Raw genomic sequence first — 41,741 nt, forward strand, 5'->3', positions numbered from 1 at the left:
CCGCGCTTGCGGGGTTTCAGAAGCAGATGGCGGGGGCGGCGTTTGATCTTGATCTGCGGGCGCAAAACGCAACACTTTGGCAGGATGAGCGCCGCATGCCGGTGATTGATGCGCCGAGTGACCGGATCATGGATATCCGCGAGACGGGGGCGCTGGTGCGGTTATCGAATGGCGGGCGGCTGAGCCTTCCAAGGGTGAGTGCCGCGCGCAACGGGGTGCGATACCGGGTGGTCAATGGCGATGGCACGATGGTCGATGTCCGTGCGGCCAGCGGGGACCAGATTGTGCCGTTGGACGGGGCGGCGGTGCGCAGTGTTTATGCCCTGCCGTTGCGGGGGGATTGCGTTGATCTGATCTGTGATGGGACGCGGTGGTTTGCCGCATCAATCCGCGAGGGCGGGCCGGTGGTGAAGCTTTTGCGCACCAGTTCGCAGGATATTCCGGCGGGTGGTTATTTCATTGTCGAATGGGATCAGGTGGCGGAAGACAGCCACGGGCTATATGACGCGGCAATGCATGGGGTCGGGAGCCTTCCACCCGGTTTTTACCATGTCGATGCCGGGGTGAATTTTGCCATCGGGGAAACGGCGGTGGCGGTCAGTGCCTATGTCGAGCGGCAGGGGCCATCGGGCTGGAGCACGCATTTGCAGGCGTCCGATCTTGTGGGGTCGGGGAGCAATGCGACGCAGAGTGTGCGGGTCAGCGGCATCGCCCGGATCGCGATTGGCACGGATAATGCGCTTCGGCTGCGGGTGCGCCATTCGGACAGTGTGACGCGCCAGATCGCGGCGGGTTCGGTGATGAGCTGGTTTCATCTGCATCGCATTGGCGGGTAGGTTTTGAAGGGGGCGGCAAGGCTTGCTGGATTCCCGCGTTCGCGGGAATGACGGTTTATTGGGATGAGGCTTTTCCGCCTGTTCGTCACTCCCGCGCAGGCGGGAGTCCATCGGGCGGCAGGCTCGGTGATCCAAACGACATTTCATTATTCAGGGACGGAGAATGCAAAATGGGCATGCGATATGCGCCATTGGAAAGCTGTCTGCGCGTGACGCGGGGCAGCCCGAAGATCCTGCGCGGACCGAACGGGATTTTGGCCGGGATTGGCGTGGATATTCCCGGCCATGATCATGATGAACTGGGCCGGGCGAAGGGGCTTTTGATTGAGGGGGCGGCGAGCAATCTGCTGCGTTATTCCGCAAGTTTTTCCAATCCGCTTTGGGAAAAGGATGCGGGGGTGGTTGTGGCAATGTCTGCGGTTGCGGCCCCGGATGGGAGTATCACGGCCACACGGCTTGACCTTCCGGGCGGGACGGCGGGGCTTTATCAGCGGGTCGATGACCTGATCGCGGGGGAGGTTTACAGCTTTGGCATATGGGCGCGGGCGGTATCGGGCATGGCGGAAATTACGCTGGGCGGGGTGGATGGGGCGTCAAACCATGCGGTGAGCCTTGATGAAAGCTGGCAACGGGTAGGATTTGCGGAAACCGCATCGGACAGCAGCCGATACCCAAAAATCAGCACCGGGATTTCGGGCAATCCGGTATCGATCCTGATCTGGAATGCGCAGCTTGAGGCCGGACCGGTTTTGACCAGCGATCTGATCAGCAAGGGTATTCCCGCCGCACGCGCGATGGATGATGTGATGCTGGAGCCGGGGGACTGGTTCCGGGGCGCAACCGGGCGGGGCACGTTTGTTTTTGATCTGGAATTGCCAGCGGCCTGGGCCAGGATTTGGCGGATCGTGCAGATGCATTCGGGGAACCTTAACGATGATCATCTTGATTTTGGCTATGACAGCGCAGCCGATCAGTTGCGGATTTCATTGCGTAAGGCTGGCGTGCCGATCATCACGCAGTCGCTTTATGGCGGGATTGTGCCGGGGACGCGCACGCGAATTGTGCTGACGTGGGCGGATGATGCGGTTGCGGTTGCCAAAGACGGGGTGATTTTGAAATCACCGGGCGGCTTTGCCATGCCGCGTAATTTCAAGGTGATCCGGCTGGGGAGTTATGCCGGGCAAAGCGGGGCGTTAAACGGGCATTTGCGCGGGGTTTCCTATTGGCCGGAACGGTTGGGCGATGATCGGTTGGCGGCACTTTCGGCAAATTTCGAAAATTAACCCCATGGAAGCAAAAGCGGAGACGGAGGACAGCATGGAGGAACTTGATACGGTGCGGGCGGAGTTTTTGCAAAGCCTGCCCGGTGATATCAACCGTGCGCGCAATGCCTATCGCCGGATGGCGCAGGCAGCAGCACTCAAGATGGATGCCAAAAGCTTTGCCGCCCATCAAACGGCGTGCAAGGCGGGGCTTTCGCATCTGGAGGGTCTGATCAAGCTGCTGCGCTGGGCGTCTGGCCCGGACGGGGCGGAGAGCGACAAGGCAAAGTCGCCCGCGATGGAGGGGGCGGAGATCAGGAAGCTGATTGCCGAGGCACGGGGGGCGTTGGCGGGGAGTTGAGAGAGCATTTGTTTGTGTCTTAGTGAATACCGAGGCTGTACTTTTAAATTATAGCGTTCTTATATTACTGTTACTCTCGTGTGAGTAGTGTTTTGGGGGCGTTATGTCTGAAATGAACTCGGATTTGTTGGTCGTCACCGAAAATATTGTCCGAGAATTTGTATTGGAGAATTTGCCTTATGATCGCAATAAGACTGCTGTCTTAAGAGACCTTGAGGGAATGACGGGCAATGATTTGTTGCACACATATCTGAACTGGTTTGCCAGAATTGTCCCCTCTGTTCCCAGGCATGTTCATTTGTCCCAATCTCTTTTAATGAACCCGTTACTTTCCAAGTATGGAAGAGAGTATGGGGAGATACGCTTTGCAATAGAGAAGGGGATAAGTTTGCAGCCATTTCTGAGCCGAAGTGTTCGATATGGCTATGATAGAACCAAAGGTATTGCGAAGAATCTTCGGAAACGTCGTGACCTTGATTTGATGTTGAATGATTGGGGGATACATCACCTGCATCTGTCATCTTGCGTTGAAGACGATGGTTTCGTCGCAAGGTCAGACTACATTCTTTTTGCTATTTTTCGAGCGAATCACGCGTTTCTTATCGACATACGACCTCATAATGAAGAGCACGTATGGGCGCGAAAAGAACTGTTTCGTGCAATTCTGAAGAGTTGGCCTGATTATGATTTAATTTGGCGTTTGGAAGGCATAGAGGCAGGGGGAGAAAATGCAGATGAAGATGCTGAATTTGCTGAGCGGCATGTAGCATTAAGGCAAGCAGGAGTAGTATCGCCTGTTGTAATTGATGGATCGGTATATGTTGGTAGCGGTGGGCTCTCTACCGCCGGAACTTCTTGGCACAGTGGCCGCTGGACGGCCACAATTAGGCGCGATCTAGCGAATTTCTTTTCTCGTTGGTTCAATGCCCCCGGTGGGGTCAGGAGTGAAGTTCTAGCCCAAGGCGCTTTGTTACCCGATGAAGTGAATTTTAGATTCTTCATTCAAAATGATGGAAAGTACGGTGCCCTAGAAAAAGAGAGGGGCATGTTTTTAAAGTTAGGCCAGATCGTCTTTTAGCGACGTGAGGCTTCGGCTTTCGGCCGTGCGGAGAGTTCTGCATGTAGCGGCACGGCTGACTGGATTCCCGCGTTCGCGGGAATGACGGGTTGGGTTGAGGCCTTTCCATTAGTTCGTCACTCCCGCGAAGGCGGGAGTCCATGGGGCTGTGGGCTCGTTGGGTGGTTTTGCTACTCCGTCATTTGCCATTTGGCATAAAAATGCTATATTAATGCCAAATGGAGGTGCGATATGGAATTCGCGATTGTGGAGCCCACCGGGGCGCGGCCGGATCGGGCGGCGATTACCGAGGATGAGGCGGCGGCATTGGCGCGGGCCACGGTTAATCTGTTTGGTGTCTGGGATTTAAGCGATCAGGAAGCGCGGGTTTTGCTGGGCGATATGCCTGCGCGCACATGGGCGCGGTGGAAGAAGAAGGATATCGGGCGGATTGATCGTGATTTGCGTACGCGCATGGCGATGCTGATCGGGATTCACAAAGGATTGCGATATCTGTTTCGCGAACCGGCACGGGGCTATGCCTGGATCCGTAAGCCCAATGCGGCGTTTGGCGGGCAAAGTGCGCTTGAGGTCATGTTGCGCGGCGAGATCATGGATATCGCTGATATCCGAAGTTACCTTGATGCGGAGCGTGGCGGCTGGTGAGCAAGAGCAGGCATGTTGCGTGGCCGCAGTGTGTGCGGATCATCCGGTCGATCTATCCGCCGATTGACCTGTTTGAAGACATCGCCGATCCCGCCGATTGGGAGGCCCTGGCATCGGCGGAAGCCAAGATGAACCCGCGCATTCGTGACAGCATCGGCAATCTGGCCAAGGTGCCGGTCGAACGCCGGGTATCGGGGCCGGGGGCGAGTTATGTGATGGCGCCGTTTGTCCATTGTTCACCCTATCGCCCCGGCCGGTTTTCCGATGGCACATACGGGCTTTATTACGCGGGGGATCGCCGGGCGGTGGCGATTGCCGAAACCGTGCATCACCATGCACGCATGATGCGGGCGACCGACGAGGAACCGGGCTGGACATCGCAGTTTCGCGAGCTGGTCGGGCGGATTGATCATGTGTTTGATGACGTGAACGATCGGGCGGATTTGCTGGACCCCGATGATTATTCGGCGTCGCAGAAATTTGGGGCGGAGCGACGCGCGGCGGGATCGGACGGGATTTACTGGCCGAGTGTGCGGTTTGACGGCGGGCATTGTATTGCGGCGTTCTGGCCCGATGTGGTGCCGATCCCCGTACAGGGCGATCATTTTTCCTATCACTGGAACGGGGAGGCGGTCGATTATGTTCGTAACCTTGCCAGTGGGGAGACTTGGCGGGTTTTCTAGGGGCAGGTTTTGTAAAGCCGGGTGATTGTGAGGATGCGGAGAGGCTGACTGGATTCCCGCGTGCGCGGGAATGACGGAGGTTTAAGATGAGTTTTCTCTCCCTCGTCACTCCCGCGAAGGCGGGAGTCCATGAGGCGGCGGGCGCGGTGGCTGCACCGTTTCGTGATGCAGCCACCGGGTCTCAGGCGTTATTTGAGTGTGACATGGGCGTGTGACGGGGCGTGATCGGCAAGGGCGGTGCATGCGTTCGCCCATGACGTATCAGCCGGATCAAGCGCGGATTTAAGATAGGCCAGCGTCATGCGTTGGGTGATGGCGAGGCGGTCGGGGTCTTCGTCGTCGGTTTCCTTCGCATCATAGCCGGCAATGCCGCCAAGACCGTGTTTGCCACCAATCAGGGTCAGCAGGGCGTCGGCACCGGGGCTGTGGTGGAACGGGTCGGTGTGCCAGGCGGCGCCGCGGGTCGTCAGGTGCGGGTTGTCATCGGCATCGCCAGCAACGACGAGCGTTTTGGTCGTCAGGTGGCTGAAATCGGGGTTGAGTGATGTGTAGTTTGCGCGCGCAAAGTCGCTGAGGCTGTCGCCACCCTTGCCGGGGGCTGCCAGCAGCACACCGGCCCTGATGCGCGGTTCGATCAGATCGACATTCTGTGCATCCGGGTCGTTGATATCGGTCAGGCGGGCACCAAGCAGCATGCCGACCGTCTGCCCGCCCAGCGAATGGCCGATGGCAGCGATTTTGGAGCGGTCGAGCCGTCCGGTGATGGCGGGGAACTGGTCTTCTATCACGTCAAGCTGATCGAGGATGAGCTTCATATCCTGCACGCGCGAGCGCCAGAAAAACGGTGCGCCCGGTGCATCGGCCGGAAGGCCCGCGACCTTGGAATTGCCGTGGGTTGGCTGGATCACGACGAAGCCGTGGGCGGCATAGAAATTCGCAAGCGGCGCGTAACCATCCTTGGACGGGATATAAAGCGACGGCCCATGACCGTGCGACAGCAGAAGGATCGGAAGGTCCCGATCATTCGAGGGCGGGGTCAGCGGCGCGGTGATGCGCAGTTCAAGCGGCAACCCGCGATCCGGGGCCGGAAGGGTGACAGGATTGAGGCACAGGGTCGGAAAGGACGGGCCGGTCGGGATATGGCGGGCATCGGTAAGCAGTTTGTTCATGACAGGGTGCCTTGTTTTGCTTGGCGAAGGTCGGGGGCTTCGCCTATATAAGAAAAACGGAACGTTGATCCGATAATAAACGGAACTTTGTTCCATTTGATGGATTGGATATACGGAACATTGTTCCGTATATCAAGGGTAATTGCGTGTGGGGTCTTTGGACCGGCGGCAACAGGGAAGATTTGAGTGACATACGACCCGACAAAACATGTCCTTGAAGGCAAGGCACCGAAGCGGCGGGTGCGCGCCGATGCCAAGCGTAACGAGGATGCGGTGCTGGAAGCGGCCAAGGCGGTTTTTGCGACCGCGGGCGTCGATGCGCCGGTGCGCGAAATTGCCACGAAGGCCGGGGTTGGTGTGGGGACTTTGTATCGCCGTTTTCCGACAAGGTCCGACCTTGTCGCGTCGGTTTTCAGGCGGGAGGTTGATGCCTGTGCGGCGACGGCGGAAACGCTTGCGGCGGATTATCCGCCGGGCGAGGCGCTGGTGCGCTGGCTTAATCGCTATACCGATTTTATCGCGACCAAAAAGGGGCTGGCGGCAGCACTGCATTCCGGCGATCCGGCGTTTGATGCGCTGCCCGATTATTTTCGCGCGAAGTTCGAGCCGGTTCTGGCGTCGCTTCTGGAAGCTGCGGCCGCGGCGGGCGAGGTGCGGCGCGATATTGCCGCCTATGACCTTTTGCGCGCGATCGGCAACCTTTCGGTCGCCGGGGTGGGCGACGAAGCGGGGGCGGCGCATACGCGCAGCATGGTGGAGCTTCTGGTCGACGGGTTGCGGTTTGGCGCGGTGAAGGTTGGGCGGTAGGGTTTCGGTTTGGGTGAACCGGCATTTCAAGCGGTGATGAAACGGGCTTCGGCCCGTTTTTTTTTTGTTTTGGGCGGGGTTGATCCCGGCGTGTGGTGAGGGGTGTGACATGGCGCAGGTGATTGATCAGGGGCGGGCGAGATGTGCCGGGTTTGGCGAGTTTGTCTGGATCTGGAATGCGATGATGGGGCTTGGGTTGCCGGGGCATCATCGCGATATGGCGGCGTGGCTTGAGGAGTGCTGGAAGGCGGGGAAGGGGCAGCTTTTGCTGATGGCGTTTCGCAATTCGGGCAAATCAACGCTGGTGGGTCTGTTTTGCGCGTGGCTTTTGTATCGTGATGCGGATTTGCGCATTCTGGTTCTGGCGGCGGATCTGGGACTGGCGAAAAAGATGGTGCGCAATGTCAAGCGCGTGATTGAACGCCATCCGTTACTGGTCGGGCTTTTGCCCGAAAAGCGCACTGATTGGGGGACTGAGCGTTTTACCGTTGAACGACCGGGTGTATTGCGTGATCCGTCGATGCAGGCGGCCGGGATCGGTGCCAATATCACCGGATCGCGTGCCGATGTGGTGATTTGCGATGATGTCGAGGTGCCCAAAAACAGTGATAGCGCCCATAAACGCGCCGAACTGCGCGAAAAACTGGGCGAGATTGCCTATGTGCTGTCGCCCGATGGCACGCAGATTTATGTTGGCACCCCGCATAGCTATTATTCGATCTATGCCAATGAAATCCGGGCCGAAACCGGAGAAGCCGCCCCCTTTCTGGCAGGGTTTGAGCGGTTCTGCCTGCCGATTTTGGACGAGCAGGGGCAATCGAACTGGCCGGAACGGTTTCCGATCCTCAAGATCGAGGATATTCGCTGCCATACCGGGGAGCGGAAATTTGCCAGCCAGATGATGCTGGAGATGGTCGCACCCAGTGACGGGATGCTCGACCCTGCGCGGTTGCGCCGCTATGGCGATGATGCGGTGATCGCACAGGCCAATGGCGCACTTCGCCTGTCCATCGGGGATCGGCAGATGATGGCGGGCGCGTGCCATTTTGATCCGAGTTTTGGCAAAAGTGGGGGTGCGAATGAGGGCGATGGCGCGGTGATCGCGTGCGTTTATGTCTGTGATCAGGGCGAATACTGGCTGCATGATATGGCGTGGCTGACATTTGATGCGACGCGCCTGCACGAAGCCGATGAAGCCAGCCAGATTTGCGCCCAAGCGGCCGATTTCATCAGGTGCAACCACCTGCCGTCCGTCCGGGTCGAGACCAATGGCGTCGGGCGGTTTTTGCCCAATATCCTGCGCCGGTCGCTAAAACAGATCGGCTGGGCGGCAAGTGTCGTAGAACATCATGAAACACAGAACAAGGACGCAAGGATTGAGGATGCGTTTGGCGCGGTGTTGAGTGCCGGGTTGCTGCATGCGCATGAACGCATCTGGCAAACGCCATTCATCCGCGAAATGCGCGAATGGCGTCCGGGCGAGGGACGGGGACGCGGCAAGGGCAAATCGGGCCAGCATGATGACGGGCTGGATGCGGTGGCCGGATGCCTGATCCACGAGCCGGTGCGCCTGCCGCGGGTGGAAAAATCCCGGTTTGAGGGCGACTGGCGGCCATCAGGTGCGGCATTTGCGGCGCAAAAGACGTTTGAACCGTAAAATATTTGGTGAATTCACAAATGCTTATGCACATCGTCGATCACAAAAGCGCGATATTCATGGAAAATTCAACTTTCATGCTTACGTTAACTATATGAAGGCATAGTTTTACAGAAATTTATCTATACCAAAGGCGTATATCTGACGAAATGATTTGCCTGCCGGCGCGATTGGGCCGGACCTATTTCCGCTCTGCGGCGTTGGTCAATTTATGGATCGGTTTACAAGTTGCTCCTGATTTCAACCGGAGCGCGCCGTCTGTGATCCCTTGAAGGAGGGCCTGACCATGAGGAGCATTCCAAAACTCATCGCCGTGACAGTTGGAGCGATTGCGGTCGCCACCCTGATTGCCATGCCAGCCAATGCGATGTCCCCTGTCTGCGGGGACCGGACCAAGGTGCTTGATAGCCTGAGTGCCAAATATTCCGAGGAACCGGTTGCGGTCGGTGTGACAGCCAATGGCGGCGTGATCGAGGTGCTAAAAGCCCCCGATGGCAAAACCTGGACCATCCTGTTTACCTCGCCCAACGGGGCAAGCTGCCTTGTGGCATCGGGCGAGGCCTGGCAGGAACTGGAAGTGAAACTGAACGGGCCCCATGCCTGAACCGGTAGCGCGGCAAGATCGCTGCGCGACGGCTTCAAAAGCGCATTCGAGCGCGCATGGTGCGGCCTGTATCGGGATGCCCGCCGGCCAATTGTGGCCGGGGTGGTGCCGGTGAGACCTGAGCCTGAGACCTGAACCCCGAACCCTGAATTCGGATGACATTGCGCCTTTTGAGTTTCGACGAGTGACCTCCTTGACTGACCCGCAAGCCTTTCGGTTTGCGGGTCTTTTTTGTTCCGGGGCCGGGGCGGCGGCGGAAGGTTTTGAAGATGCGGCACGAAGGTCTGGATTCCCGCCTTCGCGGGAATGACGGTTGAGAAAGGCCACACTGTTCCGTCACTCCTGCGCAGGCGGGAGTCCACCGGGCGGCTTGGGGACGGCTTGGTAAAATTTCATTCGGGTCCGCATTTCCGATGCGGGCCTTTTTTTTATGCAAAGGGGCAGGAGGATGTGATGAGCGGACCGGTTGATCTGATCTGGTGGATTACGGCGGTGGAAATCCCGGCGGTGGCGGGGCTTTTCTGGCTGACCTGGCGGATGCGCGGCGAGTTTTCCGACCGGCTTGAAAGCCTGCGCGCCAGTCACGATGCGGAGATGATCGAACTTCGCGATGGCTTGGCGGACTTCAAGCTGGACGTGGCACGCAACTACGTTTCGATCCCGTACCTTAAAGACATTGAAAAACGCCTGACCGCACATCTGCTGCGGATCGAGGCGAAGCTTGACCACAATGTACCGGCGGCATGAGGCCGGGGGCAAAACAGGATAAGGAAAGGAAACAGCGATGAATGATGTTCTGACGATGGATGCGATTACCGACCCACAGGAATTGCCGGTGGGTGAGGTACTGGCAAGGACGCTTTATGGCGAGGCGCGCGGCGAGGGTTTGCGCGGGATCGAGGCGGTGGCCTGCGTGATCCTGAACCGGGTGGCATTTGCCAAAGCGCGCGGGCGTTATTGGTGGGGCAGTACGGTTTCGCAGGTGTGCCTGAAACCGGGGCAGTTTTCATGCTGGAATGCCGGGGACCCGAACCGGGCGAAGTTGCTTAAACTCAGCACGCGCGATCCGGCATGCCGGCTGTGCAAACGGGTGGCGACCCGCGCACTTGCGGGGGAGATTGCCGACATGACCCAGGGGGCGACGCATTATCACACCCATGCGGTTGAACCCTACTGGGCGCGGGGGAAGGTGCCGGTGGCCGAGATTGGCGGGCACCTATTTTATCGCGGGATCGGCTAACCCGATGGTCGTTATTGCCATCATGGCGGGCTGCAAAGCACCCCTTTCTGCGCTTCCGGTGCTCACGTACCTCAATGTACGCTGCGCGCCGGTTCTCGGCAGCGGTGCTTTTCGCCACGCCATGCCGACAATTCCGGCCATCGGGTGGATCCAAAGCCCCACATCAATTGGCGATATAGGCCCCGGACCACATATGGGCGATGTTCTGGAACGGGACGGGCTGGGTGAAATAGGACAGCGGATCATTGATATAAAGAACTGCTGTCGGCCCCATCGGGGTTTGCACCCATGCCATCCCGCGCAGCACCACAACATGCCCGGAATAGGGGGTATTTTGCAGTTTCAGGATGATCGGACGCCCGGATGCGAGGGTGTTGTAAAGCACCATCGGATGGGCGGGCATGGCATAGCTGGCAACACTGTTGCTGACCATGTTCAGCAATTGCATGATTTCCTGGTCCTGCCCGGTGCGGATGCATTGCTGTGCCAGCATCGGGTTGGACATCACCGCTGCTGAATTGCAGCAGGTTGATTGCTGCATGCCGTTTGCGATGGAGACAAGTTCGCACTGATGCGGGGATGTATTGGGATGGGTCTGGCTTTTCCAGTGCGCGATCTGTTCGACCACGGCAAGCCAGCACCAGACCTGTGTCTGTTGCGGGATATTGATGATGCCAAGGTCAATCGGTGGCGGGAGCTGCTGCGCATTGGCCTGATCCATCCCCAGAAACAATAGCATTGCGGCAAGAAATCTTTTCATGACGGCCCCCTGATATCCCCTGCATCCAAACGCGAACATTAGATTTGATAAATAAATCTATTGGTTTTTTATTTTCGCGTCAATTTATTCAGGGTTGTGTTGGCGGGGTGAGGAAAACGGCATTTTTAAAAGGAAGGAGGTATCACGTGATACCAGCATTACTGGCACAGATCGGCCTGCCGCTTTTGATGAAGGCGGTGGGGGCGGGGCTTGACACCATTGATCATCCGGTCGCGAAAACCGCGGCGGAGGGACTTAAACAGGTGGGCGATGCGGTGACAAAGGGGGATGTCACCCCGGCGCAAATCATGGAGGCCAACCGCCATTCCGAACGCATGGCGGAAATCGAGCTTTCGCGGGACCGGAGCGTTTTGGCAACCATCAACCGCACCATCCGGGCCGAGGTGCAAAGCGAGGATGCGTTTGTGCGCCGCTGGCGACCGAGCTTTGGCTATGCCGTCGCACTCACCTGGATCATGACCATGGGATCGATTGCGTGCGCCATCATCTTAACGCCGCTTCAGGCCCCGGCGATTATTGCCGCCTTGGTCAATACCAGCCCGATCTGGGGCATTGCGCTGGGCGTTCTGGGGGTCAGTGTGGTGAAGCGGAGTGCGGATAAGAAGATCGGAGAGGGTGGCGCGTGACGGGGTGGCGGCCTGTTTGCGGCGGTGATTGCGGGTTGTCTCGGGTGGTGTGGCTGATATGATCGAAAACACCACCCAGGGGGCTAACAGGGGGCTTGAGATTCTGCTGGCCTCCGCAGGCGAGGCCGCCATGTCTGATCAAACTTCATCATTGCATTTACCAGAACGGCCGATTGCGGCGACAATTGCGGTTGTCGTGCGTGATCAGCAGGTTTTGCTGGTGCGCCGCGCCAATCCGCCCGATCAGGGCATGTGGGGATATCCCGGCGGCAAGATCGAGGCGGGCGAAACCCTGGCACAGGCCGCGTTACGCGAACTTCATGAGGAAACCGGTATTTCGGCGGAAGCCGTCGATGTTTTGACGGCCCTCGATGCCTTTGATCGTGATGCGGACGGGCAGGTGAAACGCCATTTCATCCTGATTGCGATGCTGTGCCGCTGGAATGGTGGGGAGCCGGTTGCCGGGGATGACGCACTGGATGCGGGCTGGTTCCCGGTTGCCGGGCTTGAGGAAAGCGGCGTTGAGCTGAGTGCGGATGTGGCATGGGTGGCGCGGAAGGCGGTGGATGTTATGGCGAAGGGGGCATCCTGATTTGCAGCATCCTGACACGGTCCTCCGCTGACACGGCCCTCCGCTGACACGGCCCCCATCTTCACGCGGGCGCGTCAGCAACCTGGCGAAGGGTCTTTTGCGGGCGACCGGCCGGGCCGGGCTGCGTCAACCCCCAGAAAGCCGCGATATGGCGTGTCGAGGAAATGTTGACTTCCAGCATATAGTCGCCGCTTTCGCCGCAGCCGTTGGGGCCGCCGGTTTTGAGCGGGGTGCCGTGGCCCATCCCGGTGATGCGGAATTCTTCCAGTACGGCATGGCCATCGGCGCTTTTCCAGACCCGCCGGGGATATCCATCGACGATATGAATGGAGCTGGGGGCAGGGGGCAGTTTGTGAAGTTTAAGCCATTGTTTGAGGATTGCCGAGGCATTCGACGGATGGACGGTGCCGTCATTGCCGCCATGCCAGATTGAAATCTTTGGCCAGGGGCCGTTATGACCCGAGGCATTGCGCAGCCTTAAGGCAAGCTGCCGTGGTGTTCGACCGGCGAAGCGCCCCTGCATGCTGCGAAATGCCGCCTGCGTGGTATCCGCGCAGCCATATGGCAGGCCCGCGATGATCGCCCCGCCGGCAAACAGTTCCGGATAGGTCGCCAGCATCACCGAGGTCATGGCACCACCCGCGGACAAACCGGTGATGAATATCCGCCCGCGGTCGATGGCATGATCGCGGGCGACCTGCGTTACCATATGCATGATCGACAGGGGCTCGCCGGAGCCGCGGGTATTGTCGCGCGGGCGGAACCAGTTAAAGCCGAGCAACAGGTTGTTCAGGCAGTGCTGTTCCGGATACAGCAGGGCAAATCCGTGCCGGTCGGCAAGGTCCGACCAGCCGGAGCCGTTATCGTAATGCTCTGCGGTCTGTTTGCAGCCATGCAGCACAATCACCAGCGGCGCGCCCGCGGGCAGATCCTTGGGGATGTAGGTCAGGGCGCGCAACGATCCGGGATTGGTGCCGAATGTGCCGAGGTTCGACAGGCGATCGGGGGTGGGTTCGTCTTCTATGATATAGGCAAACGGGTTCATCAGGTTGGCAATCGCGGTTATCAGACTGTTCATTCCGGCTGTTCCCGACAATGGCGGTTTCCGATAGAGGCGGCATCTGGCCGCCAGCGGCAGAACGCGCCAGAATGTGGCAAAGCGCGTCTTTTCCTGCCCCGAAGATGATTGGTCATCCCTGCAACCTCCCGTCCCGGCGGCCTTGCCGCTGGTTTTAACGAGAGTCACGACCGGGCCGTCGCGGCGCGATTTTCCCGTCAGCGCAGGCCGAAATAGCCCAGGATGAACAAGACGATAACCACGAGGCCGACAATATATATGATCCGGTTCATTGCATTCCTGTCTTGTCGGAGAGGGGGCAATAGCTACCCGTAACGGCAAGATTACCCCTTTCCAGGGCAGGGTGAACCAATGTGGATTAGTCGCCAACCGCACCATCCGGGCGGAGGGGCAAAGCGAGGATGCGTTTGAGCGGCGCTTGCGATCAAGCTTTGGCTATGCGGTGGCCGTGATCTGGATCATGACGCGTGCGCCATCCTCCTTACATCGTTGCAGGCTCCGGCGATTATAGCTGTACTGGTCGATACCAGCCTGATCTGTGGGATTGTGCTCGGAGTTGTGGGGGGGGTGAAGCGGAGTGCGGATAAAAGAGGTTGGGGTGAAGGGACAAAATAATCGGCGGCATCTCGCTATTCTTGCGCACAGGTTGTGTAATTGTTTTTGTTTACTTACTGGAAATAATTATCGTGAACACTCGATGTTGCGATTGTTCCAGTGGGGTGACTGATGGACGTTGAACATAAGTTCGGGGGTAAGCATACCGATATTAAGCTTGAAATTGTAAGGCGATATATCGAAGCCTATCTTCTGGTGATGAGTAAGCAGAACTTTAGAAATATTTACATTGATGCATTTGCTGGGACAGGAAGCCGCACAGTATCGCAGAATGGTGCTCCTCTCTTAGATGCTGACAATGACGGAAATTTGGTGGCGCCGGGATCAGCAAGTTTGGTTCTCCAGATGGAAAAGGGGTTCGATCATCATATTTTCATTGATAAAAATCCAAAGCATGTTGCTGCACTTCAAATGCTTAAATCTAATTTTCCGAACAAATCTGTTCATTGCTTACAAGGTGATGCGAACGAACTTGTGACAAAGTTGTGCAATGAAACGGATTGGAAACGTAATGGCACTCATTGGGGGACTAGGGCTGTTTTGTTTCTTGATCCTTATGGCATGGAAGTTGAGTGGCAAACCTTGAAGGCGATTGCAGCTACACAAACGATAGATTTGTGGTTTTTGTTTCCAATGTCTGGATTGGTTCGGCAGGCGGCTAGAAGATGGAGTAGCCTTGATGACAGTAAAATCAGCGCTATTACTCGCTGCCTAGGAACAGAAGAATGGCGCGAAAAGCTTTATACACCGGATCTTCAGTTAGGGCTTTTTAGCGAGCCAGAGTTAGAACGCAAACAAGATGTCCGCGCGCTAGAAAGTTACGTGAAGGAGAGGTTGGAAACCGTTTTTAGTTCTTGGGTTTCTGATCCAATTCCTTTGTTTAGTTCGCGTAGCTCCCAACTTTATTCTTTATTCTTTGCTATTTCCAATCCCAGCAATGCAGCTAAGGGTATTGCGAGAAAAATTGTTGACCACCTTCGGAAAGGTATCAAATAGCATATGAGGGCATTTCGTCCCAAGTCTTGCCACGATAAATACGCCCGTTCGCTTTTTTAGAGCGCTTTTTGTTATCCGATCCCCATGTTCCCCATTGTTTGAAGAAGAATGCCGTATCGTGAATTGCACATTGATCGTGGATTTCATCGATCCAGTCTTCTTTGATAGGACGCGCATTGGGGCCGCTTTCACCGCCAACAATTGCCCAATCTATTCCTTCTAGGTCTACAGGACCAACTGCGCCAATCAATGGTTCAAAAGAAATAAACCGTATCGCCGCGGGGACATTCCGTAGGTAATCAATACGTGAAATAACGTCGTTATTTTCAACACTTGTGCCGAGCCAGACGTTTGGCAAAACCTCGTGATCATTCCGAGTAAGAATCTCCAGCATTCTGTCCGGGCGTTTAGTCAGAATTTGGTAGTTGTGATGGGGAGTTTTGTGCATCACTTCCCAAACTTCCGCTATGAAGCTCTCGTTCACGTCTGCATGGAAAAGGTCGCTCATGGAGTTGACGAAGATTTTCTTCGGTTTCTTCCAATTAAGCGGAGCGCTAAGTGAAGCATGATCTTCTCGGATCGCTCCTGTCCAAACCGCTTTACCATTAACAGTTTTAGTCAGCCCTTGGTACTTCTCGACGCCCATAGCTTCGAGGCGCTTTGCCATTCTCATTGCGTAGCAGTTTTTGCATCCTGTCGAATGTATTGAGCAGCCTGCAACGGGATTCCAAGTTGCATCAGTCCATTCAATTTCAGTTTCAGCCATGATCGAACTCCTGCGCAACTACTCTGATTCAAGTTGGAAATGAGCAGCCAGATTCATTTGTTGGCGGGATTCTAAATCAGAACTTTTTCGTCTTTATTAAGATTTAGGCTCTCGTGCAGCCTAGAGTAAATGTCTGCATTCCAAAGATATGGTTTCGGTTGTTTTAAATGACGATCGCTCAAACAAAATCCGTGCGACACTATGGAGCCGGAATTTTGTTAACGGGGATTTGTGAGGGGGCACCTTCTGTTCTTTAAAACATGGTTCGAATGGATATTTTACATGGTTTTTATGTTTTTTCGGCTGTGCGCAATATTCGCAAACGAGGTCGCATTCTGCCCTCGGTATCATCACTTCCTCCTTCGATCAGCGTCATTGAACGGATCGGTATCCGGAAAGGCTCTTTTCTTTCTGGCCGGTCCGATTTTGTCCAATGATCACATCAAAGGAGAAAAGTGATGAATATGATCGGACGAATTGCAATGGCGGTGTTTGCCCTTGGGGCCTTTGCCGTCTTGTCGCCTGCACCGGCATATGCCGCGTGCAGCGATGCGGACCTGTGCACGGAACAGGAATGCACCAATCGTCAGGCGCAGGTGCATCCAACCTGTGATCAGCCGCGGTCCTGTGCGGCAAACAATCTGTCACAGGATGCATTGCGGGCCCGTCTGGCGATCAATCAGGCCTGCCTTGCGGCGCGTCAGAATGTTCAGGCGTGCTTCAGTTCATCGGACACTGGTCATGATGAAGCCATCACTGGTGTTCAGAATGCCATCGCAACTTGCCAGAGCAAGATCACCAGCTAAGTGCGAGCGCATGTGATTTGACGTGCGGGAACGGGGGATGCCCCGTTCCTGTCCTTTGGCGGATTAGAAGGAGGACGGTCATGGTTTCGGATTATGCAGGCTGGCGGCGGTGGGTGTTTGATCATCCGGTTGCGGGCGAGGGTGAACGTCCGTGGTATTTCGCGGGTGGCGAGATGGCGTTTGACCCGGAAGCGGATGGGGAAAACGCGCTTTTGTGGGTGACGAGGCTGTTTGACGAGGCAAACCTGTTGCCCGATGATTTCAGCATGGCGCAGATCGGGCAGGGGCTTTGGTTTCTGATCGATCCGTCGGGATCAAGCCATATGTTTGCGCTTACCAATCCGGCAATACCCTTTGCCAGACGGGCCAAGGGCATTGCCAGCATTGCGGCCCTTTATCAGGGGCTTTTTGACCCAAAATGCAGCCGGGCGACGGGCGGGCGGAAGCTTCACAGTATTTGTGCGGTGTTCTGGAGTGTCGCGCCGTTTGCCCCAATGGGACGCGAAGCCGCACCGACAGAGCAGGATCAGGCTTTTCTGGTGGTGCTGGAAAAGATTGCGGTGCTTGAAAATCCGGTTTGTCGCAAATCGGTGCTTGAGGCGCTTGATTTCTGGAAAGGGGCCTATCCCGAACGGACGGAAGCCATTCGGGCGAGGATAACGGGCTGAGGAATTTGCTTCTTATGTTGCACCGGGCATTGGTGCCTGCCAGCATCGCCTGAAACAAACCCGCCGACCCCGCGTTGCAAAGGCAACGTGATTTTACAAACAGGCAGCGAGGGTTGGCATGACGGACGCAGAGCCGGTTTCGGTAGGCGGGATTGTGGCGCGGATCCGGGATCGGGCGGCGGGGGAGCAGGCGGTTTCGGTCGAGGATATGGTGGCCGTGCTGGGGCGGCGGAGTTACGGGCCGTTCCTGTTTGTGCCGGGCCTGATCGGGGTAACACCCTTATCGGGCATTCCGATGGTGCCCGCGATCCTTGCAATCATAGTAGCACTTTTTGCCATTCAGATTGTTCTGGGGCGGTCGCATTTGTGGTTGCCCGACATTCTGGGGCGCCGGTCGTTTGACGGGGCCAGGGTCGCCGATGCGATGCGCCGGATCGAACCGGTGGCGGGGAAGCTTGATCGCTGGTTTTACGGGCGGTTGCCGGCCCTGACCGGGCGGCATGCTGTGCGGGTGGCGGCGGTGATATGCCTTTTGCTTTCCGCCGTGGTGCCGTTTTTTGAAATGATACCCTTTGCCGGGATCGCACCGATGAGCGCGATTGCCGCCTTCGGGCTTGCGATCCTTGTGCGTGACGGGGCTTTGATGCTGTCGGCGATCATCATCACGGTGGCGGCGGTAACGGCGCTGGCGTGGGTATTGCTGTGATGCGGATGGCCCGAATAGCGGCCCGGTTCATGCCCCGTCCTTGCGATACGCGTCCTTACGATACGATCCGGGCCAGTTCGCTATAGAGGTAAAACAGTACAGAGCCGGTTGCGATGGCCGCGATCAGACGGGCGGCAAGCCCGGGCAGGCGGGTTCTGACCCAGATGTCAAAAGCACCCGCATTGTCGCAATCCCCGTGAATATCAATGATTTCAGGCTCCAGCCGGACCGGGCCGCGCAGGGTGACGGTCGGTTTCGGGGCCTGATCATTTGAAATCCATTGGCGGCTGGTATCGGGAAGGTTCACAGGCGCGCGGTTGGCCGGTTTTGGGGCTGGTTTTGGGCTCGGTCTTGTCTGCATGGGCGTGTCCAGTCTGTCGGTGGGCGTATATTTCCGGGGTTCCGGTGTTCTGGCGCGGGATTTTAATTGGAATAATGATACTATACGTAAGTATCTTATTATTGATCGTCGGTATATGTTTCTTGTGGGAGGGGCACAAGGAGGTAGATCAAATAAACCGGCTTTTTTTGTGCTTTGGCATTTCGCCTGCTTGCCGAACCAGCCGGGCGACCTTATTTTCCCCGAATGACAAATACATCACATACCATGATTTACCGCGTACTGGGTTCGGACGAATGGGCGGAAGCGCTTTCGTCGGGCCATTATGACGGTGCGCCGCACGATATTGCGGACGGCTTCATCCATTTTTCGACCATCGATACGCTGGCGGAAACGCTTGCGCTGCATTACCCGAAACGCGGGGGATTGCGGCTTTTGCATGTGCCGGTCGCGGCGGTTGACGACAAACTGAAATGGGAACCGGCCCGCGGTGGCACGCTGTTTCCGCATCTTTATGATCAGCTTTCGGTCGAGCATGTCGCGCGCGTCGATGACCTGAAACTTGATGATAACGAAGTTCACATCCTGCCCGAAGATCTGCGCGCCGGTTAAGTGACCCGCGTCATGAGCTGGCAGTGCTGGCAAGGCGGCGATAGACCCGCCCGCCGCCGCGTTTTTGGCCGGTATCCTCGACATTGGGGAATTTACCGGCCCGCACGGCATTGAGAAATTCCCGCCCGATCCTGACCTTGTCCCCGATATAAAGCGCATCCCAGCCGGGGCCGTAAATTTCCGGAAAGTGAAATTCGCCGGGATTACGGGCGGCAATGCGGTTTTGCAGGCGGGTGATTTCGTTGGCATCCATGAGGGGTTCCATGATCGGCTCCTGCGGTTGGTTCTTTTCCCCGAAATATGTCGTGCGTGGCAAAAAGAAAAGGCGGCACCGAGGGGCGCCGCCTTTTTATGTTTGGTCGGGGTCGATCAGACCAGTTCGCCCAGCGTTGCCGGATCAAAGCCCAGCAGGGCATCGGTTTTATTGTCGCGGACCTTGGCGGTCCAGGCGGCATCGGTGATCAGCGCACGGCCGACCGCGATCAGATCAAACTCGCCCCGTTCCATGCGTTCCACCAGGGCATCGAGGCTGGCATTCTGGGATGTTTCACCGGAAAACGCGCCGATGAAATCCGATGACAGGCCGACAGAGCCGACCGAAATCGTCGGCGCCCCGGTCAGCTTTTTCACCCAGCCGGCAAAGTTCAGGCCGTTTTCACCATCCAGTTCGGGGAATTCCGGCTCCCAGAAACGGCGTTGCGAGCAATGGACGATGTCCACCCCGGCATCAACCAGCGGGCCGAGCCAATCAGTCATTTCATCGGGGGTTGTTGCCAGACGGGCGGCGAAATCCTGCTGTTTCCATTGGCTCACACGCAGGATGATCGGGAAATCGGGGCCGACGGCGGCGCGCATGGCGCTGACGACTTCGCGGGCGAAGGTCGCACGTTCCCGGATGGTTTTACCGCCAAAGCGATCAGTGCGCAGGTTGGTGCCCGACCAGAAGAACTGATCGATCAGGTAGCCATGCGCACCATGAATTTCAAAGGTATCGAAGCCTGCATTTTTGGCGTCAAGGGCGGCCTGGGCGAAGGCGGCGATGGTGTCGGCAATGTCGGCATCGGTCATGGTGTTGCCGCGCGGCTCGTTGGGCGCAAGCAGGCCAGACGGGCTTTCGACCGGGTTTTCAGGCTCCCATCCGGTGAAGGAACGGGTTGAACCGGTATGCCAAAGCTGCGGACCCATTTTGCCGCCTGCTTCATGCACGGCATCGGCGACAGCCTTCCAGCCCTTTAACGCAGCTTCCCCGTGGAAGAATGGAATGCCCGGTTCATTGCGCGATGACGGGCGGTTGATCACCGTGCCTTCCGACAGGATCAGGCCGACACCGCCTTCGGCGCGCTTGCGGTAATATTGCGCATTGGCGGCACCCGGAATGCCGTCTGGTGCCTTGGAACGGGTCATTGGCGCCATGACGATGCGGTTGGGAAGTTCAAGGGTTTTCAGCTTGAAGGGCTGAAACAGAATGTCGGTCTTTGACATCGGCTATTCTCCGATTGGAATTGGGTGTATGGTGGATACTAGATATACGGAAGATACCTGCTGTCAATCGGGCACCCGGAATATACCAGGTATATTCGAGGAAACCTGGATGGCCCTGAGCCGGAGTAAATGAGGTGGAAATGCCATGGAAATGAAAGAATGTTCGGTCGAGATGTTCCGCTCGAACTGTCCGAGCCGGGAGCTTCTGGATCAGATTGCCGATAAATGGTCGATGATGATCCTGGCGGTGCTGGCCCATGGACCCTTGCGGTTTAACGCGATCAAGCGCGGGCTTGAAGGCATTACGCAGAAGGCGCTGACGCAGACGCTGCGCAAGCTTGAACGCAATGGCATTGTCGCGCGCCACGTGATCGCAAGATCGCCGGTCGCGGTCGAATATGAAATCACCGATCTTGGCCGGTCGCTCGTCGGGCCGTTCAAGGCGCTTTATATGTGGACGCGCGATCATTACGACGCAGTCGAGAAGGCGCGGGCAGAATTTGATGCGCGGATGGAGGAGCGGGTTTAGGAACCCATGCCCCAGCCGCCGCCTTGGGCAACGAAGGTGTCACGGGATTGCTGTTTGACGGGGACGCCGAGAATTTCCGCGACAGTGGCGATATTTTGCGAAATCATGTCGCGGCAGGCCTTGAGGCCCGGACCTTCCATCATATCCAGTGAGTCCTCGACATCCTGTAGAAGCGCACCCAGTTCGTTGAAATAGCGATCACGGGATTTTTTGGTGCGCATGGTGCGGGCAAGGCCGATGGCGGAAATGCAGGCGGCGATATCCGATGCGGTCAAATCTTCCATTTTTTCAGCCTGACCGATCATGAACGAAAAATCGTGGGTGACGGACTGATCGAGAACAACCGGGATGATATCATAGGCCGGGGCAAGGATTGGTTTGTGGCCCAAGGCCGGATAAAGGATGGCGTGGTTTTTGGCGTGATTGTCGGTATTGCCGAGCGCCAGATTGAATATCGACAGGGTCATAAAATGCTGCCGTGCGATCAGCGGGACTTCGGTTTCATCAAGAACGCGCGCCACGCCCTTGGCCGAGAATTTGTGGCCGTCATTACCGTTGCGTTCATATTTCAGACTGGGCGCAAGCGATAGCGCCTGACAGAAATCTTCCTGATGAATGCGATAGATGTTTCCATCTTCGATTTTGCGGTCGAACCGTTCGATCAGAAGGGCTTCGCAGCCTGCAATTTCGATTGCCCCCACATGTGCCACCGGCAGCGGCAGGACCCTGGCCGCGAGTGCCATCAGGGCGGCTTCCTGGGCAACAAGGGCCTCGTTACCCTGTGACGGGACCTTGAGGATATGTGTCGTTGGCGCGCCGGAGCCCGGTTTTGGCAGGGCGAATTGACCGTCTTCAAGCCGGGTAACGGCAATTTTCCCCTGTACCCCGGCAAGGGGCGAGGGATCGCTCCTGCCATCGGGCAGGCGACGACGGTCGCGCAGGCTGATCAGTATCTTGCCAAGGTCTTCATTTGAAATCGCGTCATAGTCATCGGCCATGTTGCCGGGCATTTTTGACGGCTTTTCTCCCCATGGCACGCAAGATATGGCACCGGGGCAATCGCGACCGACGTGATAGAGCAATCCGGCGATGTCGTCGCGGTCGATGCGATGCTTTGCCATGACCTGCTCAAGCGCGTTGTTTTCCTGTAGCAGATTGGCAAAGAAGCCGCGCGTGGTGTGATCGGTAAAAGAACCCTGTGCGACAGGCATCGAAATCGACAATTGCATGTTCGCACGAACAGCATCGTTGCCATAGGCAAAGGTCAGCGACTTGTCGTTATTGCCAAGAAGCTGGCCAATGGGGTGATCGATCCCTTCGAGATACACATCAAGCCGTCTGGTCATCTGATATGTCCTCATATCCCAGTTTCAGGCCCAGTTCCCGGCAGACATCCAGCGCCAGACCGATATTGACGCCCGGCGTGCCCTTTTCCAGCTCGCCAATCAGTTGCCGCGACACGCCCATCATGGATGCAAGATAGGTTTGCGTCATTTTCAACTGCTTGCGGCGGGTTCGGATCGCCGTGGCAAGGTCATGGGTGTCTTTGATAAATGCTGTCATGTCAGTATCAAAAATGTCAGGAATATTTGACATTATGCCGAAAATGACAAAGAAGTCAATGAATGTCAGAAATAACTGACAAATCCGTCAGTTTTGGCATTTTGTCGCCTAATGTTAGATATATTTAACATTTTATCGAAAATGCAGATTGTGGCGATGGGGTTGTCTGCTGTGTCCTAACGCCATTGATCCTTGCCCCGGCGCACGGGGGCGCGTAAGAACAAGGCAGGTATTTACAAGCACGGAGCAGGTCGCGTGGGGTGGTACAAGTCACTGGTTTTGCCGGTTGTGCGCTGGATCGATGCGGAGACCGCGCATGGTCTTGCGATTTGCGCGCTGAAAAACAATCTGGTGCCGCGCGATGATGATGCGCTCGATGCCACGCCGATCCTTGAGACTGAGGTGTTCGGGCGGAAATTTGCCAATCCGGTCGGGCTTGCCGCAGGGTTTGACAAAAATGCCGAGGTCCCCAATCAGGCGCTTAGCCACGGGTTCGGCTTTATTGAAATCGGATCGGTGACCCCCGAACCGCAACCGGGCAACCCCAAGCCCCGGCTTTTCCGCCTTTATTCCGACCGGGCGGTGATCAACCGCATGGGCTTTAACAACGAGGGTGCCGCCGTTGTTGCCGAACGCCTGCGCAAGCGTGCGCGCAAGGGCATTTTGGGGGCCAATCTGGGCAAAAACAAATATTCCGAAGATGCGGCGGCGGATTATGTGAAGGGCGTTGCCGCCCTTGGCCCCTATGCCGATTATCTGGTGGTCAATGTGTCCTCGCCCAATACGCCGGGCCTGCGCGCACTTCAGGGCCGTGGCCCGCTTGAAAAGCTTCTGACGTCGGTTCTTTCGGCGCGGGACATTCATGCCAAGGGTGTGCCGGTGCTGCTTAAGGTGGCACCGGACCTGACCGAGGAAGACAAGGCCGATATTGCCGCGGTGGTGCTCAAGCTCCGGCTTGATGGGATGATCGTATCGAACACGACGATTGATCGGCCGGTCGGGCTTAATTCCTATGATCAGGATGAAAAGGGCGGTCTTTCGGGCCCGCCGCTTATGGAGCCCTCGACCAAGGTTCTGGCCGATTTTTACCGCCTGACCGAAGGCAAAATTCCGTTGATCGGGGTGGGCGGGATTGCATCGGGCAAGGATGCCTATGAGAAGATCCTCAATGGGGCGTCGCTGGTGCAGCTTTATTCCGCCCTTGTCTATCACGGGCTGGAGCTTGTGACCGAGATCAAGGAAGACCTTGCACGGCGGTTGCGCAAGGATGGGTTTGCCAGTGTTGCCGATGCGGTTGGGGCGGCCTATCCGGAGATTTCCGGGCGCAAGGCCCCGGTTGATGAAGCCCGCGCGGCCAAGGCGGCGGTGAAGGCGAAGGCGGAACCTGCCAAGGCAGAGGTGGCGAAAGCGGCTCCGGCGGCTAAAACGGCGGCGAAGACTGCTGCCAAGAAGCCTGCATCCAAGCCTGCGGCGGCGAAAAGCAAGGCGGTACCAAAGGCTGGACCGACAGAATAGATTTACCTGTGGCAATCTGGACTCCCGCCTTCGCGGGAGTGACGGTTTGGGTAGTTGGGGCGTTCGTTTCCTCCTTCCGTCATTCCCGCGAAAGCGGGAATCCATCTTGCCGCATGTGCGATGACGACGATTTTAACATGAAGTGGAATGCGTGAATGACGGTTGGCACCAGCTATCAGATGATCAACGGCCTGTCGGAAGTGATCGAACAGTACGATGCGGTGATCCTTGATCTTTGGGGCGTGGTGCATGACGGGGTGACGCCCTATCCAAGCTCCATCCCGGCGATGGAGGCGCTTAAAAAGGCCGGTGTGCCGGTTGCCCTTCTGTCGAACGCGCCGCGCCGGTCCAGCGTCGTGGTCGCACGGATGGAAGATATGGGGATCGCGCGCGACCTTTATGGCCCGGCGGTGGCATCGGGCGAGATCGCCTATAGCCAGCTTCTCGCACGCTCCGATCCTTGGTACGCCAAGCTGGGGCGCCGGGTGATGAGTGTCGGCCCGGTGCGCGACATGTCGATGTTTGAAGGGCAGGATGTTGAAATCGTCAAGGATGTGGCCGATGCCGACTGGCTTCTGGTGACCGGGCCGAATGACGATTATGACGCGGTATCGGTCTATGAGGATCTGCTGCATGCGGCCAAGGCGCGTGATTTGCCGATGCTGTGCCCGAACCCGGACCGCGAAGTGATCCGCGGCGGGGATCGCATCATCTGTGCCGGTGCGATTGCCGCGCGTTACGAGGTGCTTGGCGGCAATGTCCGCTGGGAAGGCAAGCCGCTGGCGAGTGCCTATGATTTCTGCCTGCAACTGTTTGACAAGGGCCCGGATGCGAAGCTTCTGGTGGTCGGCGACAGCCTTTCGACCGACGTTGCCGGATCAAACAATGCCGGGCTTGATGTCGCCCTTGTGACCGGTGGCATCCATGCCGAGGAACTTGGTGCGTCGCGCGGGACATTGCCTGAGAAAGGCAAGCTTGATGCCCTGCTGAACGCGACCGGGCGCAGCATTACCTATGCGGTTGGGGATTTTTGTTGGTAAGTTCACGGGTAATTCTGTTCGAGGTTATGTAGTGCGATGCAAATTGTCTAAATCGGAAAAGGCTTGGGGATTGGTTGCTGTTCTCTTTTAGGGAGATTTAGCAATAGCTCATGTGGATAAAGGTGTTAGGTACATTGTTGATGACGATTACTGTAGCCAAACATTGCCAATGAAAATGTCAAAACGAATAGGAAGATGCAAAAAGTTGAGGAAAACTACCATCAGTTTTTTTCAACTAAAGAGTGCGAAAAAAACTTCATGCGAACCGCTTCCAGTATATAGGTCCTGCTGCCAAAGCTGGACCATTGCATACCAAACCTTTGGCGGCGAGCGGATTAACGATCATCATCTGACTTTGGCTGATAAATGGGCGGTCAGGGAATCCAGAGAGGGTTCAACATGCTTAAACATCTGAAGATGACCAACGTTGGCCCAGCACCAGAAATGGATCTGGTTTTGGGTAAGCGGCTGAACTTGCTGACCGGTGATAACGGCTTGGGTAAAAGCTTCCTGTTGGATATCGTTTGGTGGGCTTTGACTAGAAAATGGCCTGCAGAATTAAATAAGAAGCTAACCACCGGAAAAAAGGCACTGCCAAACTCTGATAAAGAAGCGACCATCAGTTTCTCTTTTACGAGTAAGAGTAAAGAGGAAACCTACGAAAGTAACTTCCTCAGAAAAGAGCAATCGTGGACCGGCAGACCTGGACGGCCTGCTAACCCTGGATTGGTTCTTTATGCCATGTCGGATGGCAGTTTTGCCGTTTGGGACCCGAATAGAAACTATTGGGTTACCAAAGATAACGTCGACGTCCAGGAGCGTGTGCCTGCGTATGTTTTCAGTCAGAAAGAGGTATGGGATGGTCTTGAAGATGAGAGCGGCGGATGGCTATGTAACGGCCTAATACGTGACTGGGCGGGATGGCAAAAAGAACGCGGTACACCCTTCAAGCAGCTCAAGCAAGTTCTTGAGGTTCTGTCCCCGTCTCAGACAGAAAAACTCGAGCCGGGCGCGCTCACCAGAATCAGTTTGGATGATGTTCGCGATATACCCACCATTCGAATGCCGTATCAACAGGAGGTACCGGTTGTCCATGTTTCATCCGGCATGAGGCGGATTATTGCACTGGCCTATTTTCTGGTTTGGGCATGGGAAGAACATAAGCAAGCGGCTAAGCAGCTTGGTGAAAAAGCCACACACCAGATTACTTTTTTGATTGATGAAATCGAATCTCATCTTCATCCAAGTTGGCAACGCAGTATTGTCCCAGCACTCCTTTCCGTCATGGAAAAGCTGACCAAAACTGCAGAGGTCCAGTTAATTACCGCGACGCATTCACCTCTGATTATGGCATCGGTGGAGCCTTTATTCGACGAAGCCCAAGATGCTTGGTTTGATATCGATTTTGAGCGAAAAAAGGTTGTGCTAAGGCGCCGTGACTTTGAAAAACATGGTGGCGTTGAAAACTGGTTGGTTAGTGACGCTTTTGATCTAAAAAGTAGCCGTCCGCTGGAGTATGAACACCTGGTGGAGAAAGCTGCCGCGCTTCTTAATAAGGACAATCCGTCTTCTAAGCAGATTAAAGAAATGAATGAAAAATTGGTCCAAGCTTTGGGCCCGCGCGATGACTTCCTTTTTCGTTGGCGTGCGATTTGCGAGAAGAAGGAGTTGCTTGAATGATTCCAGTAAATCTCCAGCCTGAGCCCTGTGACTTTGATCAGATGGTTCGACAGAGGGGACACACCTGGCTGCTCAATAATGGGATTAACGTTAACAATCCCCCTCCCAAAGCGTCAGACCTGCCAAACTATTGGTCTCACTCAAATAAGCAGCTGTGGGTGGCATACTCCGGTGTTTGTGCCTACCTTGCCATTTATTTCGAGTGGGGTACCGGTGCCAGTTCAACGGATCATTTTATCGCTAAATCAGCTAATGCTGGCGAAGCATATGAGTGGTCCAACTACAGGCTTTCTTGCTTTGGTCCAAATCGGAACAAAAACAAGTATGACGATGTACTCGATCCAATAGGGTTAACTCCAGAAACTTTTGTAATCAACTTTGCATCGGGCGAAATCTCCCCCAATCCGACGTTAAGTTCTGCCGAAAAAAAAGAGGCTAAGAAGACGATACGAAGGCTGAAACTCGATAGTGACAATAACAATCAAATGCGGGCGCAACACTATAATGATTACGTTTCTGGTGATTGTTCCTTGAAATTTCTCTCGCGCAAATCTCCTTTCGTGCACGCAGAAATTGTCAGACAGGGACTAGTATGAGAATTCTGGATTATCTCCTGAAGACCTAAGTGATGCCGACATCTACAGTCCGGACATCTTGCCCCCCCCTGCATTCTCTGGGCAGACCGCCAATGGGAGGCGGTGATTCCAGTGTTGCAAGCCGAATTTTCGAGCTTATGGTGCGGTATAAAGCACCACCAGCCATGCGCCATGACATGCTGATTTAGCCGCAGAATTGCTGAAACTTGCGGAAAATCGGGATAAGAATTATCGTGACCGCAGGGGCTGGGAAGAAACAGCCGGTGGTTTTGCATTGGCATTTCTTGAAAAATATATTAATGCGCAGAACAACTCTTAAAGAGCTTGGACAATCCATTGAGCGGAAGAAAGCCGAACTTGGCTATTCTGGGCAGGATTATGTTGCTCGTAATTCCGGGGAATTTCGCACCGAAAGCAAGCGCGCACTTTTGCGCAATATTGCGGCCGCGGCGGCGGAGCGTGGTGAAGAATCTGCCTTCAAGGCCAATTACTAATCCCTTCCACATGGATGTGATTGACCCGCTTTTCTGATGAAAGGCGGGTTTGTTTTTATGGTCAGTGCACGGTTGAGCTGTCAAAGTTTGGTGGCAAACCGGCCATAAAGACGTGCGAGTAATGCCCTATGCTCAGTGATGAAATCCGTGATTATGCCGGGCGGGCGGTTTTGTGCTGGCTGGCGAGCGTTTCCGAGGACGGGCCGTCGGTCAGTCCGAAGGAAATCTTTGCCTGTTATGGCGAGGATCGGATCATCATCGCCAATATCGCATCCCCACAATCGGTGAAGAATATCCGCCATGACCCGCGTGTCTGCGTGAGTTTCGTTGACGTGTTTTCGCAGAAGGGCTGGCAGCTTTATGGGCGGGTCGTGCTTTTGAAAAACGGCGATGACGGCTTTGCCGAGCGGCAGGTGATCCTGCAGGGCATGGCGGGCGATGCGTTCAAGGTCGGCATGGTGATTGATGTGACAATCGATCGGGCGCGCGAGATTATTGCGCCGAGTTATCGGTTCAGGGCCGATGTTAACGAGGCCGACATGCGGGCCGGGGCGATGGCGACTTATGGGGTGAAGCCGGTGGATTAGGCCCTGCGTCCTTTGGCGGCGTTTGAGGATGCGGCACGGAGGACTGGATTCCCGCGTTCGCGGGAATGACGGTTTGGGGGAGCATCAGCTTTCGGCCACGCGCTTTTCGCGGAAGATGATGAAGATGCCGCTTCCGGTGATGATGGCGGCACCCACAAAGGTCAGAAGATCGGGCGTTTCGCCCCAGAAGAACCAGCCAAGCCCGGTGGCCCAGACAAGGGCGGTGTAATCAAACGGGGCGACGGTTGGTGCATCAGCCACCCGGAAGGCCTGGGTGATCAGGGTCATGCCGCTGGTGCCGACAAAGGCGATGGCGATGAAAAGCCCGATATCCTCTGCCCGGATCGGGGTCCAGAAATACCAGACGGCGCAGGCGCTGAGCAGGGTGCTGGTGAAGCTGAGGTAAAACAAAAGCGTCCACATGCTTTCGCGGGGATCCAGCAGGCGCGCGCTTAGCATCAGAAGCGCATAGGTAAAGGCCGTGGCAACCGGCAAAAGCGAGACGGGTTCAAAGGTTGCGGCACCGGGGCGCACAATCACCAGAACACCCAAAAAACCGACCATCACAGCCACCCAGCGCCGCCAGCCGACCCGCGCAATCAGCACCGATGAAATCGCGGTGATAAAAAGCGGTGCGACAAAGGCAAGGGCCGTGGCTTCGGCCAGTCCCATCAGGTGGATGCTGGTAAAGAACATGATGGTCGCGGTGATCCAGATGACGGTGCGCATGAAATGCACGCCAATACGATTGGAGCGCAGCCCCCCGAACCCGACCATCTTTATGGCGAGCAGGGCGGCAAAGGGCAGGGCAATCGAATTGCGCAGAAAGATGATCTGGATCGGTGAATAGTGATCCATCAATCCCTTGGCCAGGGCATCATTGACACACAGCAGAGCGACACCGGCACACATCAGAATGATGCCGGTCAGGTTGTGCTGGGGCTGTTGTGCATTCATGGTTCGTGGCGCTTTCCCTGTGTGATGGTGGGTTATCGCAATCACCATCTGTTTTCTGAGCTTTAGGGCAAAGTGCCGGTTGAGGCCAGCAAAGAAAGCGGTCGGTGGGGCTGCGGGTTCGATGGGTGGTTTTGAGGATGTGGCACGAAGGACTGGATTCCCGCCTGCGCGGGAATGGCGGTTTAGGGGGGGGGGGAGGGATATGCGCAACTTTATCGTCACTCCCGCGAAAGCGGGAGTCCATGGGGCCGGATGTTCTGTGGTGGGGCCCAGGCTATTTTAGACAAACAAAAACGCCGCCCGATGAAGGCGGCGTTTTTTTTGTTTGGGACGCGAGATGCTGATTGGTCAGATCGCGGTGGCGCGGTTGGCTTCGATATAGATTTCGCGCAGGCGCTTGGCGATCGGGCCCGGCGTGCCATCGCCGATTTTTTTGCCATCGACTTCGGCGACCGGGCAGACGAAGGCCGAGGCCGAGGTCGAGAAGGCTTCCTTGGCGGCATAGACTTCATCGACCGTGAACAGGCGTTCTTCGACCTTGAGCTGCAATTCTTCGGCACATTTCAGGACCGCCTTGCGCGTGATGCCATGCAGGATGTCGTTGGAAAGCTGGCGGGTGACGATGACGTTATCCTGGGTCACGATATAGGCGTTGTTTGACGAGCCTTCGGTGACATAGCCATCGAGCACCATCCACGCATCATCAGCCCCCTTGGCGGCGGCTTCGGTTTTCAGAAGCGATGCGTAAAGAAGCTGCACGGTTTTGATGTCAGACCGGCGCCAGCGGACATCCGGGTAGGTCAGGATTTTCTGGCCGCGTTCGGCGAGTGGCGATTTGATCAGGGATTTGGATTGGGTGAACAGAACGACGGTTGCCGGGGTGTCATCCTTGATCGCGAAATCACGGTCACCGGCCGACCCGCGCGAGATTTGCAGGTAAACCAGCCCTTCGGTGATGTCGTTGCGTTTGACCAGTTCGCGGTGGATTTCAAGCAGTTCGTCGATATCGGCCTTGTAGGTGAAGCCCAGTTCCGACAGCGAACGCGCCAGACGGGTCATATGGCCGTTGAAATCGATCAGCTTGCCATCAAGCACCGAGGTGACTTCATACACGCCGTCGGCAAACAGGAAGGAACGGTCAAAGATCGAAACCTTGGCTTCATTTTCCGGCAGATAGTCGCCGTTCACATAAACAGTACGCATGTCATCTTCCTGTCTGTTCGGGAACCGTCGAAAGGCGATGCCGGAAATCCGGTTTCCGGGGATGGCCGTTCGCGCATGTTAAACCATATACCCATTTCGATAGCACAGAGCAGGCGGGTTTGTCGCGCCGCGCTTTGGTTGTTGCGTATAAAAGGTGGAAAATTGCCTTTGCGGCCTTTCGAATGCCGCAATGTCGCATATATATGCGTTCATTGGCGCGCAGAACCGCAGAACATTCGATCAAAAAATGTTGAAATAGTCTATTGACCTGAACTTAGCTTGAGGTTCTATGGTCCTGCTCCAGAACGAGAAGTCCTGATTATATCACGCCCCAAACGGACAAGACACGGAGCCACCCCGATGAATACGCATCTGCCGATGAGTGCCCCCAAATTCGATGATGCCGCAATCAATTCCAGCGTGCAGAAGGCGATTGATGCCAGCTGGGCGAAGCCCTTTAACCTGCCTGAGCCGCAGGTCGATCTTGATGCCTATTTCGCGCGGATCGGCTATGACGGCCCACGCGAGGCAACACTTGAGGTTTTGCGCGATCTGCATGCGCTGCATCCCGCCCATATCCCGTTCGAGGCGATCAATGTGCTGTGTCGCAAGGGGGTGAGCCTTAAGCCCGAGGATATCGATCGCAAGATCATTCTTGAAGGACGCGGTGGCTATTGTTTCGAGCAGAACGGGCTTTTCCGCCGTGTATTGCGCAGTCTTGGTTTTGAGGTCGAAAGCCTTGCCGGGCGGGTATTGTGGGGCTATTCCGAAGAGGATGGCCCGCGGCCGCGCTGCCATATGGCGATGCGTGTCACGCTGGATGGCGAGGCGTGGCTGGTGGATGTCGGGCTGGGCGGATGTGTGCCGACAGCACCGCTTTTGCTGGGCGTTTCGGTGCCGCAGGTTACCCCGCATGATACTTTCCGCGTGCGGGAGCGCAATGGTCGTTACCTGACCGAGCTTGAACGCGATGGCGTGTGGAAGCCGGTGCATGAGGTCGATATCGTGCCGGTCGAGGATATCGATTACGAGGTGATGAATTTCTATGCCAGCACCCATGCCGAAAGCGGTTTTGCCAAGGTTCTGATGGTGGCGCGCAGTGCGCCGCATGCAAGGTTCACGTTGCTGAACAATCGCCTGACCATCCGGTTGCGGACGGGCGAGGAAGAGGTGCATCACCTGTCCGTTGGCGATGTCGAGCAGACATTGACCGATATTTTCGGCATCAGCGTTGATCCGTCGTGGCGGCGTTATCTTGAAGATGTGATCGCCAGTGCCGAGGCCGTGCGCAAGCAGGGGTGACGCACCGAAATGAACAAACGGGCCGTGGCAAAGTGCTGCGGCCCTTTTTGTCTGCGGGGTCAGTAATTGACCGTCAATCCATGCCGGTTCATCAGGCTTTCAAACGTGCCGTTCTGCTTGACGATGGCAAGGGCCGCGTTGAAGCGTTCGAGCAGTTCATCACCGTTCGGATAGTCTTTTGACGTCATCAGAAAAAGGCCGGCGCCCGGAAGCAGCGGTTTTTCGATTGTATAGAATTTTTCGGCTTCTTCTGGCGGGAACAGGTTTCGGATCACGTGCCAGCCCACCGAGCGCGCGGTGGAAAACAGATCAATTCGGCCCATGTGCAGCATCCGGAAATTCTGTTCTTCGGACAGGGCATATTCGACATTTAGCCCGGCATCATTAAACCATGGCTGATAGTAATATCCCTGTATGCCACCAAGGCGGTACGGTTTGAGATCGGTCAGCTCATCATAGTGGATGGCCGGTCTGGCACCCTGTGCGTTATAGGCGAAAAACGGGGAATCTTCGATATAGAGCGCGTCGGAGAAATTGAATTTCCGTTCGCGTTCTTCGGACCGGCGATAGGGCAATGTGCCCCATGCCTCGAGATTTTCAACATCCTGTTCGCCGCGCTTCCACGGTTTGAATTCAAATTCGAAACGGACATCCATTTCATCGCCGATGGCCTTGAACAGATCAGGAAGGAAGCTTTCCCGTGCCGTGGCGTGGATATAGGGCGGGTAATCGTTGGTGACGATCACCAGCGTTTCATGGGCACCTGCCTGTGGCAGTTCATGCGCCTTTGCGTGTGTCTGTGTCTGGATCTGGGCGAGCAGCACAAAAACCGCTGTCAGCCAGACCTTGCGAAAGAATGTCATCCGTGTCCTTTTCCCGGCAATACCGGGTGATTGCCTGCGGTGTTCTATCGTGACCGCAATTCAACCGTGTGTTCCATTGTATATGGGTCGACCAGAAGGACTTTGCAGGGGCAAGAGCACAAAACACAAAGGCCGCAGAGGGAGAGCTGCGGCCTTTATGCAGATGCGCCGTGGTGTGAAGGGTGCAAACGGCGCGGGAGACGACGGCGTGCCTTGCCCTAGGCGGTGCGCGCCATATGAGGTTCGCTTTCCGGGGGCAGGCGCAATTCGGTTTGGGTATCAAAAACGTGAACTTTTTCCATGTCGAACGCGATATGGATGAAGCTGTCGACGGCGAAATCCGGGCGGTCGAGGGTAAAGATTTTGACCGGGTTGCCCGCGAGTGACACATGAACAAGGGTTGAAAGTCCCATCGGTTCGATCAGTTCGACCCGGGCGGGAATGCCGCCGTTACCATCAGGAACAAGGGCGATATGTTCGGGGCGCGCGCCAAGGGTCACGGTCTGATTGGCCGTTGCTCCGCGTGCGGGCAGGACGGGTACAAAAGACCCGTCGGTCAGGCGGATGCCGGTCGTGTCGTTTTGCGCAATTTCATAGGCCCCTTTGAGGAAGTTCATCGCCGGTGATCCGATGAAACTTGCGACAAAGATGTTGGCGGGGCGGTCATAGATTTCGACCGGGCTTCCGACCTGCTGAATGATGCCGTCATGCATGGCAACGATCCGGTCGGCCATGGTCATGGCTTCGATCTGGTCATGGGTGACATAGACCGAGGTCGCGCCAAGGCGGCGGTGCAGTTTGCGGATTTCGGTGCGCATCTGTTCGCGAAGCCGGGCATCAAGGTTGGATAGCGGTTCGTCAAACAGGAAGGCCTGCGGTTTGCGGACGATGGCGCGCCCCATGGCAACGCGTTGGCGCTGCCCACCCGAAAGGGCCTTTGGCCGCCGTTCGAGAAGGGCGGTCAGGCCAAGGATTTCGGCGACATTGGTGATCGCATCGGCGATTTTTTCCTTGGCGGTTTTGCGCAGTGTGAGCGCGTAGCTCATATTTTCGGCGACCGACATATGGGGATAAAGCGCATAGGATTGAAAGACCATGGCGATGTCGCGGTCCTTGGGCTGCAATTCATTGACGACCGTGCCGCCGATGGAAATCGCGCCCGATGTGATGTCCTCCAGCCCGGCAATCATGCGAAGCAGGGTCGATTTGCCACAGCCCGACGGGCCGACCAGAACGATGAATTCACCATCCTGGATATCAAGGTCGATCCCGTGCAGGACATCGACCGCGCCATAGCTTTTGACGGCATTTGAAATTTCAATGGAAGCCATTTGGGTCCTCTTATCCTTTCACAGCGCCAGCCGTGAGCCCCTGCACCAGATAACGCTGGATCAGCAGGAAGAACGCGCAGGCCGGGATCAGGGCCAGCACACCGGCGGCCATCATCTGACCGAAATCGACACTGAATTTTGAAACGAATGACAGCAGACCGACCGGGAAGGTCGATGCACTTTCGCTGCTGACCAGCATCAGGGCGAACAAAAGCTCGCTCCAGGCGGCGGTGAAAACAAAGCCGAGCGTTGCCGCCACACCGGGTAGGGTAAGCGGCAGAATGATGCGTCGGAAGGCCTGAAAGCGGGTATTGCCATCGATCATCGCGGCTTCTTCGAGATCCTTGGGAATGCCGTCAAAGAAGGACTGCATCAGGAAGGTCGCGAACGGCACATTGAACGCCGTATAGACGATGATCAGTCCCGTCAGGCTGTCGGTCAGGCCAAGCGGGGCCAGAATTTTAAAGATCGGCGCAATCAGCATGACCAGCGGGAACATCTGGGTGATCAGCATCAGGGCGACGATGATCATCTTGCCGCGAAAGGCAAAGCGCGAGAAGGAATAGCCGGTCACGGCGGCGACCATGGTGGTCACAATCGCGGTGGTGCCCGCAACGATCACGGAATTCAGGAAATAATGCGGAAAGTTGCTTTGGGTCAGGACGAAGAAATAGTTTTCCCACGTGGTCCGTGACGGCCACATCCGCACGCCTTCGGTATACAGGATGTCGTTGGGCGTGACCGATACCTTGAGCAGCCAGTAAAGCGGGAACAGGGCAAAGACGACAAAGGCCCCGATCATCAGATAATGGCTGCCCCAATAGACCAGTTTGCGGGCGGGTGAATTTCCGGAAACGTTCATGTTCTTTGATCCCTTGCCCTAGCTGTCGGCATGCGTCATGGCGCGGCGCAGTGCAATCACACCCAGCGCATAGGCCAGCAGCAGAACCAGAAGGACGGCTGCAATCGCCGAGGCATAGCCGAAATCAAGGCGGCGGAAGGCCTGGGTGAAGATGTAGGATGCGACGATCTGGGTTGAGTCCGCCGGGCCGCCATTGGTCATGACGACGATCAGATCGGCGAAATTGGCAATCCAGATGGTGCGCAGCATCAGCGTGATCGCAATGGTCGGGGCCAAAAACGGCAGGGTGATGCTGATGAATTGCTGACGGGTGGTCGCGCCATCGATGGCGGCGGCCTCATAGAGTTCCTTGGGGATGGATTGCAGGGCAGCCAGCAGGGTGATGGCAAAGAACGGAATGCCAAACCAGATATTGGCAACAATCGGCCCCCACATCGCAAGGTCCGGATCGGACAGGATGTTAAACGGGGTTTCCATCAGGCCAAGGGCGGTAAACCAGTGCGGCAGCGGTCCGACGACGGGATTGAACATCCATGCCCAGTTCAGGCCCGACAAAAAGGTCGGCACAGCCCACGGGAGAAATACCAGCGCCTGAACCAGCCGGCGTCCAAGGAAATCCCGGTTAAGCAACAGGGCAAGGATCAGGCCAAGCGTGAACTGGAATAACAGGGAGCCGAAAGTCCACCACGCGGTATTGACCAATGCGCCAAGAAAGGCGTCGTCGGTGATCAGGGTCTGGAAATGGGCCGTGCCGACAAAGCCGCCACTGAACGGATTGAGGATACGGATATCGCGAAAGGCATAGCTTAGCCCCAGAACGAGGGGCATCAGCATCACCGCGATGATCAGGATCAGGGCGGGGGAAACATAAAGATAGGGTTCAAGAATGCCGGACAGTCTTCTGGAGATTACCCCCCGCCTTTCGACGGGGAGTTTTCCGGCCTGCATTGCAGTGGTCACTGATTTGCCGCCATCCATTTTTTCTGTGCCGGGGTCAGGTATTCGGCCCACTGTTTTGCCAGTTCTTCGGGCGAAATCCGGCCGAGCATGGCTTCCTGACTGGTGCGGATCACAAGGCTGTCCTTGAAGAAGGCGAATTCTTCAAGATGGGTCGGCATGACGGTTGGGTGAACGTCGGGATCGGACAGTTCGTTGAACCAGCCTTCGAATTGCGGGCTGGCAAAGAACGGATCGCTTTCGGCACCATTATGGATCGGAAGCGCCCCGATGCGCTTGTTCCAGGCAAGGTTGCTGTCCTTGGATTCAAGATGGGCGATGAGGTTCCATGCCTCGTCCTTGTGTTCGCTGTTGGCAAACATTGACCAGCCGGCATAGCCGATGGTCGGGAAGGCCTTGCCCGACGGGCCTTTTGGCATGGTGGTGACGCCGAAATCCTCTTCTTTCATGCGGCTTGAAATCGCGATCAGGGCGTCCGGATCCTGATCAAGCATCGCACAGGTGCCGGAATAGAACCCGGCGACGATTTCGTTAAAGCCCCAGTTCAGGCTGTCTTTGGGGGCCAGTCCGTCCTTGTAGATATCGATCAGATATTCAAGACCGTCGGTCCAGCCCTCAGAGGCAAAGGTGCTTTGGCCGTCTTCGGTAAAGAATTCGTTCGATCCGGCGGCGGTCGCGCCAAACATCACCCAGCCATTCAGCCCGCCGGGGCCGCCGCGCATGCAATAACCATATTTGCCGGGAAGGGCGGATACCTTTTCGGCGGCTGCGCGGAAGTCATCGAGCGTTACCGGGACTTCGGTTACACCGGCTTCTTCGAACAGCTTTTTGTTATAGAACATCGCGCGCAGATAGAAGCCATAAGGCAGCATATAGGCGGTGTTGTTGGCCGAACGGGCAAATTCAAGCGCGCGGTCATTAAGCGTTTTCGCCCCGTCCCATTCCTTGATGTAAGGTTCGAGGCTTTCGAGCGCGCCGTTATTGGCATAAAGGGTCAGCCACGTATCGGGCATTTCAACGATGTCAGGGGTTTGGCCCGCCGATACCATGGTGGCGAATTTTTCAAACGCCTGCCCCCATGGAAGCGATGTGATTTCGACGGTCACACCGGGATTGGCCGCCTCGTATTCCGCGACCAGGCTTTTGAGCGTTTCGGTGCGTTCCGGGCTTGTGATGACTTCGACAAGCTTCAGCGTGGTATCGGCATGGGCCTGACTTGTCAGAACGAGAGAGGTCACACCTGCCAGTAATGTTGTTTTCCAGTTCATTGTGAAGTTCCCTGTTTTAAAGAGTATTCTTACTTCAGGCTTGCCCCGATTGCCTGTGTCAGGTCGGCCCGGAGGTCTTCCGGGCTTTCGAGGCCGATATGCAGGCGGACCAGATTTTCCGGCACGCCAAAGCGCAGTGCGGAATTGGGCCCGCCGACTTGTGCGCGCGTCACCAGCGCAGGCACAATCAGGCTTTCGTGCCCGCCCCATGACACGCCGATCTTGAAGATGCGCAGCGCATCGACAAATTTCGGGATATCGACATTCGGGGAGAACTCGAACGAGAACAGACCGGATGATCCGGTCAGGCCGGGGGGCGTTTGCCCGCCCAGACGCGGATGGTGAACCGCGATGACTTCGGGGTGGTCGGCAAGGAAACCGGCAATGGCCAGACCCGATCTTTCATGTTCATGCATGCGGGCCGACAAGGTGCGAAGCCCGCGCAGCAAAAGCCAGCCGTCAAAGGCCGAAAGTTTGGCCCCCAGATAGGGCAGGATGGTGGACCGGACATTGCCGATGAATTCGGCCGATCCGGCAATCACGCCTGCGACCACGTCGCTATGCCCGCCAAGATATTTGGATGCGGAGTGAACCACGACATCGCAGCCCAATGTTGCGGGCTGGCAGAAAATCGGCGATGCCCAGCTGTTATCAATGATCGATACCGCCCCGGCGGCGCGTGCGATATCGCAAAGGGTTTTGATATCGTGGGTGTGGAAGGTCCAGCTTGTCGGGCTTTCAAGATAGAGGATCCTGGCACCGGGAATGGCGACGCGCACCGCACCGATATCGCGGCCATCGACATAGTCGACCGTGACATTCATATCGCGCAGGAACATCTCGAAAAACCGGAAGGCATCGGGATAAAGATGTTCGACAGCAACGATCCGGTCCCCGGGGCGGACCACGGACAGGACGGCGGACGAGATTGCGGCCATGCCGCTTGCCGTGCCCAATGCGTCCTCGGTTTTTTCAAGGGCGGCGATTTTTTCCTCGAACGCGCGGACGGTCGGGTTGAGGCCGCGTGAATAGACCGGGCGGGTTTTGCGCCCGGCATAGGTTTCGACCATTTCGGCGAAGTTTTCGAACACGAAAAGCGAGTTCTGGAAAATCGGCGGCACGACCGCATTGGCGAAATGAGTTTCGTCATAGGCCAGCCGGGTCGCGGGGGACAGGGCGTCGTCCAGTGTTCTGCTGTTTGCCGGTTTATCGGAATTATTGTTGTTCATTGGACATTCTCACGATGTCGTTTTCGACAATTTCAAGGATGGCAAGCGTGTGCTGACGGGCGGCTTCGGGGTCGCGCGCGACAATCGCGTCAAACAGCATGCGGTGAAATTCAAAGGATTCCTTGGCGAAGTCCGGGCGATTGAACGGCTGGGCAAAGAAGCTTTCAAACGCTTCGCGCATCTGGCCGAGTAACTGCTCAAACAAAGGATTGCCTGACGCCTTGTAGATCGAGAGGTGATATACAAGGTCGGCCTGGCCGGCGGTGCCAAATTCCAGATGTTCGGCTTCCATTGCATCAAGGGCGGCCCGCATTGCTTCGATATCCGCATCGCTTGCGCGTTTGGCGGCCAGCATGCTGGCTTCGACTTCAAGGCCGCGGCGGACTTCAAGGGTTTGCAGCAATCCATCACGCTGGGTGGCGATGGAAAGCGGCATGAACAGGGTTTGTTCACTGACCGGGCGTTTCAGGTAGGTGCCCGATCCGCGTTTGATTTCGACGATGCCAAGCGCCTGCATATGGCCAATTGCTTCGCGGATGCTGGATCGGCCGACCTGAAGGCCCGCCATCAGTTCGCGTTCGGGCGGCAATTGATCGCCGGGTTTGAGGTCCGACTGCACGATGAATTGCGTCAGGGATTCAAGGATCGCATCGCGACGCCCCGATGTCTGTATGGGTCGGATAGTGGCACCTGCCGATTGCGACACTTCACACCTTTATCTGATTTTCACATCGCCCCGGCGACCGGATATGTGGTCAGCCATCAGACGTCAGACCAATTTTGGAATTGAATCGGTTCAAGTCAAGCGGAAATGAAAAGGGTGACGATGTTTTGCACGCGCGAATGGCGGCAGTATGCCGGTTTTCGGGCCTTTGGCGGCGATGGGAATGGTGGGGTGGGTGCGCTGCAAATCCGGATGATCCGGGGGCGTTTGACCGGGAAATTCCGTTGATCGGCGTGCGCGCGGCAGGGAGTCGGTGTGAAGGGCCGCGGGATTGGGAGGTGAGAATAGGGGCGATGGTGCTGATTAAGCGCGGGAAGGCGGGCGGAAGGGTAACGAGCAGCTTGGCATAAAAAACGCGCCGCATGGGGGATGCGGCGCGTGAAGTTGGGCAGATCTTGAGGGAGGCAGGTGTTAAAGATCAGTTGGTGTTGGCGGCCTTCAAGATCAGGTCGGCAACTTCTTTGGGGTGGGAAACCATGACGACGTGGGATGCGCCATCAATCACAACGGTTTCCTGAGAATTCGCACGTTCCGCCATGAATTCCATTGCGGCGGGCGGGATGTTTTTATCGGCCGTGCCGTAGATGTGGAAGGACGGCAGGTCTTTCCATGCGGCATCGCCAGACGGTTCGTTCAGGGCAAAGTCGGTGACTGGGCGTTGGGCAATCGCCATCAGGCGGGCCTTGTCAGCCGGAACGTCGGCGGCAAATTGCGCGTGGAATTTCGCCGGATCGATATAGAGATCATTCACACCGTTGCCGAGCGGAACCGGGGCTGCCAGGGCTTCACCCAGCGTGCCGCCGGGGAATTTTCCGGCCAGTTCGGCAATGGTTTCACCCTTTTTCGGGGCGAAAGAGGCGACATAGACCAGCGCCTTGACATTGGCCGCATCGGTTGCCGCGTTGCTGATGACCGGCCCACCGTAGGAATGGCCGACCAGAACCACGTCACCCGGAATGCTGTCGATCAGGGAGCGGGTATAGGCGGCATCGCCGGATACACTGCGCAGCGGGTTGGCAACGCTGATGACGCGATATCCTTCGTCCTGCAGGATCGGCGCGACCCCGTCCCAGCTGTCAGAGGCGGCAAAGGCACCATGGACCAGAAGGATGGTTGGTTTGGTGTTGGCGGCATTCGCGGCCGCCGTGTCAGCCGCAAAGGCCGGAGATTGCGCGGCCATCAGACCGAAGGCGAAAGCGGTCGCTTTCAGCAGGTTTTTCACATTCAGCATTTTCATCTTCCTTTTCCCGGTTTCGCCGATGACCGGCCAAACGTTGTTTCGATGAAATGCTTGTAGCTGTGAATTTATGATCGCGCAATATTAAATCGTGTGCGATTTAATCACGTGAGATCACATGGGCGTGAGGTCGGTATTGTGGCGGGGGTGCTGATGGAGGTAAGGGCGGCAGGACACATTATCCGTTACTCCCGCGAGGGTGAGAGATTACGGTGCTGCGAGTTCGGTGGGCGGTTTTGAGGATGTGGCACGAAGGACTGGATTCCCGCGTTCGCGGGAATGACGGTTTGGGGGAAGGGCGTGCCAGTTGTTCGTCCCTGCTGCGCGAAGGAGGGCATGGGACTGCGGATTGGGGCTGGTCTTATGGCATACCTGCCGTCACTCCCGCGAAGGCGGGAGTCCATCTTGCGGCGGGTTTGGTGTGAATACTTCGGGTGCGGTGGGGCTCAGAACTTCATCCTGAACCCGGCACCGAAGGCATGTTCGTGGCTGTTTTCTGAAACCGAGGGCTGGTAATCGGCGTAAAGCGTCCAGCCGTCGTCATCGGCAAGGGCAAAGCCGAGATTGCCGACCAGCCGGTCGCGGTCGGTTTCGCTGCCCGAGACGGTGAAGGACGGGGTTCCGGCAAAGGCGAGCGTGGTGCTGTTGGAAACCGGGCCGATATGATGATCCCATCCCAGACGGAATTGCGGGATCAGGGTTTTGCCATCGCCGGTATCGATCATGCCAGCGAAGCGCACGCCAAGGCTTGCGGTGCCAGAAAGGTCGTCATCGGCCGCGCGCGAGATATTGGCCGATCCGGCGCCGGTTTCGGAAAAGCTGCCATAACGGTTCCAGATCACGCCAAGCCCGCCATAGGGTTCGGCCCGCCAGTTCGGCGCAAGGGCGAAACCGCGCGCGATTTCCAGATCGGCATTCACAGCATTGTCGGTGTAATCGGCGGTGGCGGTGCGATCAATGCTGCCGAAATCAAGGTTGCGGCTGCTGTCGATGCCAATGCGGGTCCATCCAGCCTGCCCGGACAGGCGCCAGTCATCGCCGAGATCATGGGTGCCATAGACCCCGGCCATAAGATTGGCGGAATCAAGGGTGGCGTCCCGGCCACTTTGGCGGCTGTTGCCATCGGCATAGCCGAAATAGATGCCAATCGTGGTGGTTTCCGACAGGCGGGTGTCATAGCCGCCGATCATGCCCACCCATTTGTAATTGGTGGTATCGATATTTTCATCGCCATCAACCGTGCCTTTGCCGCCAATCGCCTGAAGCCAGATGGCAGAGCCGGTTTGAGAAATGCCGTCATTGCCAAGCGCCAGAAGGGGCGTGTCCGCATCGGTCGCGACGTTATCGGACGCGGCCGGGCCGGCAGAGGCAAATCCCGCCAGTGCGGCGGGTGA

45 protein-coding genes and 1 pseudogene are annotated in these 41,741 nt (G+C 56.6%); 26 read left to right on the forward strand and 20 right to left on the reverse strand.

The genetic code is table 11. The annotated features are described in order from the left end of the window. The 6 genes and pseudogenes from TH5_RS21395 to TH5_RS21420 form a co-directional block, all read left to right on the forward strand. A pseudogene (locus tag TH5_RS21395) lies at window positions 1-836 on the forward strand (hypothetical protein); the annotation flags it as partial. Between the two features lie 170 nt (window positions 837-1,006). Continuing rightward, the gene (locus tag TH5_RS21400) at window positions 1,007-2,119 is read left to right on the forward strand and encodes a phage head spike fiber domain-containing protein (RefSeq protein ID WP_114123576.1); all 1,113 of its coding nucleotides are present in this window, start codon (window positions 1,007-1,009) and stop codon (window positions 2,117-2,119) included. A gap of 34 nt (window positions 2,120-2,153) precedes the next feature. Further along, window positions 2,154-2,459, forward strand: a complete 306-nt coding sequence (locus TH5_RS21405) for a hypothetical protein (protein WP_147250156.1) — start codon at window positions 2,154-2,156, stop codon at window positions 2,457-2,459. A gap of 103 nt (window positions 2,460-2,562) precedes the next feature. Continuing rightward, window positions 2,563-3,537 (forward strand): hypothetical protein, encoded by a 975-nt coding sequence (locus TH5_RS21410; RefSeq protein ID WP_147250157.1) that lies wholly within the window; start codon window positions 2,563-2,565, stop codon window positions 3,535-3,537. 231 nt (window positions 3,538-3,768) lie between these two features. Next, window positions 3,769-4,182 (forward strand): MbcA/ParS/Xre antitoxin family protein, encoded by a 414-nt coding sequence (locus TH5_RS21415; protein WP_114123579.1) that lies wholly within the window; start codon window positions 3,769-3,771, stop codon window positions 4,180-4,182. After that, window positions 4,179-4,865, forward strand: a complete 687-nt coding sequence (locus TH5_RS21420) for an RES family NAD+ phosphorylase (RefSeq protein WP_244204995.1) — start codon at window positions 4,179-4,181, stop codon at window positions 4,863-4,865. Before TH5_RS21415 ends, TH5_RS21420 begins: the two co-directional genes overlap by 4 nt. 188 nt (window positions 4,866-5,053) lie before the next feature. Here the strand turns inward: TH5_RS21420 and TH5_RS21425 are convergent, their stop codons facing one another. Beyond that, window positions 5,054-6,034, reverse strand: coding sequence for an alpha/beta hydrolase family protein (locus tag TH5_RS21425; protein WP_114123580.1), 981 nt, complete (start codon window positions 6,032-6,034; stop codon window positions 5,054-5,056). Between the two features lie 186 nt (window positions 6,035-6,220). On the opposite strand from TH5_RS21425, the gene TH5_RS21430 reads away from it, so the two are divergent. From TH5_RS21430 to TH5_RS21450, 5 genes are all read left to right on the forward strand, one after another. Next, window positions 6,221-6,841 (forward strand): TetR/AcrR family transcriptional regulator, encoded by a 621-nt coding sequence (locus tag TH5_RS21430; protein WP_114123581.1) that lies wholly within the window; start codon window positions 6,221-6,223, stop codon window positions 6,839-6,841. A gap of 109 nt (window positions 6,842-6,950) precedes the next feature. Next, window positions 6,951-8,498: a phage terminase large subunit gene (terL, locus tag TH5_RS21435; RefSeq protein ID WP_114123582.1), complete on the forward strand. Its 1,548-nt coding sequence runs from the start codon at window positions 6,951-6,953 to the stop codon at window positions 8,496-8,498. 286 nt (window positions 8,499-8,784) lie between these two features. Beyond that, window positions 8,785-9,102 carry a hypothetical protein gene (locus TH5_RS21440; protein ID WP_114123612.1) on the forward strand — a complete coding sequence of 106 codons (318 nt, stop codon included), beginning with the start codon at window positions 8,785-8,787 and terminating at the stop codon, window positions 9,100-9,102. A 453-nt stretch (window positions 9,103-9,555) separates the two neighbouring features. Beyond that, window positions 9,556-9,849: a hypothetical protein gene (locus TH5_RS21445; RefSeq protein ID WP_062952716.1), complete on the forward strand. Its 294-nt coding sequence runs from the start codon at window positions 9,556-9,558 to the stop codon at window positions 9,847-9,849. A gap of 37 nt (window positions 9,850-9,886) precedes the next feature. Continuing rightward, window positions 9,887-10,342, forward strand: a complete 456-nt coding sequence (locus TH5_RS21450; protein ID WP_114123583.1) for a cell wall hydrolase — start codon at window positions 9,887-9,889, stop codon at window positions 10,340-10,342. A gap of 163 nt (window positions 10,343-10,505) precedes the next feature. On the opposite strand, the gene TH5_RS21455 is transcribed toward TH5_RS21450, so the two are convergent. Beyond that, entirely contained in the window at window positions 10,506-11,102 is a 597-nt protein-coding gene (locus TH5_RS21455) for a papain-like cysteine protease family protein (RefSeq protein ID WP_167443616.1), read from the reverse strand. A 146-nt stretch (window positions 11,103-11,248) separates the two neighbouring features. Here TH5_RS21455 and TH5_RS21460 point away from each other — a divergent pair, with 146 nt between their 5' ends. After that, entirely contained in the window at window positions 11,249-11,749 is a 501-nt protein-coding gene (locus TH5_RS21460) for a 3TM-type holin (protein ID WP_114123585.1), read from the forward strand. 58 nt (window positions 11,750-11,807) lie between these two features. Continuing rightward, on the forward strand, window positions 11,808-12,341 hold the full coding sequence (locus tag TH5_RS21465) for an NUDIX hydrolase (RefSeq protein WP_114123586.1): 534 nt from the start codon (window positions 11,808-11,810) through the stop codon (window positions 12,339-12,341). A 61-nt stretch (window positions 12,342-12,402) separates the two neighbouring features. On the opposite strand, the gene TH5_RS21470 is transcribed toward TH5_RS21465, so the two are convergent. Then, a complete protein-coding gene (locus tag TH5_RS21470; RefSeq protein ID WP_114123587.1) occupies window positions 12,403-13,419 on the reverse strand; it encodes an extracellular catalytic domain type 1 short-chain-length polyhydroxyalkanoate depolymerase in 1,017 nt (338 codons plus the stop codon). Between the two features lie 726 nt (window positions 13,420-14,145). Between TH5_RS21470 and tcmP the strand changes: the two genes are divergently transcribed. After that, on the forward strand, window positions 14,146-15,030 hold the full coding sequence (gene tcmP / locus TH5_RS21480; protein ID WP_114123588.1) for a three-Cys-motif partner protein TcmP: 885 nt from the start codon (window positions 14,146-14,148) through the stop codon (window positions 15,028-15,030). Here tcmP and TH5_RS21485 read toward each other — a convergent pair. Continuing rightward, the gene (locus TH5_RS21485; RefSeq protein WP_114123589.1) at window positions 15,023-15,796 is read right to left on the reverse strand and encodes a DUF5131 family protein; all 774 of its coding nucleotides are present in this window, start codon (window positions 15,794-15,796) and stop codon (window positions 15,023-15,025) included. The two genes, tcmP and TH5_RS21485, sit on opposite strands and share 8 nt — an antisense overlap. Window positions 15,797-16,254: 458 nt before the next feature. Between TH5_RS21485 and TH5_RS21490 the strand changes: the two genes are divergently transcribed. From TH5_RS21490 to TH5_RS21500, 3 genes are all read left to right on the forward strand, one after another. Further along, window positions 16,255-16,602: a hypothetical protein gene (locus TH5_RS21490; protein ID WP_114123590.1), complete on the forward strand. Its 348-nt coding sequence runs from the start codon at window positions 16,255-16,257 to the stop codon at window positions 16,600-16,602. Between the two features lie 80 nt (window positions 16,603-16,682). Beyond that, the gene (locus TH5_RS21495; protein ID WP_114123591.1) at window positions 16,683-17,270 is read left to right on the forward strand and encodes a hypothetical protein; all 588 of its coding nucleotides are present in this window, start codon (window positions 16,683-16,685) and stop codon (window positions 17,268-17,270) included. Between the two features lie 118 nt (window positions 17,271-17,388). After that, on the forward strand, window positions 17,389-17,976 hold the full coding sequence (locus TH5_RS21500; RefSeq protein WP_114123592.1) for an exopolysaccharide biosynthesis protein: 588 nt from the start codon (window positions 17,389-17,391) through the stop codon (window positions 17,974-17,976). A gap of 55 nt (window positions 17,977-18,031) precedes the next feature. On the opposite strand, the gene TH5_RS21505 is transcribed toward TH5_RS21500, so the two are convergent. Further along, window positions 18,032-18,337 (reverse strand): hypothetical protein, encoded by a 306-nt coding sequence (locus TH5_RS21505; protein ID WP_114123593.1) that lies wholly within the window; start codon window positions 18,335-18,337, stop codon window positions 18,032-18,034. Between the two features lie 225 nt (window positions 18,338-18,562). Between TH5_RS21505 and TH5_RS21515 the strand changes: the two genes are divergently transcribed. Further along, window positions 18,563-18,928 (forward strand): DUF952 domain-containing protein, encoded by a 366-nt coding sequence (locus tag TH5_RS21515; RefSeq protein ID WP_244204996.1) that lies wholly within the window; start codon window positions 18,563-18,565, stop codon window positions 18,926-18,928. Between the two features lie 10 nt (window positions 18,929-18,938). Here TH5_RS21515 and TH5_RS21520 read toward each other — a convergent pair whose 3' ends face one another. Continuing rightward, window positions 18,939-19,193 carry a DUF1413 domain-containing protein gene (locus tag TH5_RS21520; RefSeq protein WP_244204997.1) on the reverse strand — a complete coding sequence of 85 codons (255 nt, stop codon included), beginning with the start codon at window positions 19,191-19,193 and terminating at the stop codon, window positions 18,939-18,941. Window positions 19,194-19,297: 104 nt separating this feature from the next. Beyond that, entirely contained in the window at window positions 19,298-20,410 is a 1,113-nt protein-coding gene (locus tag TH5_RS21525) for an NADH:flavin oxidoreductase (protein ID WP_114123595.1), read from the reverse strand. Between the two features lie 145 nt (window positions 20,411-20,555). On the opposite strand from TH5_RS21525, the gene TH5_RS21530 reads away from it, so the two are divergent. Then, complete coding sequence (locus tag TH5_RS21530) at window positions 20,556-20,939, forward strand: winged helix-turn-helix transcriptional regulator (RefSeq protein WP_114123596.1); 384 nt, start codon at window positions 20,556-20,558, stop codon at window positions 20,937-20,939. Here TH5_RS21530 and TH5_RS21535 read toward each other — a convergent pair. Together TH5_RS21535 and TH5_RS21540 are read right to left on the reverse strand one after the other, a co-directional pair. Beyond that, window positions 20,936-22,285, reverse strand: a complete 1,350-nt coding sequence (locus TH5_RS21535; RefSeq protein ID WP_167443617.1) for a HipA domain-containing protein — start codon at window positions 22,283-22,285, stop codon at window positions 20,936-20,938. The genes TH5_RS21530 and TH5_RS21535 overlap by 4 nt on opposite strands. After that, entirely contained in the window at window positions 22,269-22,502 is a 234-nt protein-coding gene (locus TH5_RS21540; protein WP_167443618.1) for a helix-turn-helix domain-containing protein, read from the reverse strand. The genes TH5_RS21535 and TH5_RS21540 overlap by 17 nt, the downstream gene beginning before the upstream one ends. Before the next feature lie 255 nt (window positions 22,503-22,757). Between TH5_RS21540 and TH5_RS21545 the strand changes: the two genes are divergently transcribed. The 6 genes from TH5_RS21545 to TH5_RS21570 all read left to right on the forward strand — a co-directional run bounded on the left by TH5_RS21545 (window position 22,758) and on the right by TH5_RS21570 (window position 28,414). Next, window positions 22,758-24,017, forward strand: a complete 1,260-nt coding sequence (locus TH5_RS21545; RefSeq protein ID WP_114123599.1) for a quinone-dependent dihydroorotate dehydrogenase — start codon at window positions 22,758-22,760, stop codon at window positions 24,015-24,017. A gap of 155 nt (window positions 24,018-24,172) precedes the next feature. Continuing rightward, the gene (locus tag TH5_RS21550) at window positions 24,173-25,057 is read left to right on the forward strand and encodes a TIGR01459 family HAD-type hydrolase (RefSeq protein ID WP_114123600.1); all 885 of its coding nucleotides are present in this window, start codon (window positions 24,173-24,175) and stop codon (window positions 25,055-25,057) included. Window positions 25,058-25,456: 399 nt separating this feature from the next. Continuing rightward, the gene (locus TH5_RS21555) at window positions 25,457-26,737 is read left to right on the forward strand and encodes an AAA family ATPase (RefSeq protein WP_114123615.1); all 1,281 of its coding nucleotides are present in this window, start codon (window positions 25,457-25,459) and stop codon (window positions 26,735-26,737) included. Beyond that, the gene (locus TH5_RS21560) at window positions 26,734-27,333 is read left to right on the forward strand and encodes an HNH endonuclease family protein (RefSeq protein WP_114123601.1); all 600 of its coding nucleotides are present in this window, start codon (window positions 26,734-26,736) and stop codon (window positions 27,331-27,333) included. The genes TH5_RS21555 and TH5_RS21560 overlap by 4 nt, the downstream gene beginning before the upstream one ends. 233 nt (window positions 27,334-27,566) lie before the next feature. Next, entirely contained in the window at window positions 27,567-27,827 is a 261-nt protein-coding gene (locus TH5_RS21565; RefSeq protein ID WP_244204998.1) for a hypothetical protein, read from the forward strand. Between the two features lie 128 nt (window positions 27,828-27,955). Continuing rightward, window positions 27,956-28,414: a pyridoxamine 5'-phosphate oxidase family protein gene (locus tag TH5_RS21570; protein ID WP_114123603.1), complete on the forward strand. Its 459-nt coding sequence runs from the start codon at window positions 27,956-27,958 to the stop codon at window positions 28,412-28,414. A gap of 84 nt (window positions 28,415-28,498) precedes the next feature. On the opposite strand, the gene TH5_RS21575 is transcribed toward TH5_RS21570, so the two are convergent. Together TH5_RS21575 and TH5_RS21580 are read right to left on the reverse strand one after the other, a co-directional pair. Next, complete coding sequence (locus tag TH5_RS21575) at window positions 28,499-29,371, reverse strand: DMT family transporter (protein ID WP_114123604.1); 873 nt, start codon at window positions 29,369-29,371, stop codon at window positions 28,499-28,501. Window positions 29,372-29,719: 348 nt separating this feature from the next. Next, window positions 29,720-30,574: a D-amino-acid transaminase gene (locus TH5_RS21580; protein WP_114123605.1), complete on the reverse strand. Its 855-nt coding sequence runs from the start codon at window positions 30,572-30,574 to the stop codon at window positions 29,720-29,722. Window positions 30,575-30,934: 360 nt separating this feature from the next. Here TH5_RS21580 and TH5_RS21585 point away from each other — a divergent pair, with 360 nt between their 5' ends. Beyond that, window positions 30,935-31,876 (forward strand): arylamine N-acetyltransferase family protein, encoded by a 942-nt coding sequence (locus TH5_RS21585; protein ID WP_208638510.1) that lies wholly within the window; start codon window positions 30,935-30,937, stop codon window positions 31,874-31,876. Window positions 31,877-31,935: 59 nt separating this feature from the next. On the opposite strand, the gene TH5_RS21590 is transcribed toward TH5_RS21585, so the two are convergent. The 9 genes from TH5_RS21590 to TH5_RS21630 form a co-directional block, all read right to left on the reverse strand. Beyond that, complete coding sequence (locus TH5_RS21590; protein ID WP_114123606.1) at window positions 31,936-32,739, reverse strand: substrate-binding periplasmic protein; 804 nt, start codon at window positions 32,737-32,739, stop codon at window positions 31,936-31,938. A 218-nt stretch (window positions 32,740-32,957) separates the two neighbouring features. Beyond that, window positions 32,958-34,070, reverse strand: coding sequence for an ABC transporter ATP-binding protein (locus TH5_RS21595; protein WP_114123607.1), 1,113 nt, complete (start codon window positions 34,068-34,070; stop codon window positions 32,958-32,960). A 10-nt stretch (window positions 34,071-34,080) separates the two neighbouring features. After that, complete coding sequence (locus TH5_RS21600) at window positions 34,081-34,932, reverse strand: carbohydrate ABC transporter permease (RefSeq protein WP_114123608.1); 852 nt, start codon at window positions 34,930-34,932, stop codon at window positions 34,081-34,083. A gap of 18 nt (window positions 34,933-34,950) precedes the next feature. Further along, window positions 34,951-35,892, reverse strand: coding sequence for a carbohydrate ABC transporter permease (locus TH5_RS21605; RefSeq protein WP_244204999.1), 942 nt, complete (start codon window positions 35,890-35,892; stop codon window positions 34,951-34,953). Then, a complete protein-coding gene (locus TH5_RS21610) occupies window positions 35,889-37,157 on the reverse strand; it encodes an ABC transporter substrate-binding protein (protein WP_114123609.1) in 1,269 nt (422 codons plus the stop codon). The genes TH5_RS21605 and TH5_RS21610 overlap by 4 nt, the downstream gene beginning before the upstream one ends. 29 nt (window positions 37,158-37,186) lie before the next feature. Then, a complete protein-coding gene (locus TH5_RS21615; protein ID WP_114123610.1) occupies window positions 37,187-38,386 on the reverse strand; it encodes a PLP-dependent transferase in 1,200 nt (399 codons plus the stop codon). After that, complete coding sequence (locus tag TH5_RS21620) at window positions 38,373-39,092, reverse strand: FadR/GntR family transcriptional regulator (RefSeq protein WP_071239820.1); 720 nt, start codon at window positions 39,090-39,092, stop codon at window positions 38,373-38,375. Before TH5_RS21620 ends, TH5_RS21615 begins: the two co-directional genes overlap by 14 nt. Before the next feature lie 436 nt (window positions 39,093-39,528). Further along, on the reverse strand, window positions 39,529-40,347 hold the full coding sequence (locus TH5_RS21625) for an alpha/beta fold hydrolase (protein ID WP_208638511.1): 819 nt from the start codon (window positions 40,345-40,347) through the stop codon (window positions 39,529-39,531). 446 nt (window positions 40,348-40,793) lie between these two features. Next, the coding region (locus tag TH5_RS21630; protein WP_147250158.1) for an autotransporter outer membrane beta-barrel domain-containing protein at window positions 40,794-41,741 on the reverse strand (948 nt) is incomplete at its 5' end.

Origin of the sequence: Thalassospira xianhensis MCCC 1A02616 (assembly GCF_003326475.1) — a bacterium.
Lineage (GTDB): Bacteria > Pseudomonadota > Alphaproteobacteria > Rhodospirillales > Thalassospiraceae > Thalassospira > Thalassospira xianhensis.

Excerpts from the sequence above, each read along its gene's own strand:
- TH5_RS21490 (WP_114123590.1), top strand. The coding sequence starts at position 16,255 with ATGAATATGATCGGACGAATTGCAATGGCGGTGTTTGCCCTTGGGGCC.
- tcmP (WP_114123588.1), top strand. The coding sequence starts at position 14,146 with ATGGACGTTGAACATAAGTTCGGGGGTAAGCATACCGATATTAAGCTT.
- TH5_RS21540 (WP_167443618.1), bottom strand. The coding sequence starts at position 22,502 with ATGACAGCATTTATCAAAGACACCCATGACCTTGCCACGGCGATCCGA.
- TH5_RS21495 (WP_114123591.1), top strand. The coding sequence starts at position 16,683 with ATGGTTTCGGATTATGCAGGCTGGCGGCGGTGGGTGTTTGATCATCCG.
- TH5_RS21525 (WP_114123595.1), bottom strand. The coding sequence starts at position 20,410 with ATGTCAAAGACCGACATTCTGTTTCAGCCCTTCAAGCTGAAAACCCTT.
- TH5_RS21450 (WP_114123583.1), top strand. The coding sequence starts at position 9,887 with ATGAATGATGTTCTGACGATGGATGCGATTACCGACCCACAGGAATTG.
- TH5_RS21405 (WP_147250156.1), top strand. The coding sequence starts at position 2,154 with ATGGAGGAACTTGATACGGTGCGGGCGGAGTTTTTGCAAAGCCTGCCC.
- TH5_RS21485 (WP_114123589.1), bottom strand. The coding sequence starts at position 15,796 with ATGGCTGAAACTGAAATTGAATGGACTGATGCAACTTGGAATCCCGTT.
- TH5_RS21465 (WP_114123586.1), top strand. The coding sequence starts at position 11,808 with ATGATCGAAAACACCACCCAGGGGGCTAACAGGGGGCTTGAGATTCTG.
- TH5_RS21535 (WP_167443617.1), bottom strand. The coding sequence starts at position 22,285 with ATGACCAGACGGCTTGATGTGTATCTCGAAGGGATCGATCACCCCATT.
- TH5_RS21440 (WP_114123612.1), top strand. The coding sequence starts at position 8,785 with ATGAGGAGCATTCCAAAACTCATCGCCGTGACAGTTGGAGCGATTGCG.
- TH5_RS21520 (WP_244204997.1), bottom strand. The coding sequence starts at position 19,193 with ATGGAACCCCTCATGGATGCCAACGAAATCACCCGCCTGCAAAACCGC.
- TH5_RS21410 (WP_147250157.1), top strand. The coding sequence starts at position 2,563 with ATGTCTGAAATGAACTCGGATTTGTTGGTCGTCACCGAAAATATTGTC.
- TH5_RS21570 (WP_114123603.1), top strand. The coding sequence starts at position 27,956 with ATGCTCAGTGATGAAATCCGTGATTATGCCGGGCGGGCGGTTTTGTGC.
- TH5_RS21515 (WP_244204996.1), top strand. The coding sequence starts at position 18,563 with ATGACAAATACATCACATACCATGATTTACCGCGTACTGGGTTCGGAC.
- TH5_RS21625 (WP_208638511.1), bottom strand. The coding sequence starts at position 40,347 with ATGAAAATGCTGAATGTGAAAAACCTGCTGAAAGCGACCGCTTTCGCC.
- TH5_RS21400 (WP_114123576.1), top strand. The coding sequence starts at position 1,007 with ATGGGCATGCGATATGCGCCATTGGAAAGCTGTCTGCGCGTGACGCGG.
- TH5_RS21415 (WP_114123579.1), top strand. The coding sequence starts at position 3,769 with ATGGAATTCGCGATTGTGGAGCCCACCGGGGCGCGGCCGGATCGGGCG.
- TH5_RS21455 (WP_167443616.1), bottom strand. The coding sequence starts at position 11,102 with ATGAAAAGATTTCTTGCCGCAATGCTATTGTTTCTGGGGATGGATCAG.
- TH5_RS21580 (WP_114123605.1), bottom strand. The coding sequence starts at position 30,574 with ATGCGTACTGTTTATGTGAACGGCGACTATCTGCCGGAAAATGAAGCC.
- TH5_RS21550 (WP_114123600.1), top strand. The coding sequence starts at position 24,173 with ATGACGGTTGGCACCAGCTATCAGATGATCAACGGCCTGTCGGAAGTG.
- TH5_RS21595 (WP_114123607.1), bottom strand. The coding sequence starts at position 34,070 with ATGGCTTCCATTGAAATTTCAAATGCCGTCAAAAGCTATGGCGCGGTC.
- TH5_RS21425 (WP_114123580.1), bottom strand. The coding sequence starts at position 6,034 with ATGAACAAACTGCTTACCGATGCCCGCCATATCCCGACCGGCCCGTCC.
- TH5_RS21615 (WP_114123610.1), bottom strand. The coding sequence starts at position 38,386 with ATGAACAACAATAATTCCGATAAACCGGCAAACAGCAGAACACTGGAC.
- TH5_RS21585 (WP_208638510.1), top strand. The coding sequence starts at position 30,935 with ATGAATACGCATCTGCCGATGAGTGCCCCCAAATTCGATGATGCCGCA.
- TH5_RS21560 (WP_114123601.1), top strand. The coding sequence starts at position 26,734 with ATGATTCCAGTAAATCTCCAGCCTGAGCCCTGTGACTTTGATCAGATG.
- TH5_RS21600 (WP_114123608.1), bottom strand. The coding sequence starts at position 34,932 with ATGAACGTTTCCGGAAATTCACCCGCCCGCAAACTGGTCTATTGGGGC.
- TH5_RS21445 (WP_062952716.1), top strand. The coding sequence starts at position 9,556 with ATGAGCGGACCGGTTGATCTGATCTGGTGGATTACGGCGGTGGAAATC.
- TH5_RS21500 (WP_114123592.1), top strand. The coding sequence starts at position 17,389 with ATGACGGACGCAGAGCCGGTTTCGGTAGGCGGGATTGTGGCGCGGATC.
- terL (WP_114123582.1), top strand. The coding sequence starts at position 6,951 with ATGGCGCAGGTGATTGATCAGGGGCGGGCGAGATGTGCCGGGTTTGGC.
- TH5_RS21575 (WP_114123604.1), bottom strand. The coding sequence starts at position 29,371 with ATGAATGCACAACAGCCCCAGCACAACCTGACCGGCATCATTCTGATG.
- TH5_RS21555 (WP_114123615.1), top strand. The coding sequence starts at position 25,457 with ATGCTTAAACATCTGAAGATGACCAACGTTGGCCCAGCACCAGAAATG.
- TH5_RS21470 (WP_114123587.1), bottom strand. The coding sequence starts at position 13,419 with ATGAACAGTCTGATAACCGCGATTGCCAACCTGATGAACCCGTTTGCC.
- TH5_RS21610 (WP_114123609.1), bottom strand. The coding sequence starts at position 37,157 with ATGAACTGGAAAACAACATTACTGGCAGGTGTGACCTCTCTCGTTCTG.
- TH5_RS21530 (WP_114123596.1), top strand. The coding sequence starts at position 20,556 with ATGGAAATGAAAGAATGTTCGGTCGAGATGTTCCGCTCGAACTGTCCG.
- TH5_RS21505 (WP_114123593.1), bottom strand. The coding sequence starts at position 18,337 with ATGCAGACAAGACCGAGCCCAAAACCAGCCCCAAAACCGGCCAACCGC.
- TH5_RS21590 (WP_114123606.1), bottom strand. The coding sequence starts at position 32,739 with ATGACATTCTTTCGCAAGGTCTGGCTGACAGCGGTTTTTGTGCTGCTC.